General features: G+C 60.5%; 44 protein-coding genes. 29 read left to right on the top strand and 15 right to left on the bottom strand.

All coding sequences use genetic code 11. The features are described from left to right. Positions 1–387: 387 nt before the first annotated feature. Complete coding sequence (locus VFI82_07650; GenBank protein HET7184544.1) at positions 388–2,043, top strand: sialidase family protein; 1,656 nt, start codon at positions 388–390, stop codon at positions 2,041–2,043. Positions 2,044–2,364: 321 nt separating this feature from the next. Here VFI82_07650 and VFI82_07645 read toward each other — a convergent pair whose 3' ends face one another. Then, positions 2,365–2,715, bottom strand: coding sequence for a hypothetical protein (locus tag VFI82_07645; protein HET7184543.1), 351 nt, complete (start codon positions 2,713–2,715; stop codon positions 2,365–2,367). A 547-nt stretch (positions 2,716–3,262) separates the two neighbouring features. Between VFI82_07645 and VFI82_07640 the strand changes: the two genes are divergently transcribed. The 13 genes from VFI82_07640 (at position 3,263) to VFI82_07580 (ending at position 10,496) form a co-directional block, all read left to right on the top strand. Next, complete coding sequence (locus VFI82_07640; GenBank protein ID HET7184542.1) at positions 3,263–3,739, top strand: hypothetical protein; 477 nt, start codon at positions 3,263–3,265, stop codon at positions 3,737–3,739. Between the two features lie 207 nt (positions 3,740–3,946). Continuing rightward, positions 3,947–5,338 carry an IgA Peptidase M64 gene (locus VFI82_07635; GenBank protein HET7184541.1) on the top strand — a complete coding sequence of 464 codons (1,392 nt, stop codon included), beginning with the start codon at positions 3,947–3,949 and terminating at the stop codon, positions 5,336–5,338. Between the two features lie 42 nt (positions 5,339–5,380). Beyond that, positions 5,381–5,731 carry a hypothetical protein gene (locus tag VFI82_07630; protein ID HET7184540.1) on the top strand — a complete coding sequence of 117 codons (351 nt, stop codon included), beginning with the start codon at positions 5,381–5,383 and terminating at the stop codon, positions 5,729–5,731. Beyond that, positions 5,732–6,316: a CDP-alcohol phosphatidyltransferase family protein gene (locus VFI82_07625; protein ID HET7184539.1), complete on the top strand. Its 585-nt coding sequence runs from the start codon at positions 5,732–5,734 to the stop codon at positions 6,314–6,316. Positions 6,317–6,521: 205 nt separating this feature from the next. Next, positions 6,522–6,677: a hypothetical protein gene (locus VFI82_07620; protein HET7184538.1), complete on the top strand. Its 156-nt coding sequence runs from the start codon at positions 6,522–6,524 to the stop codon at positions 6,675–6,677. A 43-nt stretch (positions 6,678–6,720) separates the two neighbouring features. Continuing rightward, complete coding sequence (locus tag VFI82_07615; protein ID HET7184537.1) at positions 6,721–6,876, top strand: hypothetical protein; 156 nt, start codon at positions 6,721–6,723, stop codon at positions 6,874–6,876. Positions 6,877–6,921: 45 nt separating this feature from the next. Next, complete coding sequence (locus tag VFI82_07610) at positions 6,922–7,080, top strand: hypothetical protein (GenBank protein ID HET7184536.1); 159 nt, start codon at positions 6,922–6,924, stop codon at positions 7,078–7,080. Between the two features lie 32 nt (positions 7,081–7,112). Continuing rightward, on the top strand, positions 7,113–7,271 hold the full coding sequence (locus VFI82_07605) for a hypothetical protein (protein HET7184535.1): 159 nt from the start codon (positions 7,113–7,115) through the stop codon (positions 7,269–7,271). 43 nt (positions 7,272–7,314) lie between these two features. Next, positions 7,315–7,476: a hypothetical protein gene (locus VFI82_07600; GenBank protein ID HET7184534.1), complete on the top strand. Its 162-nt coding sequence runs from the start codon at positions 7,315–7,317 to the stop codon at positions 7,474–7,476. 38 nt (positions 7,477–7,514) lie between these two features. Further along, positions 7,515–7,676, top strand: coding sequence for a hypothetical protein (locus VFI82_07595; protein ID HET7184533.1), 162 nt, complete (start codon positions 7,515–7,517; stop codon positions 7,674–7,676). Positions 7,677–7,714: 38 nt separating this feature from the next. After that, complete coding sequence (locus VFI82_07590; GenBank protein HET7184532.1) at positions 7,715–7,873, top strand: hypothetical protein; 159 nt, start codon at positions 7,715–7,717, stop codon at positions 7,871–7,873. A gap of 55 nt (positions 7,874–7,928) precedes the next feature. Further along, entirely contained in the window at positions 7,929–9,623 is a 1,695-nt protein-coding gene (gene xrtE / locus VFI82_07585) for an exosortase E/protease, VPEID-CTERM system (GenBank protein ID HET7184531.1), read from the top strand. A 156-nt stretch (positions 9,624–9,779) separates the two neighbouring features. Continuing rightward, positions 9,780–10,496: a sterol desaturase family protein gene (locus VFI82_07580; protein HET7184530.1), complete on the top strand. Its 717-nt coding sequence runs from the start codon at positions 9,780–9,782 to the stop codon at positions 10,494–10,496. A 37-nt stretch (positions 10,497–10,533) separates the two neighbouring features. Here VFI82_07580 and VFI82_07575 read toward each other — a convergent pair whose 3' ends face one another. Further along, positions 10,534–11,646, bottom strand: coding sequence for a transglutaminase-like domain-containing protein (locus tag VFI82_07575; GenBank protein ID HET7184529.1), 1,113 nt, complete (start codon positions 11,644–11,646; stop codon positions 10,534–10,536). A 386-nt stretch (positions 11,647–12,032) separates the two neighbouring features. Here VFI82_07575 and cysS point away from each other — a divergent pair, with 386 nt between their 5' ends. After that, positions 12,033–13,517: a cysteine--tRNA ligase gene (gene cysS, locus VFI82_07570; GenBank protein ID HET7184528.1), complete on the top strand. Its 1,485-nt coding sequence runs from the start codon at positions 12,033–12,035 to the stop codon at positions 13,515–13,517. A gap of 7 nt (positions 13,518–13,524) precedes the next feature. Here cysS and VFI82_07565 read toward each other — a convergent pair whose 3' ends face one another. The 5 genes from VFI82_07565 to VFI82_07545 form a co-directional block, all read right to left on the bottom strand. Continuing rightward, positions 13,525–13,845, bottom strand: coding sequence for a PilZ domain-containing protein (locus tag VFI82_07565; GenBank protein HET7184527.1), 321 nt, complete (start codon positions 13,843–13,845; stop codon positions 13,525–13,527). 140 nt (positions 13,846–13,985) lie between these two features. After that, positions 13,986–14,762, bottom strand: coding sequence for an arsenite methyltransferase (gene arsM / locus VFI82_07560; GenBank protein ID HET7184526.1), 777 nt, complete (start codon positions 14,760–14,762; stop codon positions 13,986–13,988). A 25-nt stretch (positions 14,763–14,787) separates the two neighbouring features. Then, entirely contained in the window at positions 14,788–15,279 is a 492-nt protein-coding gene (locus tag VFI82_07555; protein ID HET7184525.1) for a MarR family winged helix-turn-helix transcriptional regulator, read from the bottom strand. 130 nt (positions 15,280–15,409) lie between these two features. Next, positions 15,410–15,559 carry a hypothetical protein gene (locus VFI82_07550; GenBank protein HET7184524.1) on the bottom strand — a complete coding sequence of 50 codons (150 nt, stop codon included), beginning with the start codon at positions 15,557–15,559 and terminating at the stop codon, positions 15,410–15,412. 265 nt (positions 15,560–15,824) lie between these two features. Beyond that, a complete protein-coding gene (locus VFI82_07545; protein HET7184523.1) occupies positions 15,825–16,955 on the bottom strand; it encodes a hypothetical protein in 1,131 nt (376 codons plus the stop codon). A gap of 181 nt (positions 16,956–17,136) precedes the next feature. On the opposite strand from VFI82_07545, the gene VFI82_07540 reads away from it, so the two are divergent. From VFI82_07540 to dinB, 4 genes are all read left to right on the top strand, one after another. After that, a complete protein-coding gene (locus tag VFI82_07540; GenBank protein ID HET7184522.1) occupies positions 17,137–18,408 on the top strand; it encodes a Glu/Leu/Phe/Val dehydrogenase in 1,272 nt (423 codons plus the stop codon). Positions 18,409–18,574: 166 nt separating this feature from the next. Further along, the gene (pgsA, locus tag VFI82_07535) at positions 18,575–19,225 is read left to right on the top strand and encodes a CDP-diacylglycerol--glycerol-3-phosphate 3-phosphatidyltransferase (protein HET7184521.1); all 651 of its coding nucleotides are present in this window, start codon (positions 18,575–18,577) and stop codon (positions 19,223–19,225) included. Then, positions 19,209–19,790 carry an AmmeMemoRadiSam system protein A gene (gene amrA / locus VFI82_07530; GenBank protein ID HET7184520.1) on the top strand — a complete coding sequence of 194 codons (582 nt, stop codon included), beginning with the start codon at positions 19,209–19,211 and terminating at the stop codon, positions 19,788–19,790. Before pgsA ends, amrA begins: the two co-directional genes overlap by 17 nt. A gap of 81 nt (positions 19,791–19,871) precedes the next feature. Continuing rightward, positions 19,872–21,116: a DNA polymerase IV gene (gene dinB / locus VFI82_07525; GenBank protein ID HET7184519.1), complete on the top strand. Its 1,245-nt coding sequence runs from the start codon at positions 19,872–19,874 to the stop codon at positions 21,114–21,116. Between the two features lie 112 nt (positions 21,117–21,228). Here dinB and VFI82_07520 read toward each other — a convergent pair whose 3' ends face one another. Further along, a complete protein-coding gene (locus tag VFI82_07520; protein HET7184518.1) occupies positions 21,229–22,131 on the bottom strand; it encodes a hypothetical protein in 903 nt (300 codons plus the stop codon). A 239-nt stretch (positions 22,132–22,370) separates the two neighbouring features. Between VFI82_07520 and aroE the strand changes: the two genes are divergently transcribed. Continuing rightward, positions 22,371–23,936, top strand: a complete 1,566-nt coding sequence (aroE, locus tag VFI82_07515) for a shikimate dehydrogenase (protein HET7184517.1) — start codon at positions 22,371–22,373, stop codon at positions 23,934–23,936. Between the two features lie 74 nt (positions 23,937–24,010). Here the strand turns inward: aroE and VFI82_07510 are convergent, their stop codons facing one another. Then, positions 24,011–25,207 (bottom strand): glycosyltransferase family 4 protein, encoded by a 1,197-nt coding sequence (locus VFI82_07510; GenBank protein ID HET7184516.1) that lies wholly within the window; start codon positions 25,205–25,207, stop codon positions 24,011–24,013. Then, positions 25,204–26,334 (bottom strand): GGDEF domain-containing protein, encoded by a 1,131-nt coding sequence (locus VFI82_07505; GenBank protein HET7184515.1) that lies wholly within the window; start codon positions 26,332–26,334, stop codon positions 25,204–25,206. Before VFI82_07505 ends, VFI82_07510 begins: the two co-directional genes overlap by 4 nt. Positions 26,335–26,645: 311 nt before the next feature. Between VFI82_07505 and VFI82_07500 the strand changes: the two genes are divergently transcribed. The 5 genes from VFI82_07500 (at position 26,646) to VFI82_07480 (ending at position 32,373) form a co-directional block, all read left to right on the top strand. Further along, the gene (locus VFI82_07500) at positions 26,646–26,915 is read left to right on the top strand and encodes a histidine kinase dimerization/phospho-acceptor domain-containing protein (protein HET7184514.1); all 270 of its coding nucleotides are present in this window, start codon (positions 26,646–26,648) and stop codon (positions 26,913–26,915) included. Between the two features lie 275 nt (positions 26,916–27,190). After that, positions 27,191–27,937, top strand: coding sequence for a GvpL/GvpF family gas vesicle protein (locus VFI82_07495; GenBank protein ID HET7184513.1), 747 nt, complete (start codon positions 27,191–27,193; stop codon positions 27,935–27,937). 154 nt (positions 27,938–28,091) lie between these two features. Then, positions 28,092–29,699: an ATP-binding protein gene (locus VFI82_07490; protein ID HET7184512.1), complete on the top strand. Its 1,608-nt coding sequence runs from the start codon at positions 28,092–28,094 to the stop codon at positions 29,697–29,699. A 289-nt stretch (positions 29,700–29,988) separates the two neighbouring features. Continuing rightward, a complete protein-coding gene (locus VFI82_07485; GenBank protein HET7184511.1) occupies positions 29,989–31,506 on the top strand; it encodes a sigma-54 dependent transcriptional regulator in 1,518 nt (505 codons plus the stop codon). Between the two features lie 498 nt (positions 31,507–32,004). Next, entirely contained in the window at positions 32,005–32,373 is a 369-nt protein-coding gene (locus tag VFI82_07480) for a TraR/DksA family transcriptional regulator (protein ID HET7184510.1), read from the top strand. Between the two features lie 146 nt (positions 32,374–32,519). Here VFI82_07480 and VFI82_07475 read toward each other — a convergent pair whose 3' ends face one another. Beyond that, positions 32,520–33,230: a tetratricopeptide repeat protein gene (locus tag VFI82_07475; protein ID HET7184509.1), complete on the bottom strand. Its 711-nt coding sequence runs from the start codon at positions 33,228–33,230 to the stop codon at positions 32,520–32,522. A 199-nt stretch (positions 33,231–33,429) separates the two neighbouring features. On the opposite strand from VFI82_07475, the gene VFI82_07470 reads away from it, so the two are divergent. Then, the gene (locus tag VFI82_07470; protein HET7184508.1) at positions 33,430–33,588 is read left to right on the top strand and encodes a lmo0937 family membrane protein; all 159 of its coding nucleotides are present in this window, start codon (positions 33,430–33,432) and stop codon (positions 33,586–33,588) included. A gap of 166 nt (positions 33,589–33,754) precedes the next feature. After that, on the top strand, positions 33,755–36,664 hold the full coding sequence (locus VFI82_07465) for an AsmA family protein (protein HET7184507.1): 2,910 nt from the start codon (positions 33,755–33,757) through the stop codon (positions 36,662–36,664). A gap of 49 nt (positions 36,665–36,713) precedes the next feature. Here VFI82_07465 and VFI82_07460 read toward each other — a convergent pair whose 3' ends face one another. Next, complete coding sequence (locus VFI82_07460) at positions 36,714–37,562, bottom strand: universal stress protein (protein ID HET7184506.1); 849 nt, start codon at positions 37,560–37,562, stop codon at positions 36,714–36,716. A gap of 218 nt (positions 37,563–37,780) precedes the next feature. Between VFI82_07460 and VFI82_07455 the strand changes: the two genes are divergently transcribed. Continuing rightward, a complete protein-coding gene (locus tag VFI82_07455; protein HET7184505.1) occupies positions 37,781–38,671 on the top strand; it encodes a universal stress protein in 891 nt (296 codons plus the stop codon). 38 nt (positions 38,672–38,709) lie between these two features. Next, positions 38,710–38,907, top strand: a complete 198-nt coding sequence (locus tag VFI82_07450) for a hypothetical protein (protein ID HET7184504.1) — start codon at positions 38,710–38,712, stop codon at positions 38,905–38,907. Positions 38,908–38,951: 44 nt separating this feature from the next. Here the strand turns inward: VFI82_07450 and VFI82_07445 are convergent, their stop codons facing one another. The 3 genes from VFI82_07445 to VFI82_07435 form a co-directional block, all read right to left on the bottom strand. Beyond that, positions 38,952–40,169 carry an ABC transporter permease gene (locus VFI82_07445; protein HET7184503.1) on the bottom strand — a complete coding sequence of 406 codons (1,218 nt, stop codon included), beginning with the start codon at positions 40,167–40,169 and terminating at the stop codon, positions 38,952–38,954. Positions 40,170–40,290: 121 nt separating this feature from the next. After that, the gene (locus VFI82_07440; GenBank protein HET7184502.1) at positions 40,291–41,073 is read right to left on the bottom strand and encodes an ABC transporter ATP-binding protein; all 783 of its coding nucleotides are present in this window, start codon (positions 41,071–41,073) and stop codon (positions 40,291–40,293) included. A gap of 108 nt (positions 41,074–41,181) precedes the next feature. Beyond that, positions 41,182–41,821: hypothetical protein (locus VFI82_07435; GenBank protein HET7184501.1), on the bottom strand; the 640-nt coding region annotated here is incomplete at its 5' end.

The following is a 41,821-nucleotide window of genomic DNA, read 5'->3' as shown; positions in this document are numbered from 1 at the left end:
CCGGCCAAGTCTGAATTACCGGTGAAAAGCGGGCTTCTCGACAGCTCGACCAAGACCGTTGCTTTCCATTTAGTTGCAAGAAACTGCACTAGCACGATCTTTGCTGCTTTGGCAGCATTGAAAACAAAGAGGAACACTAGCCATTCTCTGGAGGCCGGATTGCCAGTACCTTTGAGAATATTTGTGTGTCTCGGATCCGCCTGAGCTTAGTCTGCGCCTGGGTGGCCGCTACGAAAGAACACACGGCCTATATGAGGCACAGAGTAACCGACGCCCCCTGTCGGGTCGGCCACGTTCGATATCATTAGTCCCTGTCTTGGGCGGAACCGAGGAATGGGTGCTGAAAAATGACCATGGCTCCCAATTCTTCCCGAAGGAGTGCTCTCTGTGAACAAAGCTAGGCTGTTTCTCCTGCTCACGCTGTTCGTGGCCGTGTGCCTGAATGTAATGGCGGCCGACGGGCCGTCCCCAATCGAAAAACCCGGCCCCCAGAAGTCGGGATTCTATGATTTCTGGCAACTGCCGCCCGGCGATAGCAGTGGTGTCGGCACTCTGCCGAGAACTGCGGACTGCTTCATCGGCGCTTCGACTCAGCCCGCAGTTTATGCAGGCAACTTCTTGCTGGATTGCGACGGTGAGACTCCACACAACGAAACCACGATTGTGGTGGACCCTCACAACCCCCAGCACGCCGTCGGCGGATTCCACTCCTACCGGCTGTTCTTTAATGGAGCGACGCTCGTGGAGCGAGTGGTGGCGGCCGCTTCCTCTACCTTCGACGGCGGCAGCACCTGGCACGAAGTTATCCCACCCATCACCCCGTACCAGTTCACCGGCGACCCGGCACTGGCGTTTGACAGTAATAGTCGCCTCTACTACTCCAACATCGCCGACCACGAGGGGCCGGGCGGCAGCTTTACCGGACCTAGCGTTGTGGTCGCCTCGTCCAACGACGGGGGCATAACCTGGAGCAATCCAGTCACGGTGGCGAAGGGTCAGACGGCTGTCACGCCCAAGAGCAAAGGATTCGGACCGAACATTTTCAACGACAAGGAGTACATTGCTGCCGACGCCAATGCGTCCAGTCCCTTCAGCAACCGCGTGTACGTAACGTGGACGCGCTTTGCGCAGTTCTTCAGTCCGACGGCACAGTTTTTCGCCAGTCCAATCAACGTGGCGGTTTCCGACAACGGCGTGCAATGGACAGCGCCCAAAGCGATCAGCGGTTTTAGTCCGTTCTGCAACGCGGCTCTGTTCGGAGCACCCAACGAGTGCGACCTGAACCAGGACTCGTACCCGGCGGTCGCGCCGAATGGAAAGGTGTACGTGACGTTCGAGAACTTCAATACCTTCGGACTGAACCAGATCCTGGCGGTCTCCTCGAGCGATGGGGGAGCGACCTGGAGCGCGCCCTCGCGCGTGAGTTTAGTACAGGACCTGAATTTCCCGAGCAACGTCGATGGTCGCGACACGCTGAGCGGCTGCCAGTTGCGATACGGCGTCAAAGCTAACACCGCTGTGGACCCGAGCGATGCGACCGGCAACACGGTGTACGTCGCCTTCGCCGATAACCAAAACGGTACGAAAACTGCCACCAATACGGACGTGTTCTTGGGCAAATCGACCGATGGCGGCGCGACATGGAGCATCATCCCGGTGGACACGTCAGCTAACGACCAGTTCTATCCCTGGGTTGCGGTCGCCGCCAACGGGACCGTCAGCGTTGGCTACATGGACCGCAGCCTGGCGACGGGCGCCGACCAGACCCAGTGCAAGTACGGTTTTGCCGTCACCAAGCTCAGTAAGGCCGGGAGCATCCTGAGCAAGAATCGGGTGGACACGGGCTTCTCCGATCCGGGCCACTCTCTGTGGTTTTCCGGAACGACGAACGGGAACTCGCGCTTTATCGGCGACTACAACGGGGTAGCGGTTGGGTCGGATGGAACCACCTGGAGTTTATGGACGGACCAGCGTGCGGTGGTGGCGAATCCTCCCTCGGCAACCCGCAACCACGGGCAACACGCAGTGGCAGCCAAGAACTGAACCGTCTAATTTCATGCCAGGCCGGCTTGCTTCGCGAGTCGGCCTGATTTTTCCCTACTACACGCAAGAAGCTAGCTACTTCTGACCAGCCGTAAAACGCGGCGTTGCAAACGGGGATTTAGCGTGTTGACCTCGTTTTTGACACGGACGAGTTCGAAATTGACGGGCTACGTTCGAAGGGTTGCGCGCCCGGCTATTCCCCATGATCGTCCACGCTCCCGGTGCCGGTCAGGAAATCTGCGACCTCAAGAAAATTAAAGCCCCACTCGCACGAGCGGGGCTATTCCTTCGTGGTTGATTTTCATCCGGAACGACGCGACATCAGCCGACGTGAAGTGTCGTGGTCTTGCCCACGAGTACCGCAACACGTTCCTTGAAAATCGGGCGACCGTCAGAATCGCGCAACTCAATGTTGTGAGTGCCGGGTCGAAGTGCGAACTTCTTCGCCTTCTCCACCTTGTCGGCAAACCCGCCATCCACGTAGACAGAAGCATCTTTCATCTTCGTATCGAGCTTAACGTAGCCGAAGTTCTCAGCCATGTAATCCGGCGCATACGCGTACGGATACGGATAGTCGAAGAACGGGTCAAAGACCCGGATCGGTTCGACGATGACAACGCGCTGACGCGGTTGCGAAGCGGCTGAAGGCGCCTGAGCTGAGCTCTTCGGCATTTGCGGCATTTGCGCAGAGCTCGACGGCATCGGCGCAGCCGGGGATGCCTTGGGTTTGGGCGCGGGTGCCGTTGCGGTTTGCATAGATGCGGCCAATGTCCCTGTCAGAAGAAGCCCCCCGATCACCCCAGCGGTTAGTGTCCTCCTAAACCATCGCATACTTCCTCCTTCCCTCTTCCTCGTGAAGAGTGGTAGATGGAAATTTGGATCGGACTCTTTGATAAGTGCGATGCGGCATTGAGCGACAGCCGATGCTTCCGCATCTGCTCCATCCAAAGGACTTGTCTTTTGAAAGGGACGAGCAGGAATAAGCGCCATCCCTAATACGCCGTTTTAGAGGACGCACAGAGGAATTCTGCTGGCCCGTTCGTCCCGCCTTAACAGTCCGCGTGTGTAACCAGGGCCCACAGCCGCAAGTCCAGATATGTCGGAGGTCCCGAACAACAAGGAAAATGCGATCAATTCCTCGAGCGCGGAGCGCTGCTCCTGAAGTGGGGATGGGTGGGCATTCAGCTGTTAAATTTGACCTCCACCGAACGGAGGGAATATGAAGCGCGCGGGCACGTTTGCAGCGATTCTGTTAACCGCCGCTTTGATTGCTTGCGGTGGAACTACGTCATCAGTGACGAGAACGACAGGAACCACAAACCTGGCAACAGGCGCGTGGTCTGAGACACTGGCCAGTTCGTCAGGGCAGCAACTGGGCTCGTTCACATTCAACCTGACGCAGAACAATACCGCGCTCACTGGTAGCAACATGAACTTCACGAACATGAGTTCGCTGGCCCAGTGCTTCGGCGCGGGCACCGTGATGAGCGGTCAGATGGGGCCCGGAATGATGAACGGCGGCATGATGACAATCACGATATCGTCGATGTCATCGGGCGGCACCGAAACAAACACCATGATCATGCAGGGCACCATGACGATGGGCATGGGTTCAGGCTCGGGGACGTTCAACCTCACCGGACATACGCCCGCTTGCACAAGCCAAACAGGCACTTTCAGCATGACACACATGTGAGCCAGACAACGTCACAAAACCGATTCGAGTCCATTCGGGCCTACCATTTTTTGACCCAAGGTTAGAGCGTCCCCCGGCTTGCCGGACAGGTCGATGGTTCCCGGTCGAGCTGCCAATTCTTTCGGAGCCTCTTGTTTCATCCAGCCATCTTTCGGGTTCGTTCCGCTCCTCGCCAACGCAAAACGTCGAGATGTACAATCCCGCATCATGAAAAAGCTCTTCCTCGCCGCAGTTGCAATCCTGCTGGCGGTCCCGGCCTTCGCCGCGCTGAAGACGATGCGCGTGGATTACTACCACACCGGCAACGACCACCAGGAGACGTTTTCCCTGGACCGCATCGTGATCGAGCCGACCCCGTGGCCCGGGGACCCGCGCCAGGCGATCGACGACACCAATACCGGAAAATATTTTTTCGAGGTGCGCGACCGGGCCAGCAATCGCGTGGTGTACTCACGCGGCTTTGCCTCGATTTTCGGGGAATGGGAGCAGACCGAAGAGGCCAAGCAGATGAACCGCACCTTCTCGGAGTCACTGCGCTTTCCCGCTCCCACCGGGCCGGTGCAGATCTCGCTCATGAAGCGCGACGCCGGCAATGCCTTCCGCGAAATCTGGAGCACGACCGCCGATCCGAAAGACCCCTTCATCGATACCTCGGCGCCGCCTTCGCCGGGCCCGCTGCTGACCTTGCAGAAGTCCGGCGATCCCGCCAACAAGGTTGACTTCCTGATCCTGGGTGACGGCTATACCGCGGCGGAGCGGGCGAAGTTCGAGAAGGACGCGCGGCGGCTGATGGAAATACTGTTCTCGACTTCGCCATTCAAGGAGCACCGATCCGACTTCAACGTGTGGGGGCTGTGCCCGGCGTCGCCGGAATCCGGAATCTCACGACCGTCCACGGGCATTCACCATCGCAATCCGGCCGGCGCGACTTACGACGCATTCGGATCGGAGCGCTACATCCTTACCTTCGACAATCGCAGCTTCCGGGACATGGCATCGTTCGCGCCCTACGAATTCGTTGAAATCCTGGTCAACGGCGCGACCTATGGCGGGGGCGGCATTTTTAACCTGTACAGCACGGTGGCCGCCGACAGCCTGTGGTCGCCGTACGTGTTCGTGCACGAATTCGGGCATCATTTCGCCGGCCTGGCCGACGAGTACTACACCTCCGACGTTTCCTACCTGCCGCCGGCGCACAAGGTGGAGCCATGGGAGCCGAACATCACCGCGCTGCTCGATCCGGCGGCGCTCAAGTGGAAAGACATGGTGTCGCCGGGAACACCGGTTCCGACGCCGTGGAACAAAGAAGCATTTGAAGCATACGAGCGGGACATCCAGGCTCGCCGCCGCGAAATCCGCAAGCAGAACCGCCCTGAATCGGAGATGGACGCGCTCTTCAGCGAGGAAAAGAAGCACGAAGATCAGCTGTTGTCCTCCGACCAGCACTCGGGCAAGATCGGCGCGTTCGAGGGCGCGAACTACGAAGCCAAGGGCTACTACCGGCCGCAGGAGAACTGCATCATGTTCACGCGCCACGATGCGTTTTGCGCCGTGTGCCGGCGAGCGATTGAGCGCATCATCGCCCTGTACACGCGATGAAGAACTGTTGCAATCGCGCCTGCGGGCGTTGACAATCGAACCGTGCCAGAGTCGGAGACAGCCGCGATATTTGCCCGGGGCGCCGTTGTCCTGGTGACGCTGAATTCACCGCGCGAAAAATTCTGGGGCGTGGTGATGGAACTGACCACGGCCGGGCTCGGGGTGCGCGGCATCGACTTGAACTCGTTCGATGATTTTTCGCGGCTGGTGCGGGAAGGCGAACCGGTCGCGGCAAGCGCTGTTTTTTTTCCCATGCACCGCATCGAGCGCATTGAATTGGACGCGCGCAACGGCAGCATTCCGTCGCTGGCGGAACGTTTCGCGTCGAAGAGCGGGAGCAGCGCCGTCGAAATTTTCGACGGGCCGGAATTTTCGACGGAGCGCCGTCGCTAGATGCTTCGCCAGCTTCTCACCGCGCCCAACCAGCTGACGCTGATGCGGCTGATCATCATTCCATTCATCATCATCAACATCGTGGACAACAATTACCGGCTGGCGCTGATCCTGCTGGTCATCGCGGGGGTGAGCGACGGACTGGACGGCCTTTTGGCGCGCGGGCTGCACCAGCAGACCAAGCTCGGCCAGTACCTGGATCCCATCGCCGACAAGCTGCTGCTGAGCACGCTGTTCCTGGTACTGTCGATTCTGCACCTCATCCGGTGGAAGTACACGGTGCTGGTCTTCAGCCGCGACCTGTGCATCCTGTTGACCTGCGCCGTGCTCTACGCGACGACTTCCATCCGCGACTTTCGTCCCAGCATCTTCGGCAAGATCAATACCGGCGCGCAGGTGGCAACGATTTTTTTCGTGCTGCTGTTTCAGGTGGACTCCAGCCCCTGGGTATTCTTCAGCCGCAAAGTGGGTCTGTACGCTACCTTCGCCTTCACGCTCATCTCGGGACTGCACTACGTGTTTCTGATCGGGCAGCGCATCCGGACCTACGAAAAGAGCGGACGCCCGGCAGCGTCAGGGCAATAAATCCAAGAAATCTTCGCCGCCATGAGCACCACGAAAGTGGTGGAGCGCCAGGCGCGGGAACTGGCTTCGCGAATTTATTGTGGGAAAGTGACAGACATTATGCGCAATGTATTGTCGCTGTGGAAATCCTGGAACGCCGCAAGGTATTGAGAACATGGCGAGGTCAGTGGAGGAATAATTGCACTGGCGATGTCCGGGGGATGGTATGCAAAAAATCATTGGAATTGGGTTGATGGTTGCAGGGTTAACCAGCGCTGCGTTCGCGTTTACCGCCGTGCCGGAGATTGACGGTTCAATCGCAGTCTCGGCTCTCACCTTGCTGTCCGGCGCGATGCTCGTCATCCGGGGCAGAAAGAAGTAAGGTCAGACGAGTTCATTGACACAGGTAACACCGGGAGGATGGCATGCAGAAGATGATTGGGATCGCATTGATGGTTGCAGGATTAACCAGCGCGGCGCTCGCGAGCCCCTCGGTACCGGAAATTGACGGCTCAACCGCAGTCTCGGCTCTCACCCTGCTGTCGGGCGCGATGCTCGTCATCCGGGGCAGAAAGAAATAAATAGAGACGAGTTCAGTTCGTCGGCGCGGCATCCAGGAGGATGGCATGCAGAAACTTGTGGGAATGCTGCTGTTGGTTGTGGGATTGGGAAGCGTTGCCTTGGCCGGGCCTGTTGCCGCACCAGAAATTGACGGCTCAACCGCAGTCTCAGCTCTCACCTTGCTGTCCGGTGCGATGCTCGTCGTCCGGGGCAGAAAGAAATAGTCGAAAGCGCAGTTGCAGGATCGGGGGATGGAATGAGGAAACTCATCGGAACGGCGTTGTTGATTGCAGGCTTGTCCAGCGCTGCGATCGCCGGAACTTTTACGGTGCCGGAAATCGACGCTGCAACGGCGGTCTCGGCGATCACCCTGGTTGCCGGCGCCCTGCTCATCATCCGAGGCAGGAAGAAATAAGGACAGACGAGTTCATCGACACGCGTAACACCGGGAGGATGGCATGCAGAAACTTGTGGGAATGCTGCTGTTGGTTGTGGGATTAGGAAGCGTCGCATTCGCGGGCCTCGGTCTGGCGGTTCCGGAAATTGGCGGCACGGCCGCGGTCTCGGCGATCACCATGATTACCGGCGCTGCGCTCGTCATCCGCGGCCGGAAGAAGTAGTTTGTCGAAAGCGTAGTTGCAGGCCTGGAGAGGATGGCATGAGAAAACTGATCGGAACGACGTTGTTGATTGCAGGATTGGCCAGCGCTGCGTTCGCCGGAGCTATTTCCACTGTGCCGGAAATCGACGCTGCGACGGCGGTCTCGGCGATCACGTTGATTGCGGGCGCAGCGCTCGTCATCAGAAGCAGGAAGAAGTAGTTTGTCGAAAGCGTAGTTGCAGGCCTGGAGAGGATGGCATGAGAAAACTGATCGGAACGACGTTGTTGATTGCAGGATTGGCCAGCGCTGCGTCCGCGGGAATTAATGTCGTACCGGAAATCGACAGCGCGACGGCGGTTTCGGCGATCACCCTGATTGCCGGCGCTGTGCTCGTCATCAAGGCCAGGAAGAAGTAATTGTTCACGCATCTTTGGCGCTCGGACTTGAGAGAGCTAAAGGCCCTGGTGCCTTGTGTCTGACTGCAGCCTGCTCCAACCCAATCCGGCGTTTCCGCCGGAATGCAATTCCTTAGCGCTGGGAAACCATTCGGCGCGCGCGCTGGTGCGGCGGATTGTGCTGCTTGCCCTGCTGTTCGCCGCGGAAGCGGTCGCAATTTCTCTATGGCTGGACACTGCATCTCTGGCGCACAGTTCGGGACTCACCCGAATCGTGGGTGCCTGGGGAGCTTACGCGCTGCGGGCAGTCATCGGTTTTTGCGCCATCTTTACCACGTTCGCTTTCCTGAAAAAACGAAACACGCGGTTCGCAGAGCCGGGTGCGACCGAATCACCGAGTTTTTCCTGGGGGCTGCTGGCGGGTCACGGCTGCGCCCTGCTGGTGTTCGCGGAACTGTCTGCCGTTCTGTTCACGAATTCAGCGACCGGCTTGTGGAGCGATGCCGTCGCAGCCAGTTGGCTTGTGGTGGGCGTGAGCGCGATCGGGCTTGCGGCCTTGGCATTCTTTCCCTGGACGGGCTGGGTGCAGTTATTACGCGGGACTGGGTATCTGTGGATTTATGCGGTGGTAAGCACGGTTGCGGCCAGCCTGGCCGGAGGCGCCGCGCGTTTGCTGTGGCGGCAGGCAACGTACGCCACCTTCGGCCTATCGAAGCTGCTGCTGAAGTCGGTGGTATCGCCGGTCTTTGCCGAACCGGCGAACATGCTGCTCGGCACGCAGGCTTTCAAGGTCACAATTTCGCCGCAGTGTTCCGGTCTTGAGGGCGCCGGACTGGTGCTCGCCTTTGGGACCCTGTGGTTGCTCCTGTTTCGGCGGGAATGCCGATTTCCGCAGTCGCTACTGCTGTTGCCGGCCGCGATCATGCTCAGCTTCCTGCTGAACGTGGTCCGAATCACGGCCTTGATCCTGATCGGCCATGCCGGCTTCCCGCAGATCGCCGCGCGCGGCTTTCATTCGCAAGCGGGATGGATTTTTTTCAACATCATTGCGGTGAGTTTCTGCCTGGTGATCGGGCGCGTTTCGCTGTTTACTTCGCGAGCCGCCAGCGCCGAATCGCGTGAAGCGCAGGCCGAGAACCCGACCGCAGGGTACCTTCTTCCCTTCCTGGCAATTCTGGCAGCGGGATTGATAGCCGGCGCGGCCACGGCAAGTTTCGAGTGGCTTTATCCGTTGCGGTTCCTGGCGGCAGCGGCCATGCTCTGGACTTACCGGCGGCGGTACGACCGGCTGAATTGGAAATGCGGCTGGCTGGCGCCTGCGGTGGGCGCGATCGTTGCCGTGATGTGGATTGCGGCAGACCGCGCGATGGGCCACGGCGTGGCACAGGGAATGCCCGCCGAACTGATGGCGGCGCCGGCCGCGACGCGCTTCGGTTGGATCGCTCTGCGCCTGTTGGGAGCCGTAGTAACGGTGCCCATCGCCGAGGAGCTTGCGTTTCGCGGCTTCCTGCTGCGGCGACTGGTAGCCAGCGATTTCGAATCGGTTGCTTTTTCGTTCCGGAGTATTCCCTGGACCGCGCTGCTGGTGTCCTCCGTGGTCTTCGGCATTCTGCACGGCACTCGCTGGTTACCCGGAATTGCCGCCGGCCTCCTGTTCGGTGTGCTGCTGCTGCGACGAGGCAGAATGGGCGATGCGGTGGTTGCCCACGCCAGCGCGAACGCGTTGCTTGCCGCTTACGTGCTCTTATTTCACAACTGGTCGCTGTGGTAAAGAGAACGGGTCAACGGCAGGAGGCTAACGCCAACTAGTAACGGTATGCCGACGCACTGGCTGCAACTCGAGATCAGAACGTACTGGCTGACGTTTGTAGCGACGTTTTTCGCGATCGCGATATGGGAATCGTGGCGCCCCCGGCGGAGGCTGAAAATGCCGCTCGAGCGCCGCTGGACGCGCCATGGCCTGATCCTGCTGCTGAGCACGCTGTTCTCGACGACGGCGTTACGAGCCACCCCGGTAGCCATCGCGCTGGCTGTGTCGGACAGCCGGTTTGGTTTACTCAACAAAGCCGCTCTGCCGCTTGCCGTGCGATGGATTGTCGCGGTGCTGGTTCTGGATTTCACGCGGTACGCGGTGCACTGGTGCCTGCATGCGACCCGTTTGTGGCACGTGCACCAGGTGCATCATTCGGATCCGGACTTCGATGTCTCCACCGGGGCGCGGGTGCATCCGCTGGAAGTTATGGTGCTGCAAGGAGCCAATATCGCGACCATCGCGCTGTTGGCGCCGCCGGTCAGCGCGGTGTTGTTCGTGGAACTGGCCTCTGCCGTGCAGAGCTTTTTCAGCCATGCCAACGTGTCACTCCCGCCGTCTATCGACCGCTGGCTGCACTGGCTATTTGTCACGCCGGACATGCATCGCATTCACCACTCGGCGCAAGTCGCCGAACAATCCAGGAACTTTTCCGACGTATTCGGATTCTGGGACCATATGTTTGGAACCTATCTGGCGGAGCCGGCCAGCGGCCACGAGCAGATGATGGTCGGGCTCGAAGAATGCCAGGACGAGAGCAGCCTTGGGATTGGCTGGATGCTGATGCGACCATTCCGAGGAACTGGTCCGATGGTTCGCTCGCGAAGCCAATAGCCAGGCCAGGAAGCGCCGGCGATCCAGCCATTCCGAGTCACGCCGCCGAGGAAATCTCCTTGGCGGTAATCTCATACTTGAAGTGATCGGGATCGAGGCTGTCGAGACGGCCTTCCGCCGTTTCCGCCTGCGGATACATGAGGAAGGCAATGGGCGGGCCACTCGATCCCGGCAAAACCACGTCGTGGCCAAAGTTGTAGGCCATCCAGTTCATCTCCCAGGAACCGAAGAGACGGGCGCGGGCCTGTTTGACCATGTTGTCGTCGAGAGGACGGTTGCCGGGCGGCTCTTCCAGCACGACCTTGCGCACGTCGGCAGGATCGACGGGAACCCAGCCATGGGCCTGCAGGTAAACCTCAGCGCGGCAGTGCTGGGCCTTGGTGACGGTTTCTGACGCCACTCCGAGGCTCTTGTAGCCCAACTGGGACTTGGCAACGCGAACGCCGTAGACGTCACGGGCGGGAAGACCGACGGCGCGCGCCAGGCCCACGTAGAGTGCGTTGAGGTCGGCACACTTGCCGCCCAAGTCGCGGGAATCGAGCATAAAGCGGATATCGCCGCGTCCGCAGCCGCGCGTCTTCGGGTCGCGGAAGGTGTTCTCCACGATCCACTCGTAGATAACGCGCGCCTTTTCAACGTCGGTGGTGGCGCCGCGGGTGATCTCGACTGCGTTCTGTCGGACGATGCCGTCGGTGGGAATCGACTTCGTAGGCTGGAGGTAATGCTGCAGTTCTGCTTGGCTTGCTTTGCGAGGATGCCCCGGGGAGGTGAGATCGACGGAATAGTTCTTGAGGGCGACGCGGCTGGTAACGAAAAGCACCGGCTTCACTCCGGCAGGAAAAGTGGCAGCGATCATTCCGAGCGCGTCAGCCTTATTCTCGACCAATTTGGCGGCGCCGCCTTCGGCGTGGAACGTGTTGGCGAGGGTCTTCTGGAAAGGGGTAGCGCCGATGAGCGCTGCCGGCAGCCATACATGTGTGATTCCTGAGGGTTTGAGAACTTCGACGCGAGTTATGACTTCGAAGGTGCGCCAGGCGCCTGATGTGGACAGCTCGTCAGACAGGGGCTCGGCAAAGAGGCGCTGCGGATTGGAAAGCGCCAGACCAGCGCACGCCATACTGGTGGATCGCAGAAAATGACGACGGTTCATGGGATATCTCCTTCGGCTGCGCGGACGACGGGTTGAAAACGACCGACGGGCGTTTCAGGAGAGGCGGGTTCAAGTAAAACCGCCAGGCTGTCCCCACATGCGCAGATAAGATGCAGGAGAACACGGCAGGTTTCAACAGCTTGGGTTGTAAAGTAGTGGGTGAGGCAGGCGAGAACCGGGCGTCGAGTGCCTTCGAGTGGATCAGGTTACCCGACGGTTACTTCGGGCATTCCCATTGAAGGGGCTGTCGTTGACCCGGGTTTTGCTCGAAACCTACAATCGAGTGTCCGTGACAATGAAGAGGCCCTTCGCGGGCAGAGTTAGGGAATATGGGTCGAGTCGAACACAGCTCGGTGCAAGTAGAGCCTTCCATCAAGGCAGGCACGATGCCGCGATTTTTCAATACTCTGACCGGCCGCGTCGAGGACTTCCAGCCGATGAAAAATAACGAGGTCCGCATGTATGCCTGCGGACCGACAGTGTACGACTACGGCCACATCGGCAATTTCCGCACTTTCGTCTTCGTGGACCTGCTGCGGCGTTTCCTCCGCCAAAGCGGCTTCAAGCTGAAGCACGCGATGAACATCACCGACGTGGACGACAAGATCATTCGCAACGCGGCCGAGCGGGGCATCAGCGTGCAGGAGTACACCCAGAAGTACGAGAAGGCGTTCCTGGAGGACACCGGCTTTCTCAACATCGAAAGACCGGAACAACTGTTGCGCGCCACGGAGCACATCGAGGAGATGGCGGAATTCATCAAGGGCCTGGTGGACAGCGGGCACGCTTACCGCACCGAAGACGGCTCGTATTACTTCCGCATCGCGACGTTTCCCAGCTACGGCAAATTGTCAAAGAAGGACTTCGGGGGGATCATCGAGGGAGCGCGCGTGGACGTGGACGAATACGACAAGGACAATGCGCGCGACTTCGCGTTGTGGAAGGCGCCCAAGGCGGGCGAAGCGTTTTGGGAGACGAAGATCGGACCGGGACGACCGGGGTGGCACATCGAGTGCTCCACCATGGCAATGAAGTACCTGGGCGAGACCTTCGACATCCACCTGGGCGGCGAAGACCTGATTTTCCCGCACCATGAAAATGAAATTGCGCAGTCGGAAGCGCTGACGGGAAAACTGTTCGCGCGTTTCTGGATGCACGCGCGGTTCTTGCTGGTGGAGGGCGAGAAGATGTCGAAATCGCTCGGCAACTTCTATACCGTGCGCGACTTGATCCTGAAGGGGCATAAACCGTCGGCGCTGCGGTTCCTGCTGACATCGGTGCCCTACCGCAAGCAGTTGAACTTCACCTTTGACGGGCTGAAGTCGGCGGCGCAATCGATCGAACGTTTGCGCAACTTCAAGCTGCGACTGGAAACGAGCCCGTTGCCCGCCGGAAGTAACCCCGCAATCGCGAAGCTTGCGAATGCAACAGTGGAGCAGATGAACGCGGCGCTGGCGGATGACCTGAACACCGCGGAAGCGCTGGGAAAAATGTTCGACATGGTGCGCGAGGCGAACGCGGCGGCCGATGCCGGGCAGTTGCGGAAGGACGATGCCGCGCCGCTGCTGAAGGCGATGGCGTGGTTCGACGCAATTTTCGCCGTCCTGCATGACGACGACGCGCAGAAGATGCGCCAAGTCCTGCAGTGGGCTAAGGGAGAAGGACGTATCCAGGAGGCGAGCGAAGCGACGGTGGAAGCGTCAAAGTCGGTGGAGTTAAGCGACGCCAGGATCGACGAGCTGATTGCGCAGCGTCAAGCCGCCCGCAAGTCGCGTAATTTCGCGCGCGCCGACGAGATCAGGAACGAACTGGCGAGCGCGGGAATCATCCTGGAGGACACCAAGGACGGGGTGAGGTGGAAGAAAAAGTAACCAGCGGCTAGCGCTTTCCCGCATACGCGACCCGCGCGCGATGCTGCAGCAGGCGTTCGCGGTGCTCGTGCTTGAGGTCGAGGAACTGCACGCCGACACGGTTTCCAACTTGCGAGCGGACCAGGACGCGCACGATGATGAGGGGATCTTCCGGGTGCAGCCGATAACGCAACTCCACTTCGCTATCCACGGGGAGATGCGCGTCGGTAATAAAAGACATGCCGTTTTCGCTGATGTCAAACGATTCGGCCTCAAAGGTTTGATCTCCTGCCTGGCAACGAATCTCGCACCGAATCGGCCAGCGTTCCGACGCCCGGATTCCGGTCATATTCCCCCCCGCTTCTCTGGCGGAAGCATAGTTGATTTTTCGGAAGAGTCAACCCGCCATTGGCCATCGGCCATCGGCTATGACCGATGGGCGCCCGGCCAGCTGGCTTTAGCATCGTGTTCCCCTACTTCTTAATCTCACTACACCGGTTTGCGGCCGTGCAGCTTGATGGACGCAATGGCATTCGCGGCCGCGTCGGCAATGGGATCGCTGCCGCAACAGCCAGTGGGGGCGACGGCGCTGGCCAGCTTCTTGCCGTGTTCGATCTGCGGAATCGACAGATCGGTGAGCCCTGCCTCCAGCGCCATCTGAACGTAATCGGTCATTATGCTGGCGCCGGCGATACAGCCGACGTACGCGCTCACGCTGCCGGCCACCTCCTTGGGGAGTTGCCGCAGGAGCACCAGGTCACCGACGGCGAGGCGTCCGCCCGGTTTGAGGACGCGGGCGATCTCGCGAAAGACTTGGGGCTTGTCGACGCTAAGGTTGATGACGCAATTGCTGATCACCAGGTCAACGGACGAGTCAGGCAGCGGAAGTTGCTCGATAAAGCCCTTGCGAAATTCGACGTTGGTAGCGCCTATTTTTTCGGCATTGGCGCGCGCCTGCGCAAGCATGTCGTCGGTCATATCCACGCCAATGACCCGTCCGGCAGCTCCCACGCGACGCCATGCCAGGAAGGCGTCGAAGCCGGCGCCGCTGCCCAGGTCAAGCACGGTCATGCCTTCACGTATTTCCGCGAGGGCCAGCGGGTTGCCGCAGCCCAAGCCGAGGTTTGCCTGGCCGGCGAGCGCCAGATCTTCCGCCGAGTAACCGATCTTAGTGGCAAGCTCGTCGGTGGAGCCGCAGCCGCATCCGGATTGCTCGCCACGGGCAACAGCGCCGTAATGATCTTTTACTGCATCCTGGATCTTCATGTTTGCGTTCCTTTCAAAAGTGCAGCTAACGATTGGCGGCCAATAGACCCGGTTTCGGCCCAACCTGGAGGCCACAGCAGTTGTTGTTTTCCAACGCCGTCGAGAACTCGCGCAGGGCGGTCAGGACCTGTTCACGGCGGGATGGGGGAATGGACGCGACGACGGCGCGTGCGCGCTCGCGCATGAGCTGATCAATGCGACGGCGAGCCTTGCGACCGGCGGAGGTGATCTTGACCATGGCGGCGCGGCCGTCCTGCTGCCCTCCGCGCACCCGTTCCACCATGCCGAGCTTTTCCAGCTTCTCGAGGTTGCGAGTCAGTGCGCTGGGAGTAATACGCGAAGCGGCGGCCAGGTCGGAGAGCCGGGCGCCCTCCTGCGCGATGAGCGTGCGCAGGATTGCGGTCTGGCGCGGGGTCATTCCTTCGCAGCAGACCTCGTCGGGACCGACGCACATGAGCACGCGCTCGAGCCGCTCCAGCTCGTTCCACCAAGCATCAACGTTGTCAGAATTGTCCACAAACGCAGGGTACGCCAAACAACTTGCATGAGTCAAGCAATTTATTCGAAGGGCGCGACATGGCGCCGCCCGTCCCGGGAAGACACTGCTACGCGGGCTTGGCGAACAAGGCTGGCTGGAGGGAGTGCTCTTAGGCGTCCGTGCCGGTGGATCGCTCTTCGATAGCCATGTCTTTAAACTCACTGCTTTCGAAGATGTCGCCGCATTCGAGGCACTCGACGAATTCCGAGTCCTCTTCGCGGGCCACGATCCGCACACGCAGATGTTCACACTTGTCCATGCTCATGCTCGGCAGGGGAGGTTTAGCGGGTGGTAGAGGATGGTTCGAGTTCATATATCCGAAAACAGGCCGGAAATGTTGGGTATTTTAGACCCACCCGGTAGCTTGTCAAGAGTTACTCTCGTACCCTTCCGCCATTTTGGCCAGCAAAGGATGACATCGGGCACTGGCTCAGATGAATCGTGGGGGGAGCGGGATGGCAGACATAGTTAGTAATTATTAACCGCCGGGTGGCCGTTGGGAAGCAACGAGGTAAGTGGGCGAGCTACTCGGCGGCAGTGGAAGTCGGAGCAGCGGCGCGGGCTTTGTGGCCGGCGTGGCCGTACAAGGGCATGGGATAAATGCCTTGCTGGCGCGCCTGGGCGATGGAGATGCGCAGGACCTGTTCCGGGCGGAAGCGGCTGATTCCGCGGCCGGCGCTGAGCACGGCGGTCTCAAAGGTCGCCCGTCCGGTTATCGAAGTCTCAATGTAGAGATAGTTATCGGAGTGTGAAGCTTCGCGCACGGCAACATAGGCATGGCCGGGCACCAGGATGACCACCGGATCCAATCCCAGGTTTTCAAACAGCGAGGCATACATGACCGCGCCATCAATGCAGTTGGCCGAAACACGGTTCAGCGACTCGCGAGGGAAGCGCACTCGTTCGCTGACATCCAGGTGCTGGCCGAAGGTGGTGGAACTCTTCACGTAGGAGACGCCGCGCTCCTGGACGGCGCGATAGATGGCGGCCGCCTGCTCGTAGGTGGAATGAACTTGCCCGGCGGTGTTCTTCCAAGGCTCGTACCCGGGAAGACGACGGCCGGGCATGTTTTCCTTGGCACGGCTGAGAATCTCCTCCACTTCCGAATCGTGCGGCGTTACCCAGGCGGCGATGAACGGCGCGAACTTGAAGCCCTGGCCCCAGTACATATCCTCGGCGGCACGCAAGCGGACCGGGAGGGTCTCGTCATACATCCGGCGGCCGGATGTATCGGTGGCGACTACGAGCACGGTGGCGGGCACGATCTCCCGGTTGGTAAACATTTGCGGCAGGAAGGTAGGGGCGAAGGTGAAGGTGCGAGTCTCACCCGCAGGCACCTGAATCATCTGAACTTCCTGGTCGCTCCAACCGGGAATTTGGACGGTGATGCGGTTCTTGAGAGCTTCCGTGGTGGTATTCAGGATGCGCACCGAGACGGTGGAGACTTTGCGATCGCGCGGCTTTTGCAGCGAAGCATAATTCGCGAAAGCAGGAAAGATTTCTCCATCGACGCCGGCTTGAACGGTGTACACGGGATCCAGGGTGGCAGCCACGGCGACCGCGGCGGGCGGCGGCGGCGAAGGTCGATCGGCGCGAAGTCGCGCGGCGGCAAACGGAATCGCGGCGGCGATAGCCAACAACAGGCCCAGGGACACCAGGGACAGACGAAATCTCGGCTGCAATGGCATTGACTATAAGGTTATTGTAACCTGCGTAACAGGCAATCAGCCAATGACCTTAGGCGCTCGTGGCCTGAGGATTAAGGCTGCTGCGCCTGCGATATACTCGTTCGCCCGCGGCACCTCACAAGGCCGGCGGACGAGTGGGGGAGCGTTCATGAACAGCACGACGGTCAACATCGAACAGGAAATCAACCCGTGGGAAGCGCAGCGCGCGCGCTTTGAAACCGCCGCGCACAAGCTCAATCTCGATCCCGGGTTGATGAAGGTGCTGAGCCTGCCCAGTCGCGAGATCATCGTCCACATTCCGGTGCAGATGGACAATGGGACGCTGGAGGTATTCACCGGGTTCCGGGTGCAACATTCTGTGGTGCGCGGGCCGGGCAAAGGCGGCATTCGCTATGCTCCCGACGTCAGCCTCGATGAAGTCCGCGCGCTCGCCAGCTGGATGACGTGGAAGTGCGCGGTGGTCAATATTCCTTTCGGCGGCGCCAAGGGCGGGGTGATCTGCGATCCGAAGAAAATGTCGATGGGCGAGCTGGAGCGAATGACGCGCCGCTACACCGCGGAGCTGATTGAATTCATCGGGCCCGAAAAGGACGTTCCAGCGCCTGACGTCAATACCAATGAGCAGATCATGGCGTGGATCATGGACACCTACTCCATGCACATGCGGCAGACAGTGACCGCGGTGGTGACCGGCAAACCTCTGAACATGGGCGGGTCGCGGGGGCGTCGCGAAGCCACGGGCCGCGGCGTGATGGTGGTCTGCGACGAAGCCTTGAAGAAACTGAAGCTGAACCGCGATGAGACGCGCGTGATCATACAGGGCTTCGGAAACGTGGGTTCGAATGCGGCGCGCCTGATGTACGAAGCCGGCTACAAGATCATCGGAATCGTCGAATTCGATGGCGGTCTCTCCAACCCCACTGGCATCGATATCGACGCGCTGTGGGAGTACCGCTACCGGACCGGCAGCATTCACGGGTTCCCGGGCGCGGAAGCGATGGACCCGCAGCAGCTTTTCCTGAGCGAATGCGACATCCTGGTGCCGGCGGCAATTGAAAATGTGATTACCAGCCGCAACGCGGACCGGGTGAAGTGCAAGATCCTGTGCGAAGGGGCCAACGGACCTACCACTGCCGCGGCCGACGAGATTCTCGCCGACAAGAAAATCTTCGTGATTCCCGACATCTTGGCCAATGCCGGCGGCGTGACCACCTCGTACTTCGAATGGGTGCAGGACCGGCAGGGATACTTCTGGAAAGAATCCATGGTGAACGAGCAGCTGGAACACATCATGCGGAGCTCGTTTGAGGACGTGGTGCGATACGCCGAAACGCACAACGTGAATAACCGTATCGCGGCATACATGTTGGCCATCGACCGGGTGGCGTACTGCCTGAAGCAGCGCGGAATATACGCCTGAACCTTATTTAGCGTATCAGCCAGGGAGTTGGCTAGCCTGGTTGTTTTGTGGGAATGCCGCTGGTTTGCGCATTGCTTTGCCTCAAGGCGCGGAGCATAATCTAGGATTAGCTGCTATTGAGCACTGAGAGCGCGGACGCGTCCACGCACGGGCTTGCGGTATTGAATTGAACCTTCCGAACTACATTACGCTTACCCGCATATTCGCCGTTCCGGTGCTGATCTGGATCCTGTCCTCCAGTCGGTTCGCGATGGGCGTGCGCGGGGAGCGCGAAGTGCTGGCCTCGGCGGTATTCATTGCCGCGTCAATTACGGACGGACTTGACGGCTACCTGGCCCGGCGGCGCCACCAGATCACCACCATGGGCATGCTGCTGGATCCGCTGGCGGACAAACTGCTGATCGCCGCCGCGTTCGTCACGTTGGTGCAACTGAATCCGAGCGTGGTGCCGGCGTGGATGGCGGTGGTGATCATTGGACGCGAGTTCCTGGTCAGCGGGCTGCGCTCCATTGCCGCGCAACAGGGCTTCACCATTGACGCCAGCGACCTGGGCAAGGTGAAGATGGTGGTGCAGATCGTGGTCGTGGTGCTCTGCATTCTCGACCACCGCTGGCTGCAATGGGAGTTCGGCCGCTTCGTCTTCCCGCTGGATGTGCTGGCGCGGGTGGGCATCTGGTTCATGGTGACGCTGTCGCTGGTCTCAGCGGTCGATTACTTCGCCGCGTTCTGGTTCAAGATCGATCGGCAAGTGGTACGCCGGCAGCGCCGCGCGTTTATCCTGAGCCGGCGGAGAAAGCGTGATGTCGCAATTACCTAGCGACAGCGCGACCCACATCTCAGCCGCCCCTGCAGAATTTTCGACGGAAGAACGCAGCGCTCTGCTGGCGCTGGCGCACCAGGCGATTGCAGCAAGCCTTCACGGAACTGAGTTGAAGGCGCTGGCGCCATACAGCCATCTGGAAGAAAACCGGGGCGCGTTCACTACGCTTTATCTCGAAGGCGAGCTGCGCGGTTGCGTCGGCTACGTATTTCCCATCTACCCGCTGTACCGTGCGGTCACAGAAGCCGCAGTGGCTGCTGCATTTCACGACATCCGATTTCCACCGGTAACTCCGGAAGAAGCGCCACTGCTTAAAATCGAGATCAGCGTGCTCTCACCGCTGCAGCCGATTGCGTGCGAGGAAATCGAGATCGGGCGGCACGGCCTGGTCCTCACCTATGGCACGCGACGCGGGTTGCTGCTGCCGCAAGTGCCGGTCGAACACGGATGGGACCGGCGGATTTTCCTCGAGCAAACCTGCCTCAAGGCCGGTGCGCCGCCCGACGCCTGGCAGCGCGGTGCGGTGATGGAAGCCTTCACCGCGGAAGTGTTTGGGGAATGAAGAATCAAGAAGTCAGAATGAAGAATGCTTCGTCCATTCTTCATTCTGACTTCTTGATTCATAATTGTGCTCAGGGCCAACGTGCGCACCGTATTCCATGTCGATATGGACGCGTTCTTCGTTTCGGTCGAGGAACTGTTTGATCCCTCGCTGAAGGGGAAAGCGGTCGTAGTTGGCGGGCAGCGGGAAGAGCGCGGCGTGGTGGCGGCGGCCAATTATGAAGCGCGCAAGTTCGGCGTGCACTCGGCGATGCCACTGCGCACCGCCGCCAAACTGCTTCCCGCGGAAGCTGTATTCGTGGATGGCCACCCCGACCGGTACCGCGAGTGCTCGCACCAAGTGCTGGAAGTGCTGACGACTTTTTCGCCGGCCGTGGAAATGGCTTCCATCGACGAAGCCTACCTCGACATGACCGGCACGGAGCGATTGCACGGCCCGCCGTTGCGCGCCGCGCACAACCTTCACGCCGCGATGAAGAAGAAGACGCAGCTGAATTGTTCCATCGGCATAGCCAGTTCGCGACTGGTGGCCAAGGTTGCGTCCGACCAGGCCAAGCGCAATGGCGTGCTGCAGGTGCTGCCGGGCTGTGAGGCGTCGTTCCTGTCGCCCCTCGCCATTCGAAAAATTCCGGGTGTGGGCAGGGTCACGGAGCAGAACCTGCACGCCATGTCTATTTTCAAAGTCGGCGACCTGGCAAAGCTGGAAGATGGCGTGCTCGAGGAGCGGTTCGGAAAGTGGGGGCTGGCGCTGGCCGGCAAAGCGCGTGGCGAAGATGCCGGCGGCTGGTTCGACAGCGAAATTGGAGAAGATGTCGGGGCGAAGTCCATCAGCCACGAACATACCTTCAACGAAGACACCGCAGAACTGCCGCAGCTGGAATCCACGCTGGCACACTTGAGCGAAATGGTAGGGCGTAGGCTGCGGGAAGCCGGGCTGCACGCTCGCACCATTCAACTCAAGCTGCGTTACCAGGATTTTACGACCATCACGCGGGCGCACACCCTGGCCACTGCAACGCAGTTGGACACGGAGATCAGCGAGCAGGTGCGGTCCCTGTTTCGACGCAACTGGCGCGCGGGGGGCAAAGTGCGATTGCTGGGAGTGCAGGCGTCGTCGCTGGAGACCGTCGAGGGCCAGATAGGCTTACTGGACGCCGAACGGCACCAGCGTTGGCATCAGGCGCTTTCCGCGGCCGACCGTCTGCGCGACAAGTTCGGGGAATCCGCGGTCTCGCTGGCCAGCGGGATGAGCGGGACATTCCGCGAGCGCACGCACGAAAATCCCGCCGCGCTGCCGGGGAAAAAGAAAGACAAAGACATGGGCTAGGGGCTGGCGGGCAGACGGTTTTTGGAAACCTCCGAAACCTTCCAGCCTCCGAAACCTTTTTCGCAAAAAAAACGGCGCCCGCAGGCGCCGCTCGATTCGACACGGCAAAAACTTACTGAGATCCGCCGCCTTCCAACTCGACGGTGTCGCCTACGATTATGTTCTCCACCGAGTAGGTGACCAACGCCGTGGAAGATGTTGGGGTCACGTTGAGGACGATCATTTCCGCCACGGCGCGCCGTGGAAGCTCGGCGTACTTCGCTTTGCTCAATTCCGTGCCGTACTGTTGCGTCTCTTCGCTTTGCGGCACTCTCAGAGAAAGGGCGTCGACTGCGTCCATCTTCGCGGGATCGTAGTTACGAACCGCGCGGAAATAATCGCCGACCTTCACGCCTTTGTCGGCACCGGCGCTGATGTACACCTTTTGCCCCGCCCCCACGAGATAATCAAAATCCTTGGCCATGACAATGCGGGCGGTCACGCTGCTGGCTGCCGCCGGGAAGCGCTCAAATTCCGTCTTCGGGCGATAAGCAACCGGCGGCTTCTCCTCAAACGGGGTCACCAAGTCGCCAGGAACAATGGGACTGCAGCTGAACTCGACCACTGCGATCGCCATCTTGCCGCGGAGGGCAGTCACCCGCACCCGACCCAAGTCAGCATAAGGCTGTCCGAGTGCGGCAATGCTGGCTGCCTGCGTCGGATACGCCCGGCTGCGGTTCGGGTCACGCAAGGGACGGATCACGGAGAGGCGAGCACCTTCGGTATATCCGGTTCCGTCCAGGAAGAGGACGTCGGTCTGCCGGAACTGCGTCTGGTTCGGCGATTCCGCACCGGCGGCGACATAGTTGGCGGCGGGAAAGCCCTGCTTGCTGATGAATCCGGAGCAATACATGTCGGAGTAGCTCGGCGCCTGCACGCGCTGGGTCAGGTTGCTGCTCCCATGCACCGGCGCAGCCGGTTCTTGCGAAAAAGCCCACGGCGCTGACAATACCAACAGCAACGCCACAATCCTCATACCGCCTCCTTCGCGTGCCAAAACACGGCTGGACGTGCGCAGACAGTACCTCAACTGGAACGCTAACAAACAGCTTACCGAGGGTCAACGACGGGCGTGTTTACCCTTCCGGTACTGCGCCCGCGAAGGGACCGATTTCCGGGTGCGGAATCGCTCATTGCATCTGTTATGGTGCATGTGTAAGATGCTGCACATTTTCGGCCCATAACGTTCGGCCCAGACGGTTTGGCCCAGAAGCAATGAGCGCAGCAAACACCAGCTTCGTTCCGCGGCCCCTGCCGCTGCGGCTGCCCCGGGTCTGCGTGCCGGTGGCGGGCGCTTCGGCGGCCGAGATGGTGGAGAAGGCCGAAGCCATGGTGCGGGATAACTCCTTCCTGGAGTTCAGGTTAGACTATCTGAAGAGCCCCGGCCTGGCGCTCCCGCACATTCGCCGGTTCCTCAGCTATCACCCGGAAGCGGTGGCCATCGGGACCTGTCGCCGGGCAGTGAATGGGGGGAAATTCCGCGGTTCGCTGGCCGCCGAGGTGGATGTCCTGACGAAGGCTGCCGCCAACGGCTGCCAGTTAATCGACCTCGAACTGCAAAGCGCTTCGGCGATGAAGCCGGCCGAATTGGAACGTTTGCGCGGCCGGGCGTCACTAATCCTTTCGTTTCACGATTTTCATGCCACGAAGAAGATCGAAGCGACATTCGCGAAGATGCAGCAGTTCTCTGCCGACTATTACAAGATCGTTACCACCGCGACCAACCTCGCCGACAACGTAGCGATGATGAAATTTTTGGAGCAGACCCGCAATACGCATTCCGTAATCGGTGTCTGCATGGGTGAGCAAGGCCTGATCAGCCGCATCCTGAGTTTGCGGGCGGGGAGCTTGTGGACCTTTGCCGCCGCCAGTCCCGGGGAGGAGACGGCTCCCGGCATGATCACGGCCAAAATGCTGCAGGATGTTTACCGCATCGAGCAGGTGGACACGGCGACCAGGATCTACGGCGTCGCGGGGGACCCGGTGTCGCACTCGCTGTCGCCCCAGATGATGAACGCCGCGTTCCGCCGGGAAAATGTGAATGCGGTTTACCTGGCGCTGCACGCGAAAACCGTTTCCGACCTGCTGAAATGCGTGCAGGAGATCCCGATCCATGGGCTCAGCATCACCATGCCGTATAAAGAGGAGATCGTCGGTCATCTCGACAACAGTGACACGCTGACTCAGAAAACCGGGGCTTGCAACACCCTGGTGCGCGCCCAGGACGGGAAGCTGTACGGTTTCAATACCGACGTAACCGGCATCGTCCAGCCTTTGGAGCAGCGCATGTCGCTGGCGGGCGCCAAGGTGCTGGTGCTGGGGGCAGGAGGCGCAGCACGGGCCGCGGTCTTCGGAGTGAAGGCGCGCGGGGCCGAGGTTTACATCCTGAATCGCTCTTCCGCGCCGGCGCAAAAACTGGCTCGCCAAGCCAAAGCCAAGGTCCTGAAGCGCAGCGACCTGAAAAAGTTCTCCTTCGACGTGATCATCAACGCGACGCCGGTCGGCATGTCCGACCCTAAAGCCTCGCCCCTGAACGAAAAAGAGAGCAAGGCAAAGTTTGTCCTGGACATGGTGTACACGGACGCGGAGACGCGCTTTGCCCGCCTGGCGCGAGCGCAAGGTGCGACGGTAATCCCGGGCTCGGAGATGTTTGTGTATCAAGGCGCGCGGCAATTTGAAATCTGGACGGGCAAGCCGGCGCCGCTTCCGGAGATGCAAAACGAAGTGCTGGCCGCCATCGCCACGCGGGCGCGCAACGGGAACAATCACAAAAAGAGATAGCCAGGGGCAGCTAGAGACAGCTGCGGCGCCAATCCCATAGGTCCGGCGCCGATGAATTCTTCATTTGTATCGAACTAAAAGCAGGCCTGCGCAATTTCCAGTTTTCTCAACGGATCCAACGTGTCGCGATGCCACCGCTGGAAGGCGTGGCGGTAGACATCGTCGTACTTGCGCGCAATAACCATGCGGCCGCGGGTCGCCTGCAGGTGGGCGCGGCCGCTGATGGCGAGAGCGGCGCGGAAATCACGGTTACGGGCGAGGAAGGCGGCACGCCCGGCGAGATCACGCGCATCATCATTCCGGTACCAGACGCAGCCGCGGCCTTGTGGGGTCACCTCGCGATGTTGCGGAACGTCGGCAGCGAGTACAGGCCGGCCGTGAAGCAGCGCGGAGATCAGCGTAGCGCCCGGGGAATCATCGCCAGGCGCAGAGGCAATGACAATGTCCGCTTGGGACAATGCGCCTTCACGCTGGGCGGCGGAGATGACTTCGACTGACCTGACGATGCCGGCCTCAGCCGCTTGCGCGAGCAGCAACTCGGCCCGCTCGGAATCCGCCTCGAGCAGAAGGCGCGCGTTATCAATCTCGCCGACGAGCGCCGCGAAGGCCTCGATCAGCAATTCATGGTGGTGATTACCCGGCGCAAACAAGGTGATGGTTGCGTCGCGCCGGTCGTCGTGGGATTCGATGAAATCGGCGGGCTCGACCGGATCGGGCACAAGAAACAAATTTTGCGCTTCTACACCGCGCTGGATCGCCTGCGTCCACATGGCCTGCGAATGCACGACCACCGCGCCTGCACGTGACAAGGCGAACTGTTCTGCTCGCCGCAGCGAGCGCAACAGCCAAGCACACGGCTTCGGGGAAATGCCGGCCCCCAGGCTACACGCCAGGTCATAGACGACGGCTGCACTGCCCCGCAGCCCCGCCATCGCGGCGGCAAAACAGTGAGCGTGCAGTACCTCGGCCCAGTCTTCCACCAATTCGTTGACCAACCGCTGCCGCCAGAGCCGCACCTGCTGCCATTCATGAATAAGGGAAACGGCGGAGACGGGATCCGATTGGTGAGCCAGGGGCCGATACCAACCCCTCGCCGTCAGAATCGAGGGCCGCATACCCGAGGCGATCTGCGCTTCGGCGACAGTTGCGGTGATGCCGACTTCATCGCAGGCATGAAGCACCGACCAGCGACGAATGGGACGCTCTTCGGCCGCCGCCGCCGCCTCCGGCCAATAGCGGGGCACCGATACCGACCATGGCAAAAGGCTCACGACGCCTCCCGCTGGGTCTTGCGCGGCAAATCGGAGAACAGCACGACCTGGTTGCGGCCGCGGCGTTTGGCGGCATAGAGAGCAGCGTCGGCGGCCTCAATCAACTCGCGCTTGAACTGCGCATCGACATCGAACACACCTACACCGATGCTGATGGTCAGGTGCTCGGTTGCGCGGGGGGAGCCGGCAAAAAACCGGGTCTGTTCCACCGCCCGGCGCAACCTTTGCGCGACCAGCATGGCGCCGGGGGCGCTGGTTTCCGGCAGCACGATAACGAATTCTTCGCCGCCGTAACGGGCCACCGTGTCTACCTCGCGCATGTCTTTCATCAGGATGGAACCGACGTCGCGCAGCACCTGGTCGCCAACGTGGTGGCCGTAGTTGTCATTGAGCTGCTTGAAAAAGTCGATGTCGATCATCAAGAGTGCGAAGTGGGTCTTCTTTCGTTCCGAGCGTTTGATCTCCAACTCGAGCTGTTGCTCGAAGTAGCCGCGTGTTTTGAGGCCGGTGAGAAAGTCGGTAAAGGCGAAGGTGATCAGTCCCTCGTTGGCATACTCGCGCGTCAGCAGGTTCTCCCCGACCAGGGACAAGATCCACAACAAGTGCGCGTCTTCGCGGGTGAAGGCAGCAGGAGAAGAAGAGAACAACTGCATCGATCCCAAGGGGCGATTGCTCACCAGCAACGGGATCACCAGAGCGGAACAGGCGTCCACCGACTGCAATAAAGCATCGGCCTGGATGTTGTGCCCCTGGGTGACCAGCAGCGGGCGGCTGTATTTAGCGGCCCAGAAGTTCAGGATATTACCGCGATCCAGGAAATCCTTGGGGCCAAGGTCAAAGCCGCGGGAGGCCCGGAGGTGAACCTGCTCCTCGGGTTCTTCCCAGAAATAGACCAGGGCGCGGTCGTAAGTGACGATTTCGGCAGCAAAGTCGCAGAGCAGGTTCAGGGTGGCGCTGAACTGCATGGGCAGGCCGGCGAGCATGCTGAGACGCAAGACTACGTTGATTTCGCGCCAGCGCTGCTCGACAGTCTCCTGGTTGAGTTCGGAAAACACCTCGACCACGAACATTTCTGGCGGGCACGAATCCGGGGTTTCCAATCCGAACGCCATAGCCGAGTTGGGCATAATTCAACCCCATTCAGGAAAAGCACGCCCCGTACCACTTAGCCCCGGACCCGTGAGGCGGCCATATTGTATTTGTTCTCTGAGCGGTTGCCGCTCTCCGCGCCGGCAACTCGCAGGCGGCGCGACGGCACCAAACCACCCCATCTTGGATGCCGGTCCCGACATTGGGCACATCGAAACCGCATTGCGGCAACCGGTTACCCAAGTCGATGTACCCACAAGCGATGCTATGAGCAGGTGTGCCTTACAGTTCCGTCTCCTGGAATCACTCGTGCAGCTACTCCGGATGGCAGGAACAGGGATGTGTAGAGATGGATATTTCGAAGGATCAACAGTACCTGATCGCCGAACTCAGTCACCAGATCAACAGCCCGCTGGCGGCCATTCGCAATGCCGTGTACTTGGCCTGCTGCCAGACCGAGGATCCGCTCCTGCAGCGCTACCTACGCATCGCAGATGAGGAGATCACGGTGATCGCCACCATCCTGCGCGCCACCCGCGCGATCATCGAGGAGAGGGGGGACGAACCGAATACGTCCGTCCCCACGGTGGCCTCAAGCCGGCGAGCGGCGACGGCCTAATCCGGTCCCGGACGCGCGCGCTGGATTTCGCCCAGGCAGCCCCAGCGAGGGCGCCGGGCCCTTACCTTTTAGCCGGAGTCGCCTTCAGCCTCGGTTTGCGATTTCCACATGCACAATTTCAGTTGCTAGCTGGTATGTACCCGGGATAGCATAGGCAGTAGGGCATCAGCCCGTGCCCTTAACAAAACAGCGGTACCTAGCCGAAGCTTCCGTTCGCAGGCCCATTCACCTACCGCGAGGCAGTCGTTTGCCTCCGCCCAGCCCGGAGAATCGACATGGCGTGGTACGCATACTGCATCACCGAGCAGCAGGCGTTTCTGACGAACGGCGCGCGCGTGCGTCGTCCTTACACAATTCCCGGCATGACAGGTATTGCCGGCTCTCCCGTTTTGGGATATCCCAGCGGCGATTTTGCGGTCATTGTCAGCTCGTATCAACGTAGCGGGGACCTGGACCAGAAAGCGGTACTGGAGCATGCGCGCGTCATCAGCGAATGCTTCCGCAACACCACCGTGCTTCCCTTTAGGTTCGGCACCGTCTTTGACACCGACGAAGCGCTTCGCCGCGCGGTGCGCGCCAATCGCAAGGCGTTCACCGAGAGCGTTGCGCGCCTGAAGGGCAAGTCGGAGATGCACCTGAAGGTGATGGTGCATGGCCAGTCTTTGCGCGACGTCCTACCCGACGCAACCCTGCCGCTGTCAGCCGGCAGTGAGTACCTTACGAAACTGCGCGAAATTGCCACCCGCGATCGAGAGCGGCAAAGCAAGGCGCGCGCTGTGTCGGTGCAGGTGCACAAGCTGTTTTCCCCCCTGGAAGAAGAAATCAGTTGCAAGAAGGTTGATTCGGGCGGGCTTCTGATCGATATCGCCCACCTGATCGACTCCAAAACCGTAGCCAAGTACCACAACCGGTATAGCGCGGCTACGCGCCAGTTGAAGGACTGCCAGGTCGCGATCAGCGGCCCCTGGCCGCCCTATCACTTCACGCCCAACAAGCTGCGCACGGTAACCGGAAACAGTTAGCTGCCGTCCGCAGTGGAGGTCTGAAACCGGGGCATATGACCCCGGTTTTTGTGTCTTTCCCCGCTGTTCTACCCGCGATTGGCACTAGCCTTCCTTGGCCTAGCTTGCATCCAACTGAGCAGCTACTGGCCTGTTCAGCTGCGGGCCGTTCCCCATGGTTCTACCTCGTGCCAAGATCCTTGTTGTTGACGACGAAGCCAGCGTGCTCCTGACCGTGGTTGCCATCCTGCAGCAGGAAGGCTTCGACGTGGACTCGGCGGGCGGCGGTGAGCAGGCCATCCAGGCGATTCGCTCCACCCGCTACGACTTGGTGTTGACCGACCTGAAAATGCCCGGCGTGGATGGCCTGCAGGTGCTGGAAGAAGTCCGAAAGACTTCGCCTTCGACCGTGACCGTAATGATGACGGGCTACGGCTCAGTGGATTCGGCATTGGAGGCGGTGCAGCGCGGCGCTTACGAATACCTGCTCAAGCCTACCGAGGTCGCAGACCTGAAGGCCGCCGTCCGCCGTTCGCTGGAGCGCAAGCGGTTTTCCGAAATTGACACGCTGTACCGCATCAGCCGCACGCTGACCACTTCGCTGGATCCGCAGGCCATCACCGCCGAAGTTACCGAAGCGGTTCGGCGAGTGCTTGGCGTCGCGAACGCGATCCTGGTTAACTTGGCGCCATCGGGGCCCGACATCAAAGACGAGCTTCGCCGGCTTTTTCGCGATGCCTCCATTGCGCCTCGCTTGGAGCGCGGGGAGATCATCGGGTACTCCGACCATGTGGCCCTCGCCGAGCGCTGGGCCGCCGCGCGAAAAGTGCAGTCCTACGTGTTCGTGCCCGGCCTTGCCAATGGCCAGCTTATCTGCGTGCTGTGCGCCGAAAACGGCGCGGAAGCATTTGAGTTCCACGCCTCGGCGCAGCGTTTTCTGCGTTCGCTGGCGGGTCAGACTGCCTTGGCGCTTTCCAACGCCACCTTATTCGCCGAACTGCAACGCAACAACCAGCAACTCGAGTCGGCGAATGCGAAACTGCGCGAACTGGACAAGCTCAAGTCGCAGTTCCTGAGCGTCGCCACCCACGAACTGCGCACGCCACTGAGCATTATCCTGGGCTATAACTCGATGCTCGCAGAGAGCCTGAACGATCGCCTCTCGGATGAAGAAAAGGACACGCTGCGCGAATCGATGGCAGCGTGCAAGCGCCTCATTCGCCTGGTGAACTCGATGCTGGACATCACGCAGATCGAGTCCGGTAAAATGCGCATGAATTACGCGCCGTCCGACCTGAGAAAGGTCGTCAGCAGCGTAATTGCCTTGTTCCAGCAGCAAGCACGTGCCAAGGACATCCGCTTGTCCATGGAGGTCCCAGCACGGCTGCCCAGAATCGTTGCTGACGCAGAACGAATCGAGCAGGTATTGGTCAATCTGGTCGGCAACGCGCTGAAGTTCACTCCCGCCCAAGGTTTGATCAATGTGGCTGTCCGACATCTTCCTGAGACCCGGGCGGTGGAGATTTCCGTTCGCGATACCGGGATCGGCATCGCGCCCGAAGCACGGGAGAAGATTTTCGATGAGTTCGCCCAGATTCACGAGGGGGTAAAGAAGCGTCACCGCGAGGGCAGCGGCCTGGGACTGGCCATCGCCCGCCGCATCGTCGAGGCACATTCCGGCGCCCTGAACGTGGAAAGCGCGCCGGGGCGGGGCAGCAGGTTCTTCTTTACGCTGCCGGTGGACGCCGGGAATCAGAAGGTCACAAGTGCCGTGTCCGCCTGATTTTGGATATTTTCGTGCCAACATATGGAACCGGAGTACAATACCAACTACTTTGAATTCTGCCGGCGGAGCGTGCCGGCGCTTGGTGAGTGGGGCGCGGGGTTCCACTAATGACGCGTAGGGGCCCTCAAATGGCTGATTCACAGGTTGTTAGCGTTGTGAACAACGGTAACTCCGGTGCCACTGATTGAGGAAATTGACGGGAAGAAGCTTCCCAATAGTGTCATCCGGTTGCTGTTTTGGTAGCGGAGTTGCCTCTGCTTTGGTGGACGAGTCCGGGAGGAAGTGGATGCAGTCGCAGAAAACGCGAGTCCTGATCGTTGACGACGATGCCAGCATGGCGCGGTACCTCAGCACTTATCTAGGGCGCCACAATTTCGACGTGAACATCGTGGGCAGTGGCGAAGAAGCGATTCGCATGTTTCGCGTGTACGACCCCGCGCTGGTGCTGCTTGATGTCGCCATGAACGGGATGGGTGGGATCGAGACCCTGGAGCGAATCAAGCAGATCAAACCGGACGTGTCGGTCATCATGCTCTCCGCCCAGAATAACCCTGCGCTCATCTTCAAGGCCTCCAAGCTGGGCGCCGACGACTACGTCAGCAAGCCGTTCGAGCCGAAAGAGCTCGAGGTCCGCATCGCCAAAGTCATGGACAAGCAGCGCCTGGTCAGCGAAGTCACGCAACTGCGCGAACAGGTCCGCCGTCATGCCGACTTCTCCATGCTGTTCGGCACTTCCCCCAAGATGGAAGAAGTGAAGATGACGATTGAGCAGGTGGCAGACACGACCGCCACGGTGCTCGTCCGGGGTGAAAGCGGCACCGGCAAGGAAGTAGTGGCGCGCATGATCTACGCCCAGTCCGGGCGCCGCGATAAGCCTTTCGTCAAAGTCAACTGCGCCGCCATCCCGTACGAACTGCTGGAAAGCGAACTGTTTGGCTACGAGCCCGGGGCGTTTACCGGCGCCAACCGGCAGAAGCTCGGGAAATTCGACCAGGCCAATTACGGAAGCATATTCCTGGATGAAATCAGCGAAATGCATCCGGCGCTGCAGGCCAAGCTTTTGCACGTCCTGCAGGATGGCGAATTTTCCCGTTTAGGCGGGAAGCGCGACATCGCGGTGGATGTCCGCGTCCTGGCGGCGACGAACAAGCCGCTGGAGCGGGCGGTCGAAGAAGGCATGTTCCGAGAAGATCTCTTCTATCGCTTGAATGTCGTGACCATTCACATCCCGCCGTTGCGGGAACGCCGCGAAGAGATCCCTGTATTCCTGGACTTCTTCCTTCGCAAGTACAGCGAGTTCTACGGCAAGCAGCCGGCGCCGTTCAGCGATTATGCGGTCGGCCGCATGATGGAATACAACTGGCCGGGCAACATCCGGGAACTGGAGAACCTGGTCAAGCGTTACGTGATCGTGGGAAATGAGCCGCAGATCATCCGCGAACTCTCCACCCACAAGCCGATCATGGCCTCGACCGGTTCCGTCAATAGCCCGATCTGGGGCATCAAGCAGAACGATGGCGGAGCGGCCGCAGGGGCAGCCGTGGAGGGTCCCTCACCGGAACCTGCTCCGTCGGACAACGGCAATGGCCACGTGACCGAGATGGACATGCCTTCGCTGTTGGAAATCGGCCGCCGCGCCGCCATGCAAGCGGAGCGCGAAGCGATCGAACGCGTACTCGCCCAGACCCGCTGGAACCGGCGTCAGGCCGCCAAGATTCTGAAAGTCAGCTACAAGGCCCTGCTCAACAAGCTGAAGGCGATGGAAGAGCAGAACCAGATCAAAAATAAGCAGCACAGTGCATAGTGTGAGTAGGCGTATACCGACCTGGCCACTTTTTCAAGCAACCATAAGCTGTGCAAATCGTGCCGTCGTCCGAGCTAACTTGCTTCCCACCAATAGCTTTCATGCTGGCCAGAAATCGTTGCCTACGCCGCAGGTTTTTGGCTGCGCGTGTGCAGCTTAGAACCGCAACAAAAGAGGCCGTAACAAAAATGACTTTGATTCTCTTCCTTGATTGTCGACTTGTCCAATCTCTATGTACCGGGTGTTTGACCGGCACCTTGCATCGCCTTCCCTGACTTTCCCCCCTCCCTTGCCTCTTTATGGTGGCCCCGAAAGGGGCCGCTTTTAATTTGCGGGGAATTATTGCAGGGTGTGGCGGCCCGGTCCAAAACAGAACGGCCGGATGCGCCAAGTCGGGGCCGTGGCTGTTGACGCCCTCTCCGCCGCGCGCATATCATTTTTGGTTTGCCCCTGCATCTGGCGCAATTCTGGTAAGCCGAGGGGGAGAAGAACGGGCGCATGGAAAAGAAGAAGGTCGAATACTTCAAAAAGAAGCTGGAAGAGCGGCAGCATCAGCTGCGCAAGAATGTTTCGCGCACGGAACAGGACGGCCGCGCCAGCGATCTCGACACCGCGCAGGATATTGCCGACCGTGCCGCCAGTTCCTACAACAAGGAGTTCCTCTTCCACCAGAGCAACAGCGAGCGCCAACTGCTGCAAATGGTGGAGGGGGCGCTCAGCCGGATTCGCGAAGGCACATTCGGGCAATGTATTTCCTGCGGGAAGGACATCAATCCCAAGCGGCTCGAGGCCGTGCCTTGGACCCGCCACTGCATTGAATGCCAGGAAAAACTGGAAAAAGGCCAGCTCGAAGAAATGACATCCTGAGCCATCCTGGCTCAGCCGGATTCCTGCGCTCACAAATTGGGCCAACACCGAGTGGCACGGCTGAAGCTCTGCCCTACCCGGGCCAGGGCTCGCAAGAGTGGGCCACCCACGCAGAGCTCAACCGTTGCGGCGGGCGCTGATATCTACTATTTCAATTCCGCGAGGCGGGTGGCGGCGATTTGCGCGGCTGGGCTATCGGGGTTTTCCTTCTGCACCTGCTGGTACAGGTTGCGCGCGTCCTGAGGTTGCTTGCCTTCGTACACGGAAGCCAGAGCCAGTTGAGCCTGCGCCTTGGAGACGGTATTGGCAGGATGGTCGATCAGATCCCTGTAGAGCGTCACCGCCTCCGGGTCCTTTCCCTCCGCGCGATAGACGGAGGCGAGCGCGAACTTCGACAGCGCCGGAATGTCGGAGTGGCCTTTGTCCGCCACCTGCTTGAGTTCCTGTTCCGCAGCCGCCATGTTACCCGCAACCTGGTCGGCAAGACCCATGAAATAGCGCGCGATGTCCGCCGAATGCGTGTGCGGATACTTCTGCACCACCTGCGCGAACTCGGAACGAGCAGCCTTCGCCCGGTCCTGGGCTGACTTGAAGGAAGTCATCTCCGGCGCGGGCGCTTCGAGGGCAGAGGTGATGGGAGCGCGATAAACCTGCAGCGCATGGCCCAGCGCCACGCCCGCGGCATCGTCCTGCTGCTGGATGTACACCCAGCCGCCGAGAACGATCAGCAGGGCCACGGCGATCGCCCCCGCGCCGTAAACCAGTTTGCTGCGGTGCTCCACCGCCCACGAGTAGGTCTCTTTGGCGGTGGCGGTGAATTGATCCTGTTTGAGCTGATGTCTTGTTGAACTGCGCACTTTGTTGGGTCCTTAACTGTTGAGGAGGGATGCCGCACGCATGAGTATTGCGCGCACGGCCCGGAATCTGAAAGTCTAGCAGGGCCAATTCCGCAGCGTCAATTGCCAGGATTTAAGGCCGGCAGCGGGTACTCGCGTACAACCTGCAGCGGTCCCGGTCTCTCCAACTTGGAGGAGCAGTCCGCAAGCCGGAGGTCGCATGATTTTCCTGATACTCTTCGTGGTGCTGATACTCGCCTGGATCTTCAGTTGGGCGATCTTTCACATCGCCGGGGGATTGCTGCATATCCTGCTGATCGTGGCGGTTATCTCACTGATTCTGCACTTCGTCCGCGGCGGTAGAACAACAGCGGCGTAGGGCCAATCCAAGCCGGGCCCCGGAAGATGGCCGCAGGCACTTCCTGTACAACCGTGCTGCACCGTTTGCGCTTCGAATCTTAGAAGCACCGCTCCCACCCAGGAAAGTACCTGCTATCGTGTGGCGGTGGTGTCTCTGGTTCTGTGCCCGGGGACAAGGAGTTCTTATGCGCAAGCTTGGTATTGTGATCGCAATTCTCATCGCGTTGCTGGTGCTGGTCATCGTGGTGGTACCGCTGGTGCTCGACATCAACCGCTACCACGGCATGGTGCAGACGCAACTCGAGAAAGCTCTCGGACGCCCGGTGAGCTTTGCGCAGATGCATCTTTCGCTCATGCCTCCCACCGTACGCATGGATAACGTGGTGATCGGCGAGGCGCCGCAGTTCGGGCATGGCCCGTTCGCCAGCATGGATGCCATCGACGCATCGGTAAAACTGCTCCCCCTGCTGCACAAAGACGTTCAAATCAACTCTCTCGACCTGAAGAATCCCAAGGTTGAGCTCATCCGCAGCGCGCAGGGGGTGTGGAACTTTTCCACGCTTGGACCGCAACAGGCGCCGAAGCAGCACCCCGACCAAAGCCAGGGCTTTGTGCTCTCGAATCTGAAAATTTCCAACGGCCAAGTCACGCTCGTTGACGACCAGAAGCACTTCCACGGCGTGTACAACAACATCGACGTAACGCTCCACGACTACGCGCCCGGCAAGCCGTTCGACTTCTCCGCCGCATTGCATTTGCCCGGTCCCGGCAAGGAAACGATGGCGCTCAGCGGCAAGACGGGCCCGATCAACCAGGCCGACATGCTCAAGACACCCTTTGACGGCAAGCTGGAGTTGAAAGAAGTGTCGTTAGGGGGAATCCAGAAGGCGCTGGCGGTGCCCTCGCTCAACGGCATGGAAGGCAGCGCTTCGGGAAACATCGCCCTCAAGAACGAGAACGGTACGCTGAGCTCGCAGGGCACCCTTGATCTGAAGGACGGGGTCGTCCGCAATGTGAAAATCGGCTATCCCATCTCGATGGACTACAAGTTCACGGACCAGCTTGCCAACGACAACATTCACATCGATCAGGCGAAGCTGATGCTCGGCAACACGCCGGTGTCGATCTCCGGGAACATCAACGGCGGCGCCACGCCCGCCAACGTTGATGTGCATGTCACGGCGCAGAATGCTGCGATCGGCGAAGTGGCCCGGCTGGCGTCAGCGTTTGGGGTGGCGTTCAATCCCACGATGACGGTGAACGGCAATATCACCGCCGACGTGCGCGCGCAAGGACCGCTGAGCCAGCCCGCGCTCAACGGCAACCTGTCCGGCAAGGACATCAAGGTGAGCGGCGGGGACCTGAAGCAGCCGGTAGAGATCAGCGGCATCCAGTTGACGCTCACGCCGCGCGACATCCGCTCCAATCCTTTCACCGCCAAGAGTGGCGGAACGCAAGTCAGCGTGCAATTCGGGCTGACGAACTACACCAGCCCATCGCCGCTGGTGGATGCGATGGTAAAAACCGGCAATGCCAGCATTCCGGAGCTGCTGGCGATCGCGCGCGCGTACGGTGTTTCGTCGGTGGATGGCATGGACGGGACCGGCACCATCTCGCTCGACCTGCATGCCACCGGCCCGATGAAGGACAGCAATTCGATGACATTCAGCGGCAGCGGGAAAATTTCGAACGCGACGCTGAAGACGCCACAGATTACACAGCCGGTTGCAATCCGCAACGCCGACCTGCAGTTCAGCCAGAACGCCGCCACGCTGAGCAACCTGAACGCCGGTCTGGCGGGAAGCAATTTCAACGGCAACCTGACAGCGCGGAATTTCAATGCGCCGCAGTTACAGTTCACGCTCAATGCCGACCAAGTGGATGTGGTCAAGTTACAGCAGGTGATGAGCAGCGCGCCGCCGCCACCGCGGAAGCGAACGTCGCTCGACCTGGTTCCCCATGCCGAAGCTCAGGCCCGCCCCGCGCCCGCCGCAGGTCCCACCCTGGTGGATAAAATCTCCGGCGGGGGAAACGTTACGATCGGCAACCTGGTCTACGATCAGCTGCAGCTCCAGCAAGTCCACTCCAACGTTGTGTTCGATCACGGCATCGTGCGGCTGGCGCCGATTACCGCCGGGCTGTATGGCGGCCAGCAGATCGGCAGCATCGCCGTGGACATGCGTCCGACGCCGATGGCCGTAACCGTCTCCACCAAGCTCAACCAGGTGGACGCCAACAAGCTGCTTTCGTCAGTGAGCTCCATAAAACAGACCCTCTACGGTTTGCTGGCAGCGAACGCGAATGCGAACTTCCGGGCGGCATCTTCCGCCGACATGGCGCGGACGCTCAACGGCACCATTGGTATCGACCTGACGAAGGGAAAGCTGGCCCACATTGATCTGCTGAACCAGCTGGCGAATGTCGGAAAATTCGTGGGCAACGGGCTGAAATCGCCGTCGTCAACCGGCAGCGAGGCCTTTACCGACATCGTGCAGCTCACGGGAAATTTCAACGTGGTCAACGGCCTGGCCCAGACCAACAATTTGAAAGCCCTGATCCCAGGCGGCAGCCTTGGCGCCGAGGGTGCGGTGAACCTGGCGACCGAGGAGTTGAACATGCACGTCACCGCCGTGCTTACCAAGGCGCTGAGCCAGCAAGTGGGCGGTTCGCAGGTCGGGGGATTCATGCAGACGGCGCTCGCTAACCAGCAGGGTGAACTGGTGATTCCTATCTTGCTGACGGGAACATTCAGCAGCCCGCGGGTCGCGCCCGACGTGCAGAAAATCGCGCAGATGAAGTTGCAGAACCTGTTGCCGACCGCAGCCAATCCGGGTGCACTGGGCAGCGCGCTCGGCGGCATCCTTGGCGGCGGGAAGGGCGGCACACAACAGCAGCAGCAGGGCGGAATTGGCGGCATCCTGGGTGCTATTGCCGGACAGCAACAACAGCCACGGCAGCAGCAAGGCCAACAGCCCAAGCAGCCGGTGGCAACCCCGCAGCAGCCACCACAGCAGCAGAACCCGTTGGGCGACGTGCTGAATCAAGTGTTCGGCCAGAAGAAGCAGCAGCAACAGCAACAACCGCCAAAGCAATGAGATGTCGGGAAGAACTTAGAACCCGGATGAGAGTCCACTCCGGAAGCCGCTAGTTGCTGCGCGGCTCAAGGCGAACCACCAGCACGGAACACGGACCGTGGCGCACGACGCGCTCGGTGGTGCGCCCGAGCACGGTAAACTCCAGAAATCGTCGTGGCTCAGCGCCGACCACGATGAGATCAGAGTCGTGCTGGCGCGCGAAGACAACAATCTGCTCGGCGGTATCGCCGGTGTGAACCGACTCCGAAGTCGGGCAGCGCTGGGCAACAATCTCCGGCACCCACTGCCGCATCGCCTTCAATTCCTCATCCGCGTTGGGACACTGCGGGAGGACGCGGAGCACATCCAGCCGTGCGCCGAAAACCCTGGCCATTTCGGCTGCGGTATCGAGGGATTGCGCTGCCACGTCGCCGAGGTCCACGGGACACAAAATTGTCTTCAGGGCCGGCTCAACGTCGGTGGCTTTCACTATGAGGGTGGGAAACGCCGACTCGCGCACAACATTTTCGGCGACGGAACCGAGGAGTGAGCGCGTAATTCCGTCGTGGCCATGGCTACCGAGCACGATCAGCCCGGGACGAAGGGCGGCGATGGTCTCCAGCGCAACCTTCACCGGGTGGCCCACGCCAACCTCCATTTCGAAAGGGATGTCGCCCAGGATTTCCTGGGCGTGAGCTTTGATGGAGCCGCGCAGATCAAGGCGGCGCTCTTCGAATTCGTCGAGGAGAATGGCGCCTTCCTCCTGACTGCTAACGCGCGTTGCGGGCGGCCAGATGACATGCAGGATGCGGACCTTGGCGGAAGTTTTTTGGGCAAACAGCCGCGTCCAGGCGAGCACATCTCCGGTCGCCGGACTTAGGTCCACGAGAGCGAGGATGATGGCAGGCTTAAAGCTCATTCAGGGTAATGCCAAGGAACGCTATCGTGGCTATTGTAGGCGTGATGGGGCGGCATGGCCCCACCCCGTGATGCGATAAAGACAAGTTTTCGCCGGTCCCGTTCCGAAAGAGGACAACGCCGTGCCGGGCGTGCGCCGCGTCACCGCAAAATCACGCGCGACCGTGCTACAAGGGAAGCAGAACGGGTGCCTCTCGCACCAATTGGAGGAGGTGTCCCATGGCTGCAGTCACTACCGCTCCGCTCGTTTCCTTGCAAAACATCCTGGTCGCAACCGACTTTTCACCCTGCTCGAAGATGGCGTTGACGTACGCCGCGGCGCTGGCACGACAGGAGAAAGCGAGGATGTTCCTGGCCCACGTGGTGCCGCTGGAACCCCTGTCCCCAATCCCCATGGACGCCGGACCCGGCACTTTCGAGAACCTGGCCCGCGATGCACGGACACTCATGAAGAAAGAGTGCGTGCGGCCGGAGCTTGCCGGGATCGAATTTCGGTCACTAATCGAGCACGGCGACTTCTGGCCCGCAATCGATACGCTGATTCACGATCAGAAAATTGACCTGGTGGTGGTGGGAACCCACGGGCGTGAGGGCGTCAGCAAGCTGTTGATGGGATCGACCGCGGAAGAAGTATTCCGCCGCGCGGCCTGCCCGGTGATCACCGTGGGACCTCACGTGACCGGCGATTGCCTGCATGAAGGACGGCTGCATCGGGTGCTGTTTGCGACCGACTTCTCGGCGGCATCGTTGCATGCCTTGCCGCACGCAGCAATGCTGGCGATGGAGCACCTGGCGCCAGTGACGTTCCTGCACGTATTGGCGAGCGCCGTACCGGACGCAGAGTTCGTGGCCACGAATTTCGTGGAGCGCGAACTCGACGAGGCACGAACGCAACTATCGGAGATGGTGCCGAAAGGCATTCGCGCCGACATCGTGGTCGAGGTTGGAATCCCGGCCGAGATCATAGCGCGCGTGGCTCGGGCCCAGAACGCCAGCCTGATCGCAATGGGCGTGCACCGGCAGTCAGTGTTCGCGGCAACGCATTTACCGTGGTCGACAGCACATCGCGTGGTGTGCGAAGCACCCTGCCCGGTGCTGACCGTAAGGTGAGGGCGCCGAGCCCGACGCGGAAAACACGGAGGTGAAGTATGCGCGCGGCTCACCATCACGACTTCCATGCTCCGCCGGCATGGACGAACATGAACCTGTTCAGCCTGGTTTTCGCGCTGGTACTGGCGGTGATGTTCCTGTTGTTGCTGCTCGTCTATTTCGGCGCCCTGGAGAGAAACAAACCGCAAGCCCTGCCGCCGGAACCGGCGCACGCCGCGATGCAACCCATTCGGTGAAGCAATAGCGAGCCTAGGGAGCGTTTCACTCCAAGCGCCGGTGCTTATTCGAAGCGCAGGGCTTCGATGGGATCGAGGCGAGCCGCTTTGCGCGCCGGATAGAAGCCGAAAAAGATGCCGATTGCCATGGAGAAGATCACCGCCACGACGATCGACATGGGCGAGATCAGCACCTGCCATCCCAGGGTCCTGGTGATCACCAGCGAGGAGCCGACGCCAAAGATAATGCCGATGGCGCCTCCGATCAGGCTGAGCACGACGGACTCGCTCAAGAACTGGCGCTGCACGTCCTGCTCGGTGGCGCCGATGGCGATGCGGATGCCGATTTCACGGGTGCGTTCGGTGACCGAGACCAGCATGATGTTCATGATGCCGATGCCGCCGACGATCAGCGACACGCCGGCGATGGAGGCCAGCAGCATGGTCATGACGCGCGAAGACTGATCGGCAAGTTCGGCGACGTCGGCCAGGTTGCGCACGAAGAAATCGTCATCCGTGCCCGGGCGGATGCGGTGCCGGTCGCGCAGCAACGAGGTGATCTGCTGCTGGGCGGCGTAGGTGGCCGGCTGCGAGGTCGCCGAGACCATGATGAACTGCAACCAGGGCTGACCGCTGATTTTCTTCTGCAGCGTGGTAATCGGGATGACGATGGTGTCGTCCTGGTCCTGTCCCATGCCCGACTGCCCTTTGGCGGAAAGAACCCCGACTACCTGGAACGGCAGGTTGCCAATGCGAATGGTGCTTCCGACCGGGTCCGTGGCGCCGTAAAGGTTCTGCCGCACGGTGGCGCCGATCACGGCGACGTTGGCGGCCTGGGTAACGTCATCTTGCGAAAAGCTGGAACCGGCGGCCATTGGCCAATCGCGAATGTCGAAGTAGGAAGGTTCGGTGCCGGTGAGGCGGGTATACCAGTTCTGGTTTTCGTAGACGACCTGGGCGCTCGCCCCCGCACCCGGCGCGGCCATGGCGACAGTGGGGACTTCGCGCTGAATGGCCTTCATATCCTCATAAATGAGGGTCTTGGTCTGGCCCCAGCCCATGTGCAGGCCACCCCGCGTCACGGTGCCGCTGGAGACGAACAGCAAGTTGGTGCCCATGGAGGCGATCTGCTCCTGCACCTTCTGCTGCGCGCCCTGCCCAACGCCAACCATGGCGATGACGGCGCCCACGCCGATAATGATGCCCAACATGGTGAGCACGGAACGCATCTTGTTGCGGGCAAGAGCGCGAAGCGCGATCTTTAAAGTTGCGGCGAAATCCATATAGCTACCCTAAGTCTAACGATCGATCTGTCTGCTGGTCTATCCGTCTTTCAGTCCGCCAGTCTTTCAGTCTTTCAGCCGTTCGGAACCAAAACCACTGATCAACTGAGAGACTGACAGGCTAGTCCTCGAGCGTCGGCATCTTCAATAAAACGTCGGCGGCGCGGGGCCGAACCTGAACCGCGTCGTCGCGGCGGATTTTGCCGTCGCGAAAAACCACGATGCGCTTGGCAAAATGCGCGATGTCGGATTCGTGCGTCACCAGCACGATGGTCAGGCCCTGTTCATTCAGGTCCTGGAAAATCTGCATGATCTCGATTGAAGTGCGGCTGTCGAGGTTCCCGGTGGGCTCGTCGGCAAGCAGGATGGAGGGCTGGTTGACCAGCGCACGCGCAATCGCGACGCGCTGCTGCTGTCCGCCGGAAAGCTGCGACGGAAAGTGGTCCATGCGATCGGCGAGGCCGACCATCTGGAGGGCCTTTTCGGCGCGCGCGGAACGCTCGCTCTTGTCGAGACGCGCGTACAACGTCGGCAGCTCGACATTCTCCAGGGCCGTGGTACGCGACAGCAGGTTGAAGCCCTGGAATACGAAGCCGAGTTCGCGATTACGAATGGCGGCGAGCGAGTTCTTGTCCAGTTCGGAAACGTCGGTGCCGTTGAGCCAGAAGCGCCCGCTGGTGGGCTTATCGAGGCAGCCGAGCAGGTTCATGAAGGTGGACTTGCCGGAGCCGCTGGAGCCCATGATGGCGACAAATTCGCCGCGCCGGATGGCGAGCGAGACGCCGCGCAGGGCGTGGACCTTGGTTTCGCCGAGGTCGTAATACTTGTGAACGTCTGCGACGCGAATCACGTCGGAAGCGTCGCGTTGCACGGCCTGGAGTTCGGATTGGGCTAGTGTTGCCATAATTCCCTTGTTCGTTTCGTGCCGTCCCTGCGGGACTTGGTTACCTTCACCTCGTGGTAACCCGGGACTTACGTCCCGGGGCTATGAAATGCCGTGCTTCGCACTCCATCATCGTCCGCCCACACGCGGTGCGCTGCCCATGCCTGGAGCGGAGCTGCCGCCGGAAGGCTTGGACGCCGACGCGCTGCCGGTAACAAGCTGGTCGCCGGGGTTAATGGAGCCATGCAGCACCTGGGCAACTTCGGTAAAAGTGTGGTCGGTGATGCCGGTCTTGAGCTGCACCGGAACCAGCTTCATGTCCGCAGTCTGCTTCCAGACTATGGCTACGTCCTGTGCCGGCGTGCGCGGCTGCGCCTGAGCGTTCGGGTTCGCGTTGGCAGCCTTGGCGCCCGCACCGCCACCTCGACGCCCTTGGCGCGAAGCGGTTTTCGGCGTGATGCCAGTCTGCTGCTCAAGCGCGGCAAGCTGATCGGGCTTCAGATCAGGCGTAAAGCGAAGCGCGCCATTGGGCACCTTGACGACATTGGACGCGCTGGCCACGGGAATGGTGACGTAAGCGGTCATGCCCGGGAAAAGCTTGGTGTCCGGATTGTTGAAATCAATGATGGTGTTGTAGGTCACCACGTTCTGCACGGTGGTGGCATTCATGCGAATCTGCGAGACAACACCGCGGAAAGTGTCTTTCGGAAAAGCGTCAACCTTGAAAGTGATGGGCTGGCCGACCTTGATCTGGCCGACGTCGCTCTCG

Source organism: Terriglobales bacterium (genome assembly GCA_035691485.1).
In the GTDB taxonomy this organism is placed as follows: domain Bacteria; phylum Acidobacteriota; class Terriglobia; order Terriglobales; family Acidobacteriaceae; genus JAIQGF01.
This window is presented reverse-complemented; position numbering and strand designations above follow the sequence as displayed.

Coding starts and splice junctions, on each gene's coding strand:
- VFI82_07645 (HET7184543.1), bottom strand. CDS start 2,715: ATGCCGAAGAGCTCAGCTCAGGCGCCTTCAGCCGCTTCGCAACCGCGT.
- VFI82_07640 (HET7184542.1), top strand. CDS start 3,263: ATGAAGCGCGCGGGCACGTTTGCAGCGATTCTGTTAACCGCCGCTTTG.
- VFI82_07635 (HET7184541.1), top strand. CDS start 3,947: ATGAAAAAGCTCTTCCTCGCCGCAGTTGCAATCCTGCTGGCGGTCCCG.
- VFI82_07625 (HET7184539.1), top strand. CDS start 5,732: ATGCTTCGCCAGCTTCTCACCGCGCCCAACCAGCTGACGCTGATGCGG.
- VFI82_07620 (HET7184538.1), top strand. CDS start 6,522: ATGCAAAAAATCATTGGAATTGGGTTGATGGTTGCAGGGTTAACCAGC.
- VFI82_07615 (HET7184537.1), top strand. CDS start 6,721: ATGCAGAAGATGATTGGGATCGCATTGATGGTTGCAGGATTAACCAGC.
- VFI82_07610 (HET7184536.1), top strand. CDS start 6,922: ATGCAGAAACTTGTGGGAATGCTGCTGTTGGTTGTGGGATTGGGAAGC.
- VFI82_07605 (HET7184535.1), top strand. CDS start 7,113: ATGAGGAAACTCATCGGAACGGCGTTGTTGATTGCAGGCTTGTCCAGC.
- VFI82_07600 (HET7184534.1), top strand. CDS start 7,315: ATGCAGAAACTTGTGGGAATGCTGCTGTTGGTTGTGGGATTAGGAAGC.
- VFI82_07595 (HET7184533.1), top strand. CDS start 7,515: ATGAGAAAACTGATCGGAACGACGTTGTTGATTGCAGGATTGGCCAGC.
- VFI82_07590 (HET7184532.1), top strand. CDS start 7,715: ATGAGAAAACTGATCGGAACGACGTTGTTGATTGCAGGATTGGCCAGC.
- VFI82_07580 (HET7184530.1), top strand. CDS start 9,780: ATGCCGCTCGAGCGCCGCTGGACGCGCCATGGCCTGATCCTGCTGCTG.
- VFI82_07575 (HET7184529.1), bottom strand. CDS start 11,646: ATGAACCGTCGTCATTTTCTGCGATCCACCAGTATGGCGTGCGCTGGT.
- cysS (HET7184528.1), top strand. CDS start 12,033: ATGCCGCGATTTTTCAATACTCTGACCGGCCGCGTCGAGGACTTCCAG.
- VFI82_07565 (HET7184527.1), bottom strand. CDS start 13,845: ATGACCGGAATCCGGGCGTCGGAACGCTGGCCGATTCGGTGCGAGATT.
- arsM (HET7184526.1), bottom strand. CDS start 14,762: ATGAAGATCCAGGATGCAGTAAAAGATCATTACGGCGCTGTTGCCCGT.
- VFI82_07550 (HET7184524.1), bottom strand. CDS start 15,559: ATGGACAAGTGTGAACATCTGCGTGTGCGGATCGTGGCCCGCGAAGAG.
- VFI82_07540 (HET7184522.1), top strand. CDS start 17,137: ATGAACAGCACGACGGTCAACATCGAACAGGAAATCAACCCGTGGGAA.
- amrA (HET7184520.1), top strand. CDS start 19,209: ATGTCGCAATTACCTAGCGACAGCGCGACCCACATCTCAGCCGCCCCT.
- VFI82_07520 (HET7184518.1), bottom strand. CDS start 22,131: ATGAGGATTGTGGCGTTGCTGTTGGTATTGTCAGCGCCGTGGGCTTTT.
- aroE (HET7184517.1), top strand. CDS start 22,371: ATGAGCGCAGCAAACACCAGCTTCGTTCCGCGGCCCCTGCCGCTGCGG.
- VFI82_07505 (HET7184515.1), bottom strand. CDS start 26,334: ATGCCCAACTCGGCTATGGCGTTCGGATTGGAAACCCCGGATTCGTGC.
- VFI82_07500 (HET7184514.1), top strand. CDS start 26,646: ATGGATATTTCGAAGGATCAACAGTACCTGATCGCCGAACTCAGTCAC.
- VFI82_07495 (HET7184513.1), top strand. CDS start 27,191: ATGGCGTGGTACGCATACTGCATCACCGAGCAGCAGGCGTTTCTGACG.
- VFI82_07490 (HET7184512.1), top strand. CDS start 28,092: ATGGTTCTACCTCGTGCCAAGATCCTTGTTGTTGACGACGAAGCCAGC.
- VFI82_07485 (HET7184511.1), top strand. CDS start 29,989: ATGCAGTCGCAGAAAACGCGAGTCCTGATCGTTGACGACGATGCCAGC.
- VFI82_07480 (HET7184510.1), top strand. CDS start 32,005: ATGGAAAAGAAGAAGGTCGAATACTTCAAAAAGAAGCTGGAAGAGCGG.
- VFI82_07470 (HET7184508.1), top strand. CDS start 33,430: ATGATTTTCCTGATACTCTTCGTGGTGCTGATACTCGCCTGGATCTTC.
- VFI82_07465 (HET7184507.1), top strand. CDS start 33,755: ATGCGCAAGCTTGGTATTGTGATCGCAATTCTCATCGCGTTGCTGGTG.
- VFI82_07460 (HET7184506.1), bottom strand. CDS start 37,562: ATGAGCTTTAAGCCTGCCATCATCCTCGCTCTCGTGGACCTAAGTCCG.
- VFI82_07455 (HET7184505.1), top strand. CDS start 37,781: ATGGCTGCAGTCACTACCGCTCCGCTCGTTTCCTTGCAAAACATCCTG.
- VFI82_07450 (HET7184504.1), top strand. CDS start 38,710: ATGCGCGCGGCTCACCATCACGACTTCCATGCTCCGCCGGCATGGACG.
- VFI82_07445 (HET7184503.1), bottom strand. CDS start 40,169: ATGGATTTCGCCGCAACTTTAAAGATCGCGCTTCGCGCTCTTGCCCGC.
- VFI82_07440 (HET7184502.1), bottom strand. CDS start 41,073: ATGGCAACACTAGCCCAATCCGAACTCCAGGCCGTGCAACGCGACGCT.